This window comes from Noviherbaspirillum sp. Root189 (assembly GCF_001428545.1).
In the GTDB taxonomy this organism is placed as follows: domain Bacteria; phylum Pseudomonadota; class Gammaproteobacteria; order Burkholderiales; family Burkholderiaceae_D; genus Noviherbaspirillum.
In genome coordinates, this window is sequence record NZ_LMHZ01000033.1 from 1 (window position 1) to 57671 (window position 57671).

General features: G+C 53.6%; 48 protein-coding genes, 7 pseudogenes and 2 riboswitches (1 of these 57 running past the window's edge). Of the genes and pseudogenes, 11 read left to right on the forward strand and 44 right to left on the reverse strand.

The genetic code is table 11. The annotated features are described in order from the left end of the window. Positions 1 to 108: 108 nt before the first annotated feature. Positions 109 to 252: pseudogene (locus ASE07_RS28940) on the reverse strand (EamA family transporter); the annotation flags it as partial. A 197-nt stretch (positions 253 to 449) separates the two neighbouring features. Here ASE07_RS28940 and ASE07_RS18390 point away from each other — a divergent pair. The 6 genes from ASE07_RS18390 to ASE07_RS18415 are packed head-to-tail and all read left to right on the forward strand — an operon-like array spanning position 450 to position 5247. Continuing rightward, positions 450 to 1412 carry a chromate resistance protein ChrB domain-containing protein gene (locus ASE07_RS18390; protein ID WP_057292288.1) on the forward strand — a complete coding sequence of 321 codons (963 nt, stop codon included), beginning with the start codon at positions 450 to 452 and terminating at the stop codon, positions 1410 to 1412. Further along, the gene (locus ASE07_RS18395) at positions 1409 to 2581 is read left to right on the forward strand and encodes a chromate transporter (protein WP_057292289.1); all 1173 of its coding nucleotides are present in this window, start codon (positions 1409 to 1411) and stop codon (positions 2579 to 2581) included. The genes ASE07_RS18390 and ASE07_RS18395 overlap by 4 nt, the downstream gene beginning before the upstream one ends. Positions 2582 to 2595: 14 nt before the next feature. Then, the gene (chrE, locus tag ASE07_RS18400; RefSeq protein WP_057292290.1) at positions 2596 to 2919 is read left to right on the forward strand and encodes a rhodanese family chromate resistance protein ChrE; all 324 of its coding nucleotides are present in this window, start codon (positions 2596 to 2598) and stop codon (positions 2917 to 2919) included. An 11-nt stretch (positions 2920 to 2930) separates the two neighbouring features. Further along, positions 2931 to 3365, forward strand: a complete 435-nt coding sequence (locus tag ASE07_RS18405) for a chromate resistance protein ChrB domain-containing protein (RefSeq protein WP_057292291.1) — start codon at positions 2931 to 2933, stop codon at positions 3363 to 3365. A 50-nt stretch (positions 3366 to 3415) separates the two neighbouring features. Further along, positions 3416 to 4042, forward strand: coding sequence for a hypothetical protein (locus tag ASE07_RS18410; RefSeq protein ID WP_156396751.1), 627 nt, complete (start codon positions 3416 to 3418; stop codon positions 4040 to 4042). Next, the gene (locus tag ASE07_RS18415; protein WP_057292292.1) at positions 4039 to 5247 is read left to right on the forward strand and encodes an MFS transporter; all 1209 of its coding nucleotides are present in this window, start codon (positions 4039 to 4041) and stop codon (positions 5245 to 5247) included. Before ASE07_RS18410 ends, ASE07_RS18415 begins: the two co-directional genes overlap by 4 nt. Positions 5248 to 5280: 33 nt before the next feature. On the opposite strand, the gene dmeF (ASE07_RS18420) is transcribed toward ASE07_RS18415, so the two are convergent. Genes dmeF (ASE07_RS18420) through ASE07_RS18425 form a run of 3 tightly spaced genes read right to left on the reverse strand, consistent with a single transcriptional unit; the run spans position 5281 to position 6760 of the window. Then, the gene (gene dmeF / locus ASE07_RS18420) at positions 5281 to 6270 is read right to left on the reverse strand and encodes a CDF family Co(II)/Ni(II) efflux transporter DmeF (protein ID WP_057292293.1); all 990 of its coding nucleotides are present in this window, start codon (positions 6268 to 6270) and stop codon (positions 5281 to 5283) included. A gap of 25 nt (positions 6271 to 6295) precedes the next feature. Next, positions 6296 to 6472, reverse strand: a complete 177-nt coding sequence (locus tag ASE07_RS28235; protein WP_082584268.1) for a DUF1289 domain-containing protein — start codon at positions 6470 to 6472, stop codon at positions 6296 to 6298. A 9-nt stretch (positions 6473 to 6481) separates the two neighbouring features. Beyond that, complete coding sequence (locus ASE07_RS18425) at positions 6482 to 6760, reverse strand: metal/formaldehyde-sensitive transcriptional repressor (protein WP_057292294.1); 279 nt, start codon at positions 6758 to 6760, stop codon at positions 6482 to 6484. Between the two features lie 290 nt (positions 6761 to 7050). Here ASE07_RS18425 and ASE07_RS18430 point away from each other — a divergent pair, with 290 nt between their 5' ends. Next, positions 7051 to 8037, forward strand: a complete 987-nt coding sequence (locus ASE07_RS18430; protein WP_057292295.1) for a toll/interleukin-1 receptor domain-containing protein — start codon at positions 7051 to 7053, stop codon at positions 8035 to 8037. Positions 8038 to 8095: 58 nt separating this feature from the next. Here ASE07_RS18430 and arsH read toward each other — a convergent pair whose 3' ends face one another. The 11 genes from arsH to ASE07_RS18485 all read right to left on the reverse strand — a co-directional run bounded on the left by arsH (position 8096) and on the right by ASE07_RS18485 (position 18949). Next, the gene (gene arsH, locus ASE07_RS18435) at positions 8096 to 8857 is read right to left on the reverse strand and encodes an arsenical resistance protein ArsH (RefSeq protein ID WP_057292296.1); all 762 of its coding nucleotides are present in this window, start codon (positions 8855 to 8857) and stop codon (positions 8096 to 8098) included. Beyond that, the gene (arsC, locus tag ASE07_RS18440; protein ID WP_057292297.1) at positions 8850 to 9281 is read right to left on the reverse strand and encodes an arsenate reductase (glutaredoxin); all 432 of its coding nucleotides are present in this window, start codon (positions 9279 to 9281) and stop codon (positions 8850 to 8852) included. The genes arsH and arsC overlap by 8 nt, the downstream gene beginning before the upstream one ends. Further along, entirely contained in the window at positions 9235 to 9945 is a 711-nt protein-coding gene (locus ASE07_RS18445; RefSeq protein WP_235548527.1) for an MIP/aquaporin family protein, read from the reverse strand. Before ASE07_RS18445 ends, arsC begins: the two co-directional genes overlap by 47 nt. Positions 9946 to 9947: 2 nt before the next feature. Beyond that, positions 9948 to 10448: an arsenate reductase ArsC gene (locus ASE07_RS18450; RefSeq protein WP_057292299.1), complete on the reverse strand. Its 501-nt coding sequence runs from the start codon at positions 10446 to 10448 to the stop codon at positions 9948 to 9950. An 8-nt stretch (positions 10449 to 10456) separates the two neighbouring features. Next, positions 10457 to 10903, reverse strand: coding sequence for an arsenic resistance N-acetyltransferase ArsN2 (gene arsN2 / locus ASE07_RS30800; RefSeq protein ID WP_057292300.1), 447 nt, complete (start codon positions 10901 to 10903; stop codon positions 10457 to 10459). Positions 10904 to 10906: 3 nt separating this feature from the next. Continuing rightward, complete coding sequence (locus tag ASE07_RS18460) at positions 10907 to 11428, reverse strand: ArsI/CadI family heavy metal resistance metalloenzyme (protein ID WP_057292301.1); 522 nt, start codon at positions 11426 to 11428, stop codon at positions 10907 to 10909. Continuing rightward, positions 11425 to 11763, reverse strand: a complete 339-nt coding sequence (locus ASE07_RS18465) for an ArsR/SmtB family transcription factor (RefSeq protein WP_057292302.1) — start codon at positions 11761 to 11763, stop codon at positions 11425 to 11427. Before ASE07_RS18465 ends, ASE07_RS18460 begins: the two co-directional genes overlap by 4 nt. Positions 11764 to 12566: 803 nt before the next feature. Continuing rightward, the gene (locus ASE07_RS18470) at positions 12567 to 12944 is read right to left on the reverse strand and encodes a copper-binding protein (protein WP_057292303.1); all 378 of its coding nucleotides are present in this window, start codon (positions 12942 to 12944) and stop codon (positions 12567 to 12569) included. Continuing rightward, complete coding sequence (locus ASE07_RS18475; RefSeq protein ID WP_057292304.1) at positions 12925 to 16113, reverse strand: efflux RND transporter permease subunit; 3189 nt, start codon at positions 16111 to 16113, stop codon at positions 12925 to 12927. The genes ASE07_RS18470 and ASE07_RS18475 overlap by 20 nt, the downstream gene beginning before the upstream one ends. Further along, positions 16110 to 17639 (reverse strand): efflux RND transporter periplasmic adaptor subunit, encoded by a 1530-nt coding sequence (locus ASE07_RS18480; RefSeq protein ID WP_057292305.1) that lies wholly within the window; start codon positions 17637 to 17639, stop codon positions 16110 to 16112. Before ASE07_RS18480 ends, ASE07_RS18475 begins: the two co-directional genes overlap by 4 nt. Then, positions 17636 to 18949 (reverse strand): TolC family protein, encoded by a 1314-nt coding sequence (locus ASE07_RS18485; RefSeq protein ID WP_057292306.1) that lies wholly within the window; start codon positions 18947 to 18949, stop codon positions 17636 to 17638. Before ASE07_RS18485 ends, ASE07_RS18480 begins: the two co-directional genes overlap by 4 nt. Before the next feature lie 183 nt (positions 18950 to 19132). Between ASE07_RS18485 and ASE07_RS28945 the strand changes: the two genes are divergently transcribed. Continuing rightward, positions 19133 to 19408, forward strand: coding sequence for a hypothetical protein (locus ASE07_RS28945; protein WP_156396753.1), 276 nt, complete (start codon positions 19133 to 19135; stop codon positions 19406 to 19408). Positions 19409 to 19956: 548 nt separating this feature from the next. Here the strand turns inward: ASE07_RS28945 and dmeF (ASE07_RS18495) are convergent. The 4 genes and pseudogenes from dmeF (ASE07_RS18495) to ASE07_RS30805 form a co-directional block, all read right to left on the reverse strand. Continuing rightward, positions 19957 to 20764, reverse strand: a pseudogene (dmeF, locus tag ASE07_RS18495) (CDF family Co(II)/Ni(II) efflux transporter DmeF); the annotation flags it as partial. Positions 20765 to 21022: 258 nt separating this feature from the next. After that, positions 21023 to 21529 carry a hypothetical protein gene (locus tag ASE07_RS18500; protein WP_057292308.1) on the reverse strand — a complete coding sequence of 169 codons (507 nt, stop codon included), beginning with the start codon at positions 21527 to 21529 and terminating at the stop codon, positions 21023 to 21025. 73 nt (positions 21530 to 21602) lie between these two features. Continuing rightward, entirely contained in the window at positions 21603 to 22178 is a 576-nt protein-coding gene (locus tag ASE07_RS18505) for a TMEM165/GDT1 family protein (protein WP_057292309.1), read from the reverse strand. A gap of 9 nt (positions 22179 to 22187) precedes the next feature. Continuing rightward, positions 22188 to 22364, reverse strand: a riboswitch (yybP-ykoY riboswitch). A gap of 147 nt (positions 22365 to 22511) precedes the next feature. Next, positions 22512 to 22835, reverse strand: a complete 324-nt coding sequence (locus ASE07_RS30805) for a response regulator (RefSeq protein ID WP_442946099.1) — start codon at positions 22833 to 22835, stop codon at positions 22512 to 22514. A gap of 326 nt (positions 22836 to 23161) precedes the next feature. Here ASE07_RS30805 and ASE07_RS18510 point away from each other — a divergent pair, with 326 nt between their 5' ends. After that, positions 23162 to 23440 carry a hypothetical protein gene (locus ASE07_RS18510; RefSeq protein WP_235548528.1) on the forward strand — a complete coding sequence of 93 codons (279 nt, stop codon included), beginning with the start codon at positions 23162 to 23164 and terminating at the stop codon, positions 23438 to 23440. 1201 nt (positions 23441 to 24641) lie between these two features. Continuing rightward, positions 24642 to 25169 (forward strand): MerR family transcriptional regulator, encoded by a 528-nt coding sequence (locus tag ASE07_RS18515; protein WP_082584270.1) that lies wholly within the window; start codon positions 24642 to 24644, stop codon positions 25167 to 25169. Between the two features lie 304 nt (positions 25170 to 25473). Here the strand turns inward: ASE07_RS18515 and ASE07_RS28245 are convergent, their stop codons facing one another. The 8 genes and pseudogenes from ASE07_RS28245 to ASE07_RS18560 all read right to left on the reverse strand — a co-directional run. Continuing rightward, positions 25474 to 25995 carry a glycine zipper 2TM domain-containing protein gene (locus ASE07_RS28245; protein WP_082584271.1) on the reverse strand — a complete coding sequence of 174 codons (522 nt, stop codon included), beginning with the start codon at positions 25993 to 25995 and terminating at the stop codon, positions 25474 to 25476. An 80-nt stretch (positions 25996 to 26075) separates the two neighbouring features. Further along, entirely contained in the window at positions 26076 to 26585 is a 510-nt protein-coding gene (locus ASE07_RS30410; protein ID WP_082584272.1) for a glycine zipper 2TM domain-containing protein, read from the reverse strand. Between the two features lie 1271 nt (positions 26586 to 27856). Next, complete coding sequence (locus ASE07_RS18530) at positions 27857 to 28561, reverse strand: PepSY-associated TM helix domain-containing protein (RefSeq protein WP_057292311.1); 705 nt, start codon at positions 28559 to 28561, stop codon at positions 27857 to 27859. Positions 28562 to 28565: 4 nt separating this feature from the next. Then, on the reverse strand, positions 28566 to 29291 hold the full coding sequence (locus ASE07_RS18535; RefSeq protein WP_057292312.1) for a DUF4198 domain-containing protein: 726 nt from the start codon (positions 29289 to 29291) through the stop codon (positions 28566 to 28568). Between the two features lie 10 nt (positions 29292 to 29301). Beyond that, positions 29302 to 31383, reverse strand: a complete 2082-nt coding sequence (locus tag ASE07_RS18540; RefSeq protein ID WP_442946101.1) for a TonB-dependent receptor — start codon at positions 31381 to 31383, stop codon at positions 29302 to 29304. 449 nt (positions 31384 to 31832) lie between these two features. Further along, positions 31833 to 32582: pseudogene (locus tag ASE07_RS18545) on the reverse strand (IS701 family transposase); the annotation flags it as partial. A 44-nt stretch (positions 32583 to 32626) separates the two neighbouring features. Beyond that, positions 32627 to 33369, reverse strand: a protein-coding gene (locus ASE07_RS28255; RefSeq protein ID WP_156396763.1) for an IS5 family transposase whose coding sequence is annotated in 2 segments (ribosomal slippage) — positions 32627 to 33054 and positions 33054 to 33369 — 744 coding nt in all. Because the reading frame shifts where the segments join, the coding sequence is not laid out codon by codon here. A 70-nt stretch (positions 33370 to 33439) separates the two neighbouring features. After that, a pseudogene (locus ASE07_RS18560) lies at positions 33440 to 33733 on the reverse strand (transposase); the annotation flags it as partial. A 59-nt stretch (positions 33734 to 33792) separates the two neighbouring features. On the opposite strand from ASE07_RS18560, the pseudogene ASE07_RS18565 reads away from it, so the two are divergent. Next, positions 33793 to 34893, forward strand: a pseudogene (locus ASE07_RS18565) (IS30 family transposase); the annotation flags it as partial. Here the strand turns inward: ASE07_RS18565 and ASE07_RS30810 are convergent. The 17 genes and pseudogenes from ASE07_RS30810 to ASE07_RS18645 all read right to left on the reverse strand — a co-directional run. After that, complete coding sequence (locus ASE07_RS30810; protein WP_082584282.1) at positions 34861 to 35034, reverse strand: helix-turn-helix domain-containing protein; 174 nt, start codon at positions 35032 to 35034, stop codon at positions 34861 to 34863. The pseudogene ASE07_RS18565 and the gene ASE07_RS30810 sit on opposite strands and share 33 nt — an antisense overlap. Positions 35035 to 35110: 76 nt before the next feature. Next, positions 35111 to 35287: a helix-turn-helix domain-containing protein gene (locus ASE07_RS28955; RefSeq protein ID WP_156396756.1), complete on the reverse strand. Its 177-nt coding sequence runs from the start codon at positions 35285 to 35287 to the stop codon at positions 35111 to 35113. Between the two features lie 123 nt (positions 35288 to 35410). Further along, positions 35411 to 36261, reverse strand: a pseudogene (locus tag ASE07_RS28265) (IS3 family transposase); the annotation flags it as partial. A 167-nt stretch (positions 36262 to 36428) separates the two neighbouring features. Then, positions 36429 to 36680: pseudogene (locus ASE07_RS18580) on the reverse strand (ISKra4 family transposase); the annotation flags it as partial. Positions 36681 to 36777: 97 nt separating this feature from the next. Continuing rightward, positions 36778 to 37425 carry a hypothetical protein gene (locus ASE07_RS18585; RefSeq protein ID WP_156396758.1) on the reverse strand — a complete coding sequence of 216 codons (648 nt, stop codon included), beginning with the start codon at positions 37423 to 37425 and terminating at the stop codon, positions 36778 to 36780. 90 nt (positions 37426 to 37515) lie between these two features. Then, a complete protein-coding gene (locus tag ASE07_RS18590) occupies positions 37516 to 38007 on the reverse strand; it encodes a hypothetical protein (RefSeq protein WP_156396759.1) in 492 nt (163 codons plus the stop codon). Continuing rightward, a complete protein-coding gene (locus tag ASE07_RS18595; protein WP_057292320.1) occupies positions 38007 to 42785 on the reverse strand; it encodes an EAL domain-containing protein in 4779 nt (1592 codons plus the stop codon). Before ASE07_RS18595 ends, ASE07_RS18590 begins: the two co-directional genes overlap by 1 nt. A gap of 156 nt (positions 42786 to 42941) precedes the next feature. Next, positions 42942 to 43028: riboswitch (cyclic di-GMP riboswitch) on the reverse strand. 483 nt (positions 43029 to 43511) lie between these two features. After that, positions 43512 to 44042: a response regulator gene (locus ASE07_RS18600; protein ID WP_057292321.1), complete on the reverse strand. Its 531-nt coding sequence runs from the start codon at positions 44040 to 44042 to the stop codon at positions 43512 to 43514. Next, positions 44039 to 45367: an HD domain-containing phosphohydrolase gene (locus ASE07_RS18605; protein ID WP_057292322.1), complete on the reverse strand. Its 1329-nt coding sequence runs from the start codon at positions 45365 to 45367 to the stop codon at positions 44039 to 44041. Before ASE07_RS18605 ends, ASE07_RS18600 begins: the two co-directional genes overlap by 4 nt. Beyond that, on the reverse strand, positions 45364 to 46398 hold the full coding sequence (locus ASE07_RS18610) for an ATP-binding protein (RefSeq protein ID WP_082584277.1): 1035 nt from the start codon (positions 46396 to 46398) through the stop codon (positions 45364 to 45366). Before ASE07_RS18610 ends, ASE07_RS18605 begins: the two co-directional genes overlap by 4 nt. A gap of 21 nt (positions 46399 to 46419) precedes the next feature. After that, a complete protein-coding gene (locus ASE07_RS18615; RefSeq protein ID WP_057292323.1) occupies positions 46420 to 47262 on the reverse strand; it encodes an HDOD domain-containing protein in 843 nt (280 codons plus the stop codon). Continuing rightward, on the reverse strand, positions 47259 to 47576 hold the full coding sequence (locus tag ASE07_RS18620; RefSeq protein ID WP_057292324.1) for a hypothetical protein: 318 nt from the start codon (positions 47574 to 47576) through the stop codon (positions 47259 to 47261). The genes ASE07_RS18615 and ASE07_RS18620 overlap by 4 nt, the downstream gene beginning before the upstream one ends. Positions 47577 to 47621: 45 nt before the next feature. Beyond that, positions 47622 to 49853 (reverse strand): ATPase, T2SS/T4P/T4SS family, encoded by a 2232-nt coding sequence (locus tag ASE07_RS18625; RefSeq protein WP_057292325.1) that lies wholly within the window; start codon positions 49851 to 49853, stop codon positions 47622 to 47624. After that, positions 49850 to 51094: a sensor histidine kinase gene (locus ASE07_RS18630; RefSeq protein ID WP_057292326.1), complete on the reverse strand. Its 1245-nt coding sequence runs from the start codon at positions 51092 to 51094 to the stop codon at positions 49850 to 49852. Before ASE07_RS18630 ends, ASE07_RS18625 begins: the two co-directional genes overlap by 4 nt. Next, entirely contained in the window at positions 51091 to 51741 is a 651-nt protein-coding gene (locus ASE07_RS18635; RefSeq protein ID WP_057292327.1) for a GTP-binding protein, read from the reverse strand. Before ASE07_RS18635 ends, ASE07_RS18630 begins: the two co-directional genes overlap by 4 nt. A 28-nt stretch (positions 51742 to 51769) precedes the next feature. Further along, on the reverse strand, positions 51770 to 55390 hold the full coding sequence (locus ASE07_RS18640) for an EAL domain-containing protein (protein ID WP_082584278.1): 3621 nt from the start codon (positions 55388 to 55390) through the stop codon (positions 51770 to 51772). A 45-nt stretch (positions 55391 to 55435) separates the two neighbouring features. Beyond that, on the reverse strand, positions 55436 to 57671 hold the 3' portion of the coding sequence (locus ASE07_RS18645; protein WP_057292328.1) for an EAL domain-containing protein. It continues 953 nt past the right edge of the window; only the last 2236 of its 3189 coding nucleotides appear in the window; its start codon lies off the right edge, out of view; it ends in the stop codon at positions 55436 to 55438.

Sequence of the window (57671 nt, forward strand, 5' to 3'; positions counted from 1 at the left end):
TCCACCTTGAATTCTTCTGTGTACCGTTTGCCGCTCATAACACCTCCCTTTAGCCAAATTGTAAGGCTCGGAAGTGTCTATGAAACCAGGGGCGATTCAGACAAACCAGACAAGAAGTCCGATGCCGCTGCCTAAATAGAGCAATCCAGCCAAGGTAACTGGCGCAACTTGACCAACCAATATCTTGGCAAACGGCGTGCTGGCACCAAACAGGACTGCCGCCATGAGTGCGTAAAAAACGCCGCTATGCATACAACTCTCCAAGAGTAGCTTTGCAGGGATTCCAATCAGGGGCGGCAAACATGCCGCCATCTCTATGAAGCCCGCACATGATAGTCAGTTCTTCCTTTTTACATGCTTTCAAAGAAAAACCCCATGGGCCGAGGTGTTTCTTCATCTTGTTGCAATTTATTCTTGTAATCTACTCTACATTTTGTAGACTACATTACATGGATGAAAATAAAACCACATGGCTTTTGCTGATTGCATCGCTGCCAACCTCTGGGGCCACGGCGCGCATGCGCCTATGGCGCGGTATCAAGTCGCTAGGCTGTGCTTCTTTACGGGACGGCGCCTACCTGCTTGTCGACGATGAAGGCCATGCCCAAGCCCTACATGATTTGGCTAGTCAAACCAATACAGATGGAGGACAAGCTTGGGTAGTCGATGTCACAGCACGCTCAGAAGTTGATAACCAGGCCTTCCAGGCATTGTTTGACAGGTCGTCCGAATACGCCGAAATAGTTGCCGGATTGACTCAGGCTCGAAAAGCACTTCCATCTCAAACCCCGGCAGAAATCACAAAGACGCTCAAGCGTCTCCGAAAAGAGCGGGATGCCATCTTGCGCATCGACTTCTTTCCAAATCAGACTTCGCTCGATGCTGAAGCAGCATGGGCCGACTTTGAGGAAGCTGCCAATGCATTGCTGTCGCCAGGAGAGCCTCACCCCCAAGAACGTCCAATTCCGAGTTTGTCTCGCACGGACTATCAAGGCCGCACCTGGGCCACGCGTCGCAACCTTTGGGTCGACCGGGTCGCCAGTGCGTGGTTGATTCGACGATTCATTGACTCTGATGCCAAGTTCCTATGGCTCGACAGCCCGGCTCAGTGCCCGTCGACTGCACTCGGCTTCGACTTTGACGACGCAGCATTCACGCACGTCGACGATAAGGTCACATTTGAGGTGCTGCTAGCCAGCTTCAATATCGAAATGACGCCTGGCATGGAAAAGCTCGCTGCTCTCGTTCATGCCCTTGACGTTGGGGGTGTTATCCCGCCGGAGGCCGCAGGTTTTGAAGCCATTCTGACCGGTGCGCGTACGCGGCTCAACAATGACGACGCTCTTCTTACCGAAATTGGCACCGTGCTCGATTCCCTCTATACGCATTTCAACAAAGAACGTACGTCATGAATACCTCGCTCGAAAAACCTACCTATACCCTTTGGCAAATGGTCTTGTACATGCTTCGGCTCGGCACGCTGGGCTTCGGTGGCCCGGTTGCACTGGTCGGTTACATGCATCGTGACCTGGTAGAAGACCGGAAGTGGATTACCGAGGCTGATTACAAGGAAGGACTGGCGTTGTCCCAGCTAGCTCCTGGACCGATGGCCGCGCAGCTGGGCATCTACATGGGCTATGTCCATTACCGTCTTCTTGGCGCTACGCTGGCAGGCTTCGCTTTCGTGATTCCCTCGTTCCTGATGGTGGTCGCGCTGGGCTGGGCCTATGTGCGCTTTGGCGGCATCTCTTGGATGCAGGCCGTGTTCTATGGGGTCGGTGCCGCAGTCATTGGCATCATCGCGATGAGCACCAAGAAACTAACCGAAAAGAGCGTCGGCAAGGATAAGCTGCTATGGGCCATCTATTTAGTCTTGGCGGTCGTCACGGTGATAACCGAGTCTGAAATTGCGTGGCTCTTCATCGCTGCGGGCGCCCTTGTCTGGTTACTGCGCGCACCGCCAAAGTGGTTAAACAAAGGCAGCTTGAACGCCGCTGCGCTGACGCAGGCGCCGATTGCTGGCAGTCTTTTCGGTTCGGCAGATGTTTCTCAGCTCACGCAGATCGGCCTGTTTTTTGCAAAAGCTGGGGCATTCGTCTTCGGCTCGGGGCTCGCTATCGTGCCATTCCTGTATGGCGGCACGGTCACTGAGCATCAATGGCTGACTGAGAAACAGTTCGTCGATGCGGTCGCAGTCGCCATGATTACGCCTGGCCCGGTGGTCATCACGGTAGGCTTCATTGGATACCTGATTGCCGGCTTGCCCGGCGCCACCGTAGCGGCATTGGCAACCTTCATCCCCTGCTATCTGTTCACCGTTATCCCGGCGCCTTACTTCAAAAAGTATGGAAAGTTGCCCGGGGTCGTAGCCTTTGTTGACGGAATAACGGCTGCCGCCATTGGCGCCATCGCTGGCTCTGTCATTGTCATTGCCAAGCGCTCCATCGTCGATATCCCGACAGCAGTCATTGCACTCGTTACAGCAGCTTTGCTCTGGAAGTTCAAGAAGCTTCAGGAGCCGGTCATCATCGCAGCAGCGGCAGCCATTGGATTGGTTCTCTATCCCCTTCTTCGTGCGTAAAGGAACTGACGAACATGGCCACTTCAATCAATACAGACGACTTGCTCGACCTGACAAAGAAAACCCCGGTGCATATTGTCGATGTCAGACGAAAACCGGTATTTGACGCCAGCAGCAGCGTTATTGCAGGGGCAGTTTGGTGCAATCCGGAGGAAATCAACACATGGCAATCCACGTTGGATAAACAGCGTGAGGTAATCGTGTATTGCGTGCACGGACATCAAGTCAGCCAAGGATGCGCCGATGCACTTGTGCAAGCTGGCTTCAAAGCACGGTACCTGGAAGGTGGATTCGAACATTGGGTTGAAGAAGGTAAGCCAGTACGAGCCAAACCGTAAAGGAGGCGACGATGAAATGGGTAACCCGGGAACGTCCAAAGATTGACCGCATTGCTTGCCCTTGGCTTATCAGCCGATTCATCGACAAGGAACCTGAATTTCTTTATGTTCCTGCGAATGACGTATTGACAGTGGCACGGGATACCGGTGCAGTCCCTTACGATGTGCCGGGCGTCGAAATGTCGCATGTCGGCGACCACTGCAGCTTCGACGCTTTTCTGAAAAAGTATGACCTGACTGACCCGGTACTCGGGCAGCTTGCAGGCATCGTGCGCGGCGCCGACACCTCGAAGCTCGAACTCACCCCGGAATCGGCCGGGCTATACGCAATATCGATGGGTCTATCAGCGACTTTCAAAGACGACCATGAAATGCTTTCGCATGGAATGGTCATGTATGACGCGCTCTATGCGTGGTGTCGGCAATGTCAGGGCGAAACGCTCTAGGGGCGCCAAAATAAGGCGAAGACAAGTACTTGTCTTCGAAGGAGCAGTAAGTGAAAACGTATCTTATAGCTGCAGGCTTGTCGGCGTGCGCCTTCAACACAGCAGCTGAAACCTTCAATTTCGACGTAGACACGGCAGGCCAGCCACCAGCAGGCTGGACTTGTGGAGTCACAGGCAAGGGAAGCCAACGGTGGTCAGTAGAGCCCAATACAAGCGCTCCTAGCCTTCCAAACGTGCTCAAGCATGAAGACCCAGCCACCTTCGCATGGTGCGTACGGTCAGGAATATCGGCCGCCGATGGCACTGTGAGAGTGAAGTTCAAGCCAGTGGCGGGCAGGGAAGACCAGGCCGGCGGACTCGTCTGGCGATGGAAAAACAGTGGAACGTACTATATTGCGCGGGCCAATGCGCTCGAAGGCAATGTCTCTCTGTACCACATGCAGAACGGCGCAAGAAAAACAATAAAGTACGTCAATGCGCCGGTTGCCCCGAATTCTTGGCACGTACTGGAAGTGACCTACAAAGGCAATGCTATCCAAGTCTCGCTTGACGGGAAGGCATACATCGAAGCCAGTGACAGCCATATTCCGGATGCTGGGCGAGTCGGGGTCTGGACCAAAGCTGACAGCGTCACCTTGTTCGACGACTTCGCGTATGACGGCCTAACCAAGCAATGACCAGTCCGCTCCTGACACGAATCCTCTGGGTGCGGGGCCTACGAGCTTTTGCTGACGGATACATCAGCCTTCTGCTGCCGATTTATCTGATTTCGCTTGGGATGGGGCCGTTCGAAGTTGGCATCATTGCGACGGCGACACTGCTTGGGTCCGGGGTGCTCACGCTGATTGTTGGACTGCATGCTTGGCGGTTCCAGTCGCACACTCTGTTGTTAGCCGCGGCCGTTCTCATGGCAGCAACTGGGCTTGGCTTTGCAACAATCAGCGATTTCTGGCCCTTACTCATCGTGGCGGCAGTTGGGACGCTCAACCCGTCAAGTGGGGATGTTAGCGTTTTCCTACCGCTCGAACATGCATTGCTGTCGCGTACCGTGCCGGACAAGCAGCGGACAGCCGTATTTGCCCGCTATAGCCTAATTGGGTCGCTGCTTGCAGCGGCGGGAGCACTCTTTGCGGCCGTCCCAGATTACGCAGTGACCAAATTTGAAGTCGAAAGACAACTGGTCATGCAAGCGCTGTTTGTCTTGTACGGACTGATAGGTGTGGTGTGCGCCCTTATCTACCGTCATATCCCCAAGCATGCAGACACCAGTGAACAGGTAACTGCAGCGCCTTTGCATAAATCGAAAAAAATTGTTTTTACCTTGGCCGCATTATTCAGCCTTGACTCGTTCGGGTGCGGCTTTGTGGTTCAGTCGCTCGTTGCCTTATGGCTGTACCAGAAGTTTGAGCTGTCCACCATTGTGACGGGTACGATTTTCTTCTGGACCGGCGTGCTGTCGGCTTTCTCTTACTTGGTAGCGGTCCGGATTGCCAACCGTATCGGATTGGTCAACACCATGGTGTTCACGCACCTGCCATCCAGCATTTTCCTAATACTTGCTCCCTTCATGCCAACGCTTGGATGGGCGATAGCCTTGCTTCTGGCAAGAAGTGCGCTGTCCCAGATGGACGTCCCGACACGAAGCTCCTATGTTATGGCTGTCGTGCCACCAGAAGAGCGTGCCGCCGCCGCCAGCGTTACCGCAGTCCCTCGAAGTCTGGCTTCAGCCCTCAGTCCCATGCTCGCAGGTTATATGTTGAGCGCCTCTGCCTTCGGCTGGCCGCTGGTAGTCGCTGGCGGCGTGAAGATTACCTACGATTTGCTGCTTTTGGCGTTGTGCCGGAAAGTGCCACCTCCAGAGGAAGAAAGAGCTGCAAGTTAGGCTGGCAGCTCTTCCTTCCATATTCTTGCGTTGTCAGGTTTTACTGGCCCGGTAATGGATTTCAATTGTGGAGTGCACAATTTCCTCATGTATCGACAGCTCATCTCGAATCTTGCTGACAGTTAGACTCGTATCGTCGGTAACTACGCTTAGCGCACAGGAATAGAAACGTTGCCCAACTCGCCAGACATGCAGGTCGACCAGCTTGGTTTGCTTGATGTTGTCGTTAGCCTCAATGACCTCCCGGATTTCAGCAACGACCGGAGCGTCCATTTCGCGGTCTAGCAGCACTTTGCCTGTGTCTACAATCAAATTCTTTGCCCAGACTGCAACCAGTACAGCACCGACAATACCCATTACCGGGTCCAGCCAATTCCATCCGTAAAGCCATCCTCCCACTAGTGCAGCAATCGCCAGGAACGATGTGGCCGCATCTGCGATAACGTGCACGTAAGCAGACTTGAGGTTGAGGTCATGATGCCCGTGATGGTTGTCATGGTCATGATGGTGCCCGTGCTCATGACCATGGTGATGTCCATGCTCACCGTGGTGGTGCGCACCGCCAAGAATCAAGGCGCAAGCAATGTTTACCACAAGTCCGATTACTGCAATGACAATCGCATCTCGGTAATGGATAGGCTCAGGCGCAAAGATTCGTTCGATGGAGCTAAACGCCATCACTGCTGCAATACCAAGCAGGAAAACTGCACTTGTGTAGCCAGCTAGTATCTCAATTTTCCAGGTCCCAAACGCGAACCTCGGGTCTTTTGCGTACTTACGGGCAGCTGAGTAAGCAAAGGCGCTGAGTCCAATTGCCAATGTATGGGAGCTCATATGCCACCCGTCAGCCAGCAGTGCCATTGAGTTGAACCACCATCCGGCGGCAATTTCAACGACCATCATTACTGCGGTAATCCACATTACGAGGCGGGTACTGCGCTCCGCCGCAGGGCTCCCCTCATCGAAAATGTGGTCGTGAACCCAAGCGGAGAGCGGGTTGTCGTGGTGCTTTGTCGTACTCATAAAAATTCTTTCAGGTGCCGCCGGTTTATTTGCCTGCCAGCTTCTTTTCTCGGCGTGTGCGTTCATTGATGATTTGGTGGCGTCGATGGTCCGTCATCTTCTTCCACTCCCGTGCTTCAGCCGCGGTTCGAAGGCAACCTGTGCAGAAACCCGTTCTGCCGTCGAACTTGCATAGCTCGATACAAGGTGATTTAACAGCCATCTATTTGCTCTACTTCAGGTAGGTCCGAACGACCTCAACTAGCTCGTCAGCCCCCTTAGCACGTTCAGCGTCGCTCTGAATCGCGGGACTAGCGACATGTTCACGGATATGGTCTTCAATGACCTCAGCCATCAGGCCGTTCATTGCGCCGCGAGTTGCTGTCAGTAGCTGCAGAACCTCGCTGCAGCCCGCTTCGTTTTCCAGCGCACGCTCAACCGCTTCAATTTGGCCGCGGATGCGGCGCACGCGGTTCAGTAACTTTGTCTTTTCACGAGCTGTATGTGCCAACGTTTGCCTCTATCATAAATACCATAGGGGGGTATACTATCACACCTAAATTATCACCCGATTTCAGTGCAGCATGAGACTTTCTGGAAGTATTTGTGGATGGGCACGCCGTATCAAGCGCGGCGCTGTTTCGCTCTGGTACTAGGTTAGTGGCTTTTTGGCAGCGGCACCCCGGTCTTGAACCTGTCGAGGCATGTAGAATTTTGCAAAAATTATACGTAGCTGTTGTGGCACATAACTGTGGATGTGATGAAGGCACAGTGCAAATCGATAAAGGGAATAGGAATTAGATGGCCATTGTATTTTTCTCGTACAGTCATATTGACGAAGCGCTCAGGGACAAACTTGAAGAGCATCTAGCATTGATGAAGCATCAAGGCTTGATTGAGGCATGGCACGACCGCCGCATTCTCGCCGGGTCAAATATTGATGATTCAATCAACGAAAACTTGGAGCGAGCGGACGTAATTCTGCTTCTCGTCAGCTCAAGCTTTATCGCATCAACGTATTGCTACTCGCGCGAGATGAAACGTGCCCTTGAGCGGCATAAGGAAGGCACCGCACGTGTGGTACCGGTTATCTTGAGGCCATGCGACTGGCATAGCGCTCCATTTGGCAGCCTCTTGGCTGCGCCCAAAGATGGAAAAGCCGTGACCTCATGGCCCGACCAAGATGAAGTATTTACTGACGTCGCCCGACAGGTTCGTCAAGCCATAACGGCCGTGCCGAAAACTTCTTCGCCGAATCCATCGACAAGTTCACGAGGAGCTAGCCCGACTGGAATAGTTTCTCCGTTTAGTGTCGAAAATTCTGTGAGCGGCCCTATCGGACCTCGGTCAAGTAATTTGCGTTTAAAAAAGGAGTTCACGGATTATGACCGTGACGAGTTCCTTCGGGATTCGTTTGATTTTATGGCTCGGTACTTCGAAACCTCGTTGGAGGAGCTTTCAGCGCGCAATCCCGGCATAAAGGGAAAATACCATCGCATTGATGCAAACCAGTTCACCGCTGTTGTGTATCAAGACGGGAAAAGTATTGCAGATTGCACGATACGCATTGATGGGTTCGGAAGCCGAAGCAATAGCATCGCCTTTGCGTACGGTACATCCGTCCCTCGTGGAACGTCCAATGAGATGGTGCACGTTGAGAGCGATAGCCAATTGATGTACTTGAAACCGTTGGGCATGCAATCGTTCGGAGGGCAACAAGGACAAAAGCTGTCCCAGGAGGGGGCGTCGGAGCACTTCTGGGACTTGTTGATAAAACGTCTGCAATAAAATCATCACAGACAATGGTTGATGTCAGGCGTTTTATACCTTTGCGAGACATCAACCATTATTCCAGCTCGTCCTTCGTTTCGTCAGGTAACGTCTCATGGCTCATTGCTGCCGCGGCTAAGGTTGTAGCAAGCTCCGGAAACGTTACCTTGCGCTCACTGTATCGACTTGTCAGGTAGTCCGAGCGGTCCCGTACAAGCAAGGTGAACTTGTAGAGCTCTTCCATGACGTCCACCAGACGCTCATAGTAGGACGACGGTTTCATGCGACCGTTGTCATCAAACTCCTGGTAAGCCTTCGCTACGGATGACTGGTTCGGGATGGTCACCATCCGCATCCAACGACCGAGAACCCGAAGTTGGTTCACCGCATTGAAGGATTGGGACCCTCCTGATACCTGCATCACCGCTAGGGTCCGTCCTTGGGTAGGCCGAATGCTTCCGATTTCCAATGGCAGCCAATCGATTTGAGACTTGAACACCCCGGTCATAGCCCCATGCCTTTCAGGACTGCACCATACCTGACCTTCAGACCACTCGGACAGCTTCCGCAATTCCTGGACCTTTGGATGGCCAGGAGCACAGCTATCCACCATTGGAAGACCTTGCGGGTCAAAGACTCGTGTTTCAGCACCGAAGTGCTGCAAAATCCGCTCCGCCTCCAAGGTAAGCAGCCGGCTATAGGACTTCTCACGCAACGAACCATACAACAGCAGAATGCGCGGCGGATGCGTTGACACCTTCGTTGCGTCGAGCTTCTCCTGCGTCGGGACATCAAGATGTGGGGCGCTGATGTTCGGTAGATTTGACAGGTCAACCATTGTCTTTGACCCTTTTGCCTTCGGCGTCGATGACAACTTCCCCGTCTTCCTTGCTGAACGGGCCGTTCTGCGGCAACGGGAGGATGTCGAGCACTATTTCGGACGGACGGCACAGGCGAACACCAACGGGCGTCACGACAAAGGGACGATTGATGAGAATCGGATTGGCCACCATGGCATCAAGCAGTTCGTCGTCTGTCAAATTCGGGTTGTCCAAGCCAAGCTCGGCATAAGGCGTGCCCTTTTCCCGGATAGCTTCCCGTACGGTCAGGCCTGACTTTGCAATCATTTCATTTAGCTCTTCCCGGCTTGGTGGAGCCTTCAGGTATTCGATGACCTGCGGTTCGATGCCGGCATTGCGGATGAGCGCGAGGGTGTTACGGGACGTCCCGCAGCTGGGGTTGTGGTAAATCTTGATTTCCATATGGAGAGACCTCTTTGCTTGTGGCGAATAGCCATTTGAATACGACAACGGCGGCGGCGGCACCTAATAGCTGAGCAACGATAAACCCAAGAACATCCTGCGGCCGGATACCGGCGAATGTGTCCGACGCGGCGCGCGCCAGAGTAACGGCCGGGTTGGCAAAGGACGTGGACGACGTGAACCAGTAGGCAGCTGTGATATAGGCGGCGACTGCAAACGGCGTGCTGGTCGGCCGAGTTCTGGAGCAGCTGATGATGACGGCCAGCAGCCCGAACGTCGCCACGAACTCGCTCCACCACTGCGAGGGCCCGGTACGGGCATGCTGTGAAGCGAAGAACACTGCCTCTTGAAACATCCCATGGGCTGCAGCAACGCCTACAAATGCCCCCGCGATTTGCGCCAAGATATACATCGTGGCATGCCGCCAATGAATCTGACCAAACCAGGCATCGCTCAGCGTGACAGCTGGATTGAAATGGGCACCTGAGATGGGACCGAAGGTCAGGATTAATGCGACGAGGCCGGCACCGGTTGCCAGCGTGTTGCCAAGCAGCGCAATGGCGACGTTACCCCCGGCCAGTCGCTCGCCCATAATGCCGGAGCCAATAACAACCGCAAGCAGGAATGCGGTCCCGAGAAATTCCCCGGCTAATCTACGAGACATTGTCATACCGGTGTCTCGCCAATCTTTTTGATTTCGTGCTGGATAGCATGCTTCTCCAGCATATGCAGTGGAAGGCTGACGAAGGCGTTCATCCTCGCCATGATTTGCTTGAATATTTTTTCAAAAGCATCCCGCTTTTCTTCATCCGAACCTTCGACGGCCACTGGGTCTTCAAAGCCCCAGTGAGCAGTTGCGGGATGGCCAGGCCAAATCGGGCAAACTTCCCCTGCGGCGTTATCGCAAACGGTGATGATGAAATCCATGTGCGGCGCATCCGGAGCGGCGAACTCATCCCAACTCTTGCTGCGAAGGTTGTCCACCGGGTAGCCGGTCTTCTTCACCTGCTCGACGGCAAAAGGATTGACCTTGCCGCCCGGTTTGCTGCCTGCACTAAAACCCTGAAAGCGGCCGTGTCCCATCGTGGTTACGAGTGCTTCGGCCATGATGGAGCGAGCGGAGTTACCCGTGCAAAGAAACAGCACGTTGAATTTCTTGTCAGTCATGATTTTCCCTAAAGTTCTTGGATGAGGCGCCGCCGCATGCATGTAGCCTGCGACGGACATAGGCTTGAAAATTCGGTTGTTTTCTGAAGCGAGGAAGGCGCCGTGCTGCGCTCAATGACTTCGTACCCGCGACGCGCGAAGAAATCAGCGGCGGTTGTGGTGAGCAAATACAGAGTTCCAATACCGGTTCGCCGGGCGTGCTCTTGTACAGCATCGACCAGTTGCGTCCCTAGCCCTGTGAACTTGCTCTCGGGTCGCACTACTATGGAGCGCAAGAGCGCGTCTTCGCCGTATCGCTCCAGCCCGACTATCCCAAGGACAGACTGTCCACCTTCCGCAACTAGGAAATCCGCGAGGTGCCTAGCTGTCAGGTCCTGGTACGGCAGGCCGGCGTCCTCAAGCAGAGCGAGGACTGCCGGCAGGTCTTCGGACGTAGCTAGTCGAAGCAGCGTCATGTCTTAGCAGCAGGCGCCGGTCGTGCCCTTCTGCGTATTCGGCACGCAGCACGGACTGTCCGCGGAGAGCTTGATACGCGGCTTAGCGAGCGGAACGCAGCATGCTTCTGTACCCATAGCAGCTTCCCCTGGTGCGGCAGTCTTGTTGGGCTCGCCGAAAACCGGAATGGTGTCGAGCGTATGGAAGGTCTCCCACGCGATTCCGGAGGGGTCGTTTGCCCAATATTTGTCGGACTTGGCGTAGCAGCAGGCCACACCTTCTTCCTTCTTCACGTCGGGCTGTAAAGCACCGAAGCGGCACTGCATTTCGCTCAGCTCTGTGGCCGACTCGACTTGGATGCCGAGATGGTTCAGGCCCACTTCGGCTCCGCGCTGAGAGATGGCGAAATTTAAGCGTGGGTCATCGAGCATCCACTTCGCATAGTCCGTCTTCACGACGGTCGGTTCGGACGCAAAAATGCCGGAATAGAACTTGATGCTGTCGGCGAGATTGTCGACGGAGACGTGTACGTGCAAGCGTTTCATGAGCAAGCTCCTTCTTTGGAACAGTTGGAAACGCGGACAGGAGAACAGACGTTCCCGCCGCAGCAGTTATCGGTCAAGAATCCAAGCAAACCGTTCATAGCCTCAAAATTGGCCGCGTAGATAAGCGAGCGTCCTTCCCGCGTCTGCGTTACCAGGTCGGCATGTAGCAGCTCCTTCAGGTGGAATGACAGAAGGGAGGGAGCGATTCCAACGCCTTCGGCAATCTGTGTAGCCGCAAGTCCCCCAGGTCCGGCTTGTACAAGGAGGCGGAAGACTGCAAGCCGAGTCTCCTGAGCAAGTGCAGCAAGGGCAGCAATAACGCCTTTTATTTCCATTTCGATTATCCTTGAAATATTCAATTCAATAGTAGTTGAAGTATTTGGAAAAATCAAGGACCCCGAGCACTAATCGGCTTAAATACTAGTCAGACAGCGAAAAGCCGGACTAAAGCGAGCCATCAGTGCGGAACGTGGCGGCAGCGCATCGAACAAGCCACCTCTCGGGCTTGTTCCCGAAGGGCAAGTACTTCAAGCGCGTTTAAAAGATGGTCGGCAACTTCCATGTCACCTTCTCGCCAAGCCCTCTGGAATGCCGCAAGAATCTCATCAGCGAGAGAATGCATTTCTTCCATTTTCAACTCCGGTATTCGTTTGCCGAGCTCAAGGTAGCCCTTCCTATGGAGGGAAGGTCAAGGCCATTCTTGACGAGAATGTAGAGTTGCAATTTGATTGCCGACCTTTATAGCGGATGCGCTTGGGTCAAAAGCCACCCTTGCGCGGAATTCTCCCTCAACTAGACGTTTTAGGCTTGGCCTCTGGGACCATCATTTGATGATGTCGGTGCATTATGTCCATATGCTGCTTCATCTCGGGGACATCTGACTCATATGCGTCATGCACATGTCCATCATCTGCTTATCTGACATCATGGTCATGGGCATAGAACCCATCGAGGCATCCGGCTGAGATGCCTGGCCCGTTACGCAGCCAGCCAAGATCGCAGATGATAGTAAGGGAATGGCCAGTAATGAGAGCTTCATAGCTACCTCCTCATGTGAAGTGGAAAAGTACCGCGTCCTCCCCGGAAATAGGTGCAGCACAGCCCTCAGCCGCGCCGCGCCGTTTATCTGATAACCTCGTTACTTTTGAACCTGAAGTGCTGTAACGACTGCCGTGCCTTTGACGGTTTCGACGTTGAACTTCACCTTGTCGCCAACTTTGACCTTCGACAGCAGGGTGTCCTTTTCAACGGAGAACGTCATAGTCATCGGAGGCATTTCGACGGTCTTTGACTTGACTGGGCCGTGCTTGAGGGTGACGGTCTTGCCAGCCTGGTCGACTGCTTTGACCTCGCCTTCGTTCACGCGCGCAGCTTCAGAAGATTTTTCGGCCATGCCGTCCATCTTCATGCCCCCCATGTCCATCCTTTTGCCACCGTTCATTTGGTCAGCGTGGGCAGTCAGTGCGGCGGCCATCAGGCCAAGCGCTAAAATTGATTTAAACAGCGACGTTTTCATGGTGCGGCTCCTTGATAGTCGTGGTTGAAATTTTTGTTGCTTCCCGTAGCCGACGTTCCTGGAGGAGGCGCCATGCCGCGGGTATGACGAAAAGTGACAATAGGGGTGCGGTGACCATGCCACCAACCATAGGGGCGGCAATACGCTGCATAACTTCGGAGCCGGCTCCGCTGCTGAACATGATGGGTAGCAGGCCGGCAAGAATCACGGCAACGGTCATCGCCTTGGGGCGAACGCGCAGAACGGCTCCCTCTCGAATTGCCTCGAGAATCAATTCCTTGGTCAACGGCTCGCCACTTTGAAGGCGGGCGTTCAGCGAGTTCCTGAGGTAGACCAGCATCACAACCCCGAACTCCGCGGCCAAGCCTGCCAGCGCAATAAAGCCAACGGCCGTCGCTACGGAAACGGCATGGCCTAACCCCCATACGAACCAGAAGCCCCCAATGAGCGCAAACGGTACGGTCAGCATGAGCAGCAAGGCCTCGGACGTCAACCGGAATGCCAGGTACAGGAGCAGGAAGATGACGGCAAGAGTGAGCGGAATCACGGTTTGCAGCTTTGCCGCCGCACGCTCCATGTATTCGAACTGGCCGGACCAACCAATCGAATATCCAGGCGGAAGCTTGACCTCTTTTTGCACGGCGGTCTGCATCGCGTGCACGGCAGTTCGCAAATCGGTCCCGCGTACATCGACGTATACCCAGCCCGAAAGCCGGGCGTTCTCGCTTCGAATCATCGGCGGGCCGTCGGTCACTTGGATCTGCGCGACATCTCCCAGTCGGAGTTGCGCGCCCCGTTCAGTGACAAGGGGTAGCTCGCGCAGATTCTGCAAGGAATCGCGGTAGTCCCTCGGGTAGCGCACATTGATTGGGAACCGCTGGCGGCCGTCCACCAACTCGCCAACGTTTTCCCCACCGATAGCAGAGGAAACGACGGACTGGATGTCAGCAACTGCCAAGCCGTAACGGGCAGCCTGCCTCCTGTCAATCGTGACATCTATATACCGCCCGCCACTCAACCGCTCGGCTAGTGCGGACGTCACGCCCGGCACAGCCTTTACGACCGCTTCAACCTGTGCCGCAATCCGGTCAATCTGCCCCAAGTCGGCGCCGGACACCTTCACCCCCACCGGTGTCTTAATGCCAGTGGAGAGCATGTCGATGCGGTTTCGGATGGGTGGAACCCAGACGTTGGACAGGCCCGGCGCTTTTACGACTTTGTCCAGCTCCTCGACCAGCTTCTCTGGCGTCATGCCCGGGCGCCACTGCTCTCGTGGCTTGAACTGGATGGTGGTCTCAAACATCTCGAGCGGCGCTGGGTCAGTCGCCGACTCTGCGCGGCCGGCCTTGCCAAACACGGTTGCTACTTCCGGGACAGTCTTGATGAGACGGTCGGTCTGCTGCAGCAACTCGCTGGCTTTCGACGCCGACAAGCCTGGCAATGCGGAAGGCATATACAGCAAGTCACCCTCGTCAAGCGGCGGCATGAACTCCCCGCCTAGCCGCAAGACCGGTATGGCCGTCAGAACGAGTGCGACAACGGCGACCATGATGACCGCGACTGGATGTCGAAGGCTGGCTTCCAGCAGCGGCCGGTAAGCCGCAATCAATACTCGGTTGAGCGGATTAGACGCCTCGCTTGGAATACGCCCGCGAATCAGATAGCCCATCAGCACCGGCACCAGCGTAATCGCCAGTCCTGCCGCCGCAGCCAGCGTGTACGTCTTCGTGTAGGCCAAAGGGGCGAAAAGTTTGCCTTCCTGCGCCTCCAGAGCAAATACAGGTAAGAACGAGAGGGTCACAATCAACAATGAGAAGAACAGCGCCGGACCAACCTCAATAGAAGCACGGGTGATAATGGCCCACCGCTCTTGGGCGCCAAGTTCTTTGTCTGGATAGTCGTGCGCGTACTTTTCCAGATGTTTGTGGGCATTCTCAATCATCACAATGGCCGCGTCCACCATCGCACCGATGGCGATGGCAATTCCGCCAAGAGACATGATGTTGGCGTTCACGCCTTGGTAGCGCATGACAATCAAGGCCGCAAGAATGCCCAAAGGCAGGGAAATGATGGCGACGAACGCGCTGCGAAGATGGAACAGGAATATCGCGCAGACAACCGTGACAACAATGAATTCCTCGATGAGCTTGTTCCGGAGGTTATCGACCGAAGCCTTAATGAGATTTGACCGGTCATAGGTCGTCACCACTTCAACGCCTTTGGGAAGAGACTGCTTCAGCGTGTCGAGCTTCGCCTTGACTGCCTCAATGGTCTGAAGCGCATTCTTACCGGACCGCATGACGACCACCCCGCCCGCGACTTCGCCTTCTCCGTTGAGTTCGGCAATACCGCGGCGCATTTCCGGGCCCAGCCGCACTGTCGCCACGTCCCGCAGCAAGACAGGCGTTCCAGCCTCGTTGACATTCAGTAGGACATTACGGAAATCTTCCAGTGAGTGCAGGTAGCCTCGAGAGCGGACCATGTACTCAGTCTCAGCCATCTCGACTACGGAACCGCCGGATTCCTGGTTAGACTTGCCAAGTGCTTCCAGCACCTTGGTATGCGAGATACCGAAGACACGCAATTTGTCTGGGTCGACCACCACCTGGTATTGCCTGACCATGCCACCGATACTGGCCACTTCCGCGACATCCGGCACAGTCTTCAACTCGAAGCGCATGAACCAGTCGTTCAGTGCCCGGAGTTGGCTCAAGTCATTTTGGCCCGTGCGGTCTACCAGCGCGTACTCGAATACCCAACCGACACCGGTACCGTCAGGGCCCAGTTCGGCACGCACGCCTTGCGGCAAGCGGCTTTGTACCTGGTTGATGTATTCCAAGACGCGGGAGCGAGCCCAGTACAGGTCCGTTGCGTCATCGAACAAGACATAGACGAACGAATCACCGAAGAAGGAATATCCCCGGACTGTTTTTGCACCTGGGACCGACAAAAGTGCGGTCGTCAGCGGATAGGTGACCTGGTCTTCAACGATTTGAGGGGCCTTACCCGGGTACTGAGCACGGATGATGACTTGCGTATCGGACAAATCTGGCAATGCGTCCAGCGGTGTCTTCCCTAGCGACCAGAGACCCCATGCGGCCAGAATTACGGTTGCAAGCAGTACAAAAATGCGGTTCGCAATGGATTGCTGGATAATTCGCGCAATCATTTTTTGCCTCCGCCAGCCGGCGTAACACTCTCCAGCACGTAGCTGCCGTCGCTACCTTCCTTGAACGAAAACTCGGCATCTTGGCCAACCTTGATGTCGCCAAACGCATCCGGACGCGGCTTGCTAAAGTCCATGGTCATGGCTGGCCATTTCAGTTCCGGTATTGGCTTGTGTGAGAAGGTAATGCTTTCCTGAGATACTTTCTCGACCTTGCCGACACCCTTGTACGCCTTACCGGCTGACCCCTGCGATGGACGTGCAGAGGCCTGACTCTGTTCTTGGCCTGCATACTTGGGAAGAACAGATTTCAGCCTTGCCTCGGAATCAATCAGGAACTGTCCGGAAGCCACGACTTTTTGCCCTTCGGTGAGGCCGCTCAGAACCTCCGTGTTATCGCCCATGTCCCGACCGGTGGTGACCACAACAGGCTGGATGCTATTGTTTTCGGCTGCCACCAAGACGACTGAACGCTTACCGCTGGTGATGACAGCTTCAGTCGGAACAACAAGGCGTGGCACTGCTTTTTCGGCCCTCACTTGGACACGCATCAGCATCCCGGGCGTGAGGCTGTCATCACGGTTATCCAGTTCGAGTCGAGCCTGAACCGTTCTAGTCGTAACACTTACGCCGGGCAGAATCTCGCGGACTTGGCCAGAGTACTTGCGGTCCGGGTTCCCGGCGAATGATGCGTCCACCTTCATTCCAGGCCGAACGGCATTGGCCTGCTGTTCGGGGATTTCAGCCACTAACCAGACCTTGCTCAGCGCGGCCACTTTTGCGACCGTCATCCCGGGCGATACCATGGCACCGTCGCGTATAGGCAGTTCAGTTACGACGCCGGCCACAGGAGATGTCAGAGTTAGATTTCGTTGAACCTTTCCGGTCCGCTCCAGCTGTGCAACCAAGCTGTCGGGAATCGAGAGCGTCCGCATCCTGTCCCGGGCGGCGGAAGCCAGTGCATCATTGCCACTACGCTTGAGCGCTAGGTACTCCTCTTGTGGAGCAATCCATTCAGGCACAAATAATGTCGCGACAGATTCGCCTCGCTTAATACGCTGCATAGGCGCACGGGCATGCAACCGTTCGATATAGCCGGTCACACGGCTCTGTACGACTTCTACAACGCTCTCATCGAACTGAGTGGTGCCGACAAATTCGAAGGCATCCTTCGTTTCCTCACGACGGACGGTTGCGTACCGGATACCGAGGTTCTGCTGAAGCATAGGACTGACTTTGACACCACCGTCCCCACCAGCCTCATCCGCGTAGACCGGGACCAGTTCCATGTCCATGAATGGACTCTTTCCTGGCTTGTCAAATTTCTGCCCGGGCATCATGGGGTCATGCCAGTACAGCACCTTGCGGCCTGACTTGGGGTCGATTGTTTCTCTCCCAGCTGCCTGCTTCAATGCAGGTCCAGACCCTTTGTCCTGCTGATAATGTGAGCCAATCCAGTAGCCACCAAATGCCAGGCCAGCGCCCGTAAGAGTCAGGCCCAGTGCCTTGAGTGCAAAATTGTTTTTCATTGCTGTGCCTTCGCGACTGATGCCAACTCATGCGGCACGACTTGATGTTCAAGCTTTGCCCAAATCAAAGCCGCATCTTTCTCAAGCTCTGCTATCTGCAATTGCTGCTCAAGTTGCGTTTTTCGTGCGCTGAAAACTGCACTCAGACTGCCGGTGCCTGCGCGATACGCAGCAGTGGCCAACTCGGTTTGCTGGCTGGCGGCGGGCAATAGTTCTGACTTGAGCCGGGCAAGCCTCTCTCTTTGGCTTGAAAGTGTGGAGGCCAAGGTCCGTATTTCAGTCTGCATCCCCCGTACAGCATCTTCGTACTGCAGCCGAGCTCTCGTTCCCATTGCGGAGCGTTCGGCAATGTCACGGTCCTGCCTCTGCGACGGGTTGACCGTGATGGGGATACTGACGCCTACGGAAATCATGTTCGAGAAATGCGGCCGCTGGCTGAACCCGGCTTCAATAGACCAGTCCGGACGTCGCTCCTTTGTAGCTACCGTCGTTTCTGCATCCGCAAGGGTGATGGCTCGCCGGGCAGCGAGAACCGCGGGATGGTACTTCTCTAGGTCTTCAATAGAGAGATGCGGAACCCGGGATTCCAATATGGGCGTCTGGTCGGACACCGTCTCCACAGGGGTGGTTGTCCAGCGGCTCAGAGCTAGCTTCGCGTTCTGGAGCTCCAGTTCGCGCTTTCGGACAGCGTCCCGCGTCTGGGTAACGGCTAACTGGGCCTGTACGACGTCACCTGCTGTAGCTTTGGCACCCCGGTGCGACGCTTGAACGGCCGTCAAATCTGCAACAGATTGCTGCTCGAGTGCCTTGACGAGAGCTAGTGACCTCTGCGCATATAGAACTGTGACCCATGCCTTGGCTGTCTCCTCGCGTACCTTCGCGACATCCGCAAGATAGTTGCCTTCTTCGGATTCGACAGCTCGCTGCGCACGGTCTGAACGGGCGGCCCGCTTATCTGACGACACCCATTGTTGCTCGATACCGACCCTACGCATGGTCATGAAATCCTGCGTCGTACTCCAGCGGTCTGCACCGTTGACTGGCAGATTCTCGATTCCGACTTTGAGCATCGGGTCCGGGAGCTGGCCAGCTTTCACTGCTGCCTCCCGGCTCGCTTGTACGGCAGCTTCCGCTGCTTTGGGCAAGGAAGAACGCTGTAGCGATAGCTGCAGTGCCTCGTTCAAGGTCAGTGTACTTGCCTGAGCATGGGCAAAGGCTGTGCCAAACGCCAGAGCTATGAGTGCGCTGACATGACGTAGTGAATGCGACCGGTTACTTGGAACCAATCGCGTATTGATACGCAAAAACATGAAACCCCCTGTGACAAAGACGAACACCGGCTCCGGCGATATGCCGGGCGGCGTGACAACAGGAGGTCAAGTCAAATACGCAGTCGCTGCGTTCGGAGGTATGGCGGGTCGTTTCCTGAGTCCAAGACTAGCTCAGACCAGAAAGAGGTGCGAAAAGGCGGGATAACTGCCGCAATGGCTGGAATGACAAACGAAATGGTCGGCGGGCTAAGCGTCGGCGGCGTTGCAAAGTGCTCTAACGCCAACTTGTCGCCGACCTGTGCCTCAACACAATGGACAGGCTTTTCCTTATCCATCTCTGCGCAGGGCATTCCTTCCATCATCTCCGGCATGGTCGGCTTTGCAAGTTCCGGACATACGTACGCAGCCATGGCGATTCCTGAGGTCAGGAACGTCATGAGAAGAACGGTAGCTATAAGCCTGCCGAATGATGATAACAATCTACGCATTCATTGTTAAAGGGTTATTTCAGCTAGTGTAGCGCAACTTGTTCATTGCCACTAGCGAATCAAATCGCGTACAACATTGGAAAATGTTGCCGAGATTGAATATAAAGGTTCTTGGATTTGCTAGGTCAAGCATGCATACTTGCAACGTCCGGACCTAAGCACACGTTTTCCAAATTTTCCTTTATAGCCTTCCAATTTTCTCTATGGGGCGCTCCAGAAAGTCGCTGGATCATATCTCGATGTGGGTTCGCGACGTATAACTGCTCGCCTCGGTCTTTCGAAGGAAAACGTAATATTGTCGCCAGCGGTAGGTTGCATCTCCAAACTCGTCGGTAGGGCAATAGGGGCGATTACAGGACACCAAGTCCCCGCGTAATGTACTCTTGGAACATCGAGTGTCTCGGGTTTGGGACGGCCTTTGATAGACACTGGAGGCTTGAAGATAACTTACGATTTACCGCTCCTGGTAATGTGCCGCAATGTTCCAGCCCCAAGGAAGAAAGGACTGCCGGTTAAGGTGGGCAGCGCGTCTTCCTTTCAAAGTATTTATTCAGCCCTTCAGGTTTTGCCGAGCAGGTGATGCACTTCAATCGTCGAGTGGACAATTTCCTCATGTATCGAAAGCTCATCGCGAATCTTGCTGGTGGTAAGGCTTGTGTCTTTGGTAACCACACTTAGTGCACAAGAATAGAATCGCTTTCCCACGCGCCAGACATGCAGATCGACCAGCTTTGTTTGCCTGATGTTGTCGTTCGCCTCGATGATTGCTTGAATTTCGGCGACGACCGGTGCGTCCATCTCACGATCTAACAACACTTTGCCGGTATCTATAATCAGGTTCTTCGCCCAGACTGCTACCAATACGGCACCGACAATGCCCCTAACCGGGTCCAGCCAATCCCATCCATAAAGCCATCCCCCACAAGCGCAGCAATTGCCAAGAACGAGGTGGTAGCGTCCGCAATGACGTGCACGTAGGCGGACCTAAGGTTGAGGTCATGATGTCCGTGATGATGCCCATGCTCACTGTGGTGGTGAGCACCGCTCAGTATCAGTGCACACGCAATGTTCACGACAAGACCAATTACTGCGATGATGATTGCATCCGGTAGTGGAGGGGCTGCGGAGTGAAAATTCGTTCGACGGAGCTGAACGCCATCATGCCTGCGATACCAAGCAGGAACACCGCACTGGTGTAGCCGGCCAATATCTCGATTTTCCAGGTGCCAAACGCAAACCTGGGGTCTTATATGTACTTGCGAGCCGCCGAAGAAGCGAAGGCGCTTAAGCCGATAGCAAGTGCATGCGAGCTCATGTGCCAGCCATCTGCCAGCAGTGCCATCGAGTTGAAACACCAACCTGCTGCAGAGAAAAGGGAAATGAATGGATGGAACGTGAAGACCGTAAGCCTCGCAGCAATTGGGGCATCCTATTCGTTGTGGGTGCATGGACAGCAGCCATCTGGGTCCTGTGGCCTATGTCATTGCGCCGCGCGTTGGCGTTTGAGAGAAACCTCCCTATGAATTGACGAAGCTGGAAACGACCTTACCAAAGTCAGTCTCAATGTACTGCCCTTCAAGTAACCTTCATGAAGAGTTATTTCATTTTTGGCTGGACTGCATCATCAGCGAGCAATGGAAAAGAACACTTTGTTCCATAAAACGTGCGTATCCGTCTTATATAAAATTAAAACCGCTGTATCACCGGCCATTGTGTTTACTTGGTCAGAGCGATAGCGTTCGTCTGGAGCCATTGTGACTAGCCCGTCGGAGTTCACCTTTATCTTCCAAGGCGATAGGGACTCGTATGCCAAGCTGGTGCTTCGCGTGACGTCGGCGGCCTGTGCAGGAGCGTCCACAATTTCGACCTGAAGCTGAACTCTATCCCCTTGTCGAAGTCGGATAACGTTCTTGCGAAAAACAGCCATCGCTGCCTTATCGCTTTTGAACGTCATACGATGCAGGTCTGCCTCACCAAGCACGATTTGATCATTGACACGTACTCGTAAAGAGGAAACTTCTCGGTGCGATTCCCCTGCAACGCTTGGTACGCTGAACACGAACGAGAGCCCAGGCAGAACGCGCCACAAGGTCTGCTCAAGACGTTTTAAAATGGTGGTTCTATATTGCATTTCTTTTTCACTTGAAGGAAAAACAGTGCGATTGCTCTCGTTGGTTCAGCAGATTTGGCGACACTACTCTGGATTAAAATCCTAAGCTTTTTCCAGCACCAAGCAACGTGGCAAAGCCAAGAACGGCGAAGATACCCGCCGCAATGGTGTGTACCAGTCGCACAGGAAGTCGATTGGCCAACCGGTCGCCGAGCAGAACCGCCGGCACATTCGCGATCATCATTCCAAGGGTGGTACCAGCAACGACCGCCACAAACGTGTTGTACTGCGCCGCCAACGCAATGGTCGCCACTTGAGTCTTGTCGCCCATCTCCGCGAGGAAGAATGCTACAAACGTAGCACCAAGAACCCCGAAACGCGATAGCTTGGCATCGTCTTCATCAAACTTATCTGGAATGAGAGTCCAAACAGCCATTGCGATAAACGATACGCCTAGAATCCAACGCAGCGTCCCAGGATCCAGTAACGACGTGATCCAGGCACCGAGTGCACCCGCAAAACCATGATTGAACAGCGTTGCGCCCAAGATGCCTAATGCTATCGGTATGGGCTTGCGAAATTTTGCTGCGAGGATGAATGCGAGGAGTTGTGTCTTGTCGCCGATTTCGGCCAACGCAACGATGCCAGTCGAGATAAGGAATGCTTCCATTTGTAATACGCTCCCAGGCCGGACAAAAATTCCAATGACCATACTTCTCCCCGGCCAGTCCGAAGGCAGTATGGTCAAAGGTCTTGCCAAGCTTAGGAACCGCTTACGCCATGGCCGAACGGCCAAGTGTGTTGACGCAAGCACCTCCAGAAGTGTGAAGGTAGGCTACTCCCCAATGACGGGACAGATTATAGCAACCTCTGCCGGTGCGCGTCTATTACGCTAATAGGGTCAATTTATCAATTGTCTGCACCACATTTAACGTTTCACTTCTAGCGCGCTAGGACAATAGTGTCTAACGGGCTAAGCTGTGCAGGCTGGTAAAACAAGTAGTCAATTTGGGAAGGCCGGGTGTGCTTCATCTAATCTTCGCAACTTGCTTGTGGAAGAACCGTGTATATCAGACATAAAATTGCCAGCGTTTAAGGGTTTTACGATGTACTTTGATATCCAAAGAAGATTACTTCGATGAATGTACTCGTAGCTCGCAGCAGCGCTGAGGATGAATATCGGTATACCAGACAATGCGGGATTAGATCGCACTTGTTTCAGCACCTCGATGCCGTCCAAGTGTGGCAGCTTCAAGTCGAACAGAATGAGTGATGGATGACCTATCTTCCGTTTAGCGTATAGTCCGTGGCATGTCAGGTATTGCAACCGTCTCGCACGACATCCGCTTTTGCAACGAAGCCGCAGCTCTTCAATAGTTTAAGCGTAAGGTAAACGGCGGCTTCGTCGTCTTCGATGAGTTACAGTTCATATGCCATTTCGGATTTATACCCCTTGCATAGTTTCCTTCCTTGAGTCGAGGAGAGAAGGTCCTATCTCGCTTGAGTTTTGTCAAACCTCCCATCTTGCATCTATAAGTGTAGCCATCGCTAACCGACTTCGTGCCTGTCACGTTTGATAACAATTTTGCCACAACTGATTCTCCTGTCGAGGGTCTATCTTCGTAGATGGACCTTATTGATAAGGAGGATTTTATGATTTCAAAAAAAATTACCGTTGTCGCTTCTGTGTTGTTGGCAGTTGGACTAACCGCTTGCGACATTGATAAAACAAAAGAAGGAAAGGTCAGCCTGCCGAAATATGAAGTAGAAAAGACCAAGGAAGGCAGCGTAAAGCTCCCTGAGTATGACGTAAAGACGCCCGATGTTACGGTTAAAAAAGAAGAAAAGACAGTTGAAGTCCCGACCATCAAGAAAGAAGAGCGAACCGTTCAAGTGCCGAACGTTGACGTCACTTCTGCTAAAGAAAAATAATCAAAGATAGCCGTTTGTCGGGGGCCTCCCCGACAAATAATGTAACTCCCAAAGCAGCAAGCAGGCGATGGTCTACTGGCTACAAAACGGCGAAGAAGATTCGTTTTGGTCTACGGCGAGGTGCTGAATCTCGAAAGGGATTTGGGTTCATCGTGCGAATGCTTTCTGCAACTCACACCACCTCTTCGTATAGCGAGGTCTCTTGTTTTCAGCTTTTACCATTTACCGCCTTTTTGTTCCAGATGGGACTACGCAAAAAGTGCCACAGCCAAATCGCTTGTTTAAGACGTCAGGCGTGCTATCAAAGCGCTACAGTGCCTTGCTTGTTCCTCTAAAACGTCAAAAGCGATGCCTGTATTTGGCCGGCGAAAGCTAACTCTAATAGAATCACGCCGTTCCAATGCATTGAAGGTTGGGATACGTACACCAAGCAGAGTGCTGCGGACATTGTCATAGAAGGTCTTGAAGACAAAAGTGGGACAGTGTTTAACTTGGAATCGGAGGCGCAAACAGTGTCCGAGCGTCGTCTCCGGAGGCTACCGGCGCAGTAATCGTCGGTATTACGTTGTCTGGACCACGCTCGACTTCAAAGCAGAGAAAGCCACAGCAGTGTTGCTCCTGGCGAGCCAGCGATTCAACGTCCGCGGCGGCGTCCCTTTTATAGGTCAGACGAGCGCTCAAGCCTTCAACCTGATCCGCAATCAATGCCTCGGAAGTGAGGTCATTTAGCCACTGGGCCCGGCTTCTGAAGTTAACCGGTGACAAAGTGCAAGCAATTGGAGCCACTGTATCGTATTTATGGGGTGTCCTTTCATCAAATTTTACAGCTGGAGCCACACCCGCAGCCGCTGGTACTTTGCGTTAAGATCGATTTCGCCTTGCGCCGACGACGAGCGATAAGAAATGCACCAATGCCCAGAGTGGAAACACCTGTCACGGGCAGATACCAGCCAGTTGCTGCGGCCCCTAGTCCGGACAACCCAAGCCAGGCAAACAATGGAGTGACCAGAGGGATGCTGACGCAACACGCAGCACAGGCTGCGGCAACAGCACCGGTGGCACCTACTGCCCCAGCTACCGAGCCTAATTTCGTTTTTGTTACCTTCATCACTACTCCTTTCGTTCGTCAAAAAGATCTGCTTGCATGAAAGGTACGACCTCAAGTAACTTGAGGTGCAAGGACTTTTTGATAGGAGACGTTATGCTGCAGGGTAATCTCACGATTGGCACGCTCGCCTCGCAGACAAATATGAACGTGCCGACGATTCGTTACTACGAAGAAATAGGATTACTGCCGCCGGCCCAGCGTGCCGCCAATGGGCATCGCTTCTATGGAGACGGCGACCTGAAGCGTCTCTCCTTCATCAAGCGCTGCCGAGATTTCGGATTCCCGATCGAACAAGTCCGGACGCTGGTCGCCCTATTCGAGGACGGTGACCGCTCCTGTATCGAAGTGCGCGACATGGCTCAAATCCATCTGAATGAAGTGCGTGCAAAACAGGAGGAGATGCGCCTTTTGGAAGCAAGTCTGGCAGCATTCGTCGCAAGTTGCGATGAGGCTTGCTGCAAAGGGCCGACTAGGGACTGCGCTATTATTGAGGACTTATCAGCTGCTGACCCTAAGCTTCCTCCGTCGTCAAGCAACGAATGCTGCGATGCTTCGCCCATCGCCGAAAAGCCGAAGGAGTTAGCAAAATCGACCACCTTTTTTGAGATTAGGCGGACTTGAGTATGGAGTGGACTGATTTTGCGCGAACCTTCAGACTGTTTTTTGCCATAGCAATAGCAGAGCTTGCCGGGTGCTACCTGCCACTCCTTTGGCTAACTGGGAAAGACGGCATTTGGCGAAGGGCCCTCGATGGAAGCTTTGATTTCCATTTTGTTAAGCCAGTGGACATTCGGGCGCTGCTTGAATCTCTTGCAAGATATCAGCCTACGATTCCGAGGCAAAATGGGTAACTACGTCTATTAATTGAGTACAGAGCGTCCCTTTGTCATTGGATGACCTGAGTTTTAGTTGAGCTCACTAGCGTTCAATCGTCATCGTCATGATGGCGATGATGCTTCCAATGACCTCGGCCGCCATGACGCCGATAAGGCCCCTCATCGACGTAGTAGACAGGTGAGTCAACGACCATAGGCTCTGGCATGATGTAGACTGGTGCACTCTGCACCTGAACAGGCTGTCGGTAGACTTGAGGCGGTTGCTCATAAGCTGGCACTCGCACTTGTTCAACAACCGTTTGACACCGCTCAACGTTCTGGTACTGCACTGACCTTGATGACATACGGTCACCCACTACTGCGCCTGTCATCGCGCCAACCGCAGTCGCTATGGTTTTTCCACTGCCACCACCGACTTGGTTTCCAAGAATACCACCGGCAATTCCGCCAACAATTGCGCCACCGTAGTCATTACCTGCAGCCTGTACTGGTACCTGCTCCTGCCAGCATTCCTGGCGTGGGCGTTCGACTATTCGATATTCCGTAGCACTGGCAGCAAACGGCAGCGTAAGCAATGCAACGGCTCCAAGTATTGCCTTATACATATTCATATTTTCAATTCAGTTCAGTTGCAGCCCAGCGGTTTGCCCTACAGATAAGGCAGACAACGACGGGCCTACGGTGAGAACGTTCAATAGCGTTTGGCAATCTCATTGCCAACATATCCGCCGCCAACAGCACCGGCAATCGTAGCTAACGTCTTGCCGGTGCCGCCACCGACCTTGCTACCAAGGACACCCCCTACGACCGCACCGACGCCAATACCGATAGGACTAACTTGTGCAACTGGCTGCTGAGGCTGCGCAGGAGCGTATACAGGGGCATGAGCATTTTGTGTCACTTCCACCGGCTTAGCGTGTGTCAGATAACGGTGATGAACGATAGTCTTTTCTACAATTTTAGTGGCAGGCTGCGCTACCGCTGTGGGCGGAGCAAGTTGAGACACTGTTGCGACGGGCGCAGGAGCAACCGCAACCTGTGCAGCAGCGACCGGAGTCGCGACAGCTGGAGCATCAGAACTATGCGAAGACGGCAGAATGCCGGCTATGGCGGCTGCGCCGATAAGGCTCACAAGCATAACGGAGCCAGCAGCGCCGGCGACGAGTGGGTGGATACGCTGAGTCGTCAAATTGTTTGCCATGTTTGATTGCATCTGCAGATGTGGTTGTTGGTACACCCACAATAACGATGCAGCATGCCTTCTGACGGTAAATCGACTGTTTCGAGCGTAAGCGGATGTAACTATACCCAGCAACATACCGACCGGTGTTAGTTTTACCGACCCGCGTAGGCAACTTAAAGAACCGTAGAAAAGAAACCCGCAGGGCTTACGCGCTACGGGCAAATTCGTCTTGCGCCCTTGGGGTGCAAATTCAGCGTACTCCCGTAGACTGTGGGATCGTTGAGGCAAAACAAAGAACGCGCTGACTATTCGAGGTGAGTTACAGCGCAACCTGTGCGTTCTGCTCGCTCCGTTCTGCTAATGGAACGGCAATTGCTCTACGCCATGCATTGCGAATACCTGCTTTGCCAAGTCCACACCAATCGTTGTGGGTGCATGTCGGAGTACTCGCCTCAAGTGCTTGGTCAACACTTTTACTTTGGCACATCGATGCCGTCGGCGCAGGAGTGCCTTTAATTTCCATGTTCTCAACCCGCGTTAGCTCAAGAAGGCGGCGCCCATACTCTTTCTAACAGGAGAATTTTGGAGTCATAAGAACTTTCATGAAGATGGTGGAGAAGGGAGATAGCGCGCGAACTGGTAGATAATGAAATATGGGGATAATTCAGCGATTGTTACCGGCCACCTTCCGACGTAAGGTCCATCCGGGCTGAAAGCGGCTAGGCGAACGGTGCGTGTCCCCGTTGACGGGTACCTTGGTTGTTTTGCTGTCCGACACCCCATGGGAGATGCTACCGCAGGAGGTGGGATGTGACTCAAGTATGACATGCTGGCGTTACTTACAGGCATGGCGGCAAGCGGCTGTATGGCCCGATTGTCCCAAGTATTGCTGACGCATCTGCGTGGTGCTAACAAGCGCGATTTTTCTCGTGTCGTGGCCGACAGTTCTTTAGTACGCGCTGTGCACGAATGAAAAACTGGAAAGAACCCAACCGATGGCCGTAAAGCAGGCAGCAATGCACATCGTATGGTATAAACGGCTGCCTTCGATGCATGATCCACTTCTACGCATTGGACGCGGCATCACCTACTGACGCAGTGTTAACAACTTATTTTGTTAATCGCTTTTAAGAATGTGGGGAGAATAATTATTATGTCACGCGTGGGAGTCAAGTGAATGTTCCACAGGCCTGGCACAGGGCGTAATCTGCACCGGAATCCAAGGAATGCCAGCTGCCTATACATCGGGCATTATCGCTACGTTCCGCCAGACCTGGCTGATCGGCCACCTATATCGCCCAAAAGAAACCGAGGCTGGCAAGCAGTGCCCCAATGCTGACAAAAACTGCGATCGTCCGAACGGTATGCAATTGGGTCCACAACAGCAACCCGGTCAAGGAAAGAAGGATCATACTTCCTGCAATCGTGTCAGTTAATAGCACCCAGAAAGCATTGACGCCGACCGACATGTGTAGCCGGGTTAAGGTGCCAATCAACGTGGCATCGACATGCTCGATTTTAATGGACTGGGTACCGACAAAGTATTCGGCATTAATAGCACCCTCCGGACGCGTCAGACTGACGTTCCAACGCTCTGGTTGGGTTAGCTCCCTGCCGGACAGCAGCAATATTTGTGCTGGCTGTGATTTTACGATTGGAGGAGCTAGCGGGATGAACTGTAACTCTTTTTGTACCCAATCCGACAAGCTGGCTGGCGACGCAAAGCCCCGTGCGGGGGCTTGTACCTGAAGTGTTCGAACGCTTGTTTTTGTAACAGGGATTTTAAGAATTGTTCGGTGATTGAGTACCAATCCGGTGGCGCCGAAAAGCAGCCCAAGGGCCGCACCCCATAGCCCGACGTAGAGGTGTATCTGTCGAAGCCATCGAAGAAAAACTGCTCGTTTACTCCGAACGCGAGGGAAGACGGCTTTGTTTCTCTGCATGGTGTTGACAGACGTCGGCGTTAACACTTCTGATTCAGCATAGTCACGCATGTTGTTATTCTGCGGGAAGTTGAGGAGGAATCGCCGGCCCGGCGGGCAAGCCATTTTCTACAAACAGGGAATAAGTAAAATGATTGCGCAATGATTGATATTGCATGCCTTCATGCTCGCCAGGAGTCTTGTCCACGTGAAGAACATGAATGACGTAGCGACCTTGCCAAGGCGTATTGATCTTTACCTGCCCTCGTTGATCGGACGTGTGTTCCTGCACCCAAGTGTTCGGCGCGATCACCTGCACTTTTGCTCGTGGTACGGGCTTACCTTGGTAAAGGATGGAAAAGGCATTTTCTCCCTGTGGCGCAATGTCGACCGCGAGCCAGGCACCGTCTGCGGTAACCGGGGCGGCAATCTGCCCTACGCGAGCATAGTAATTGGTTTTGGCGATTTCTAAACCATACTTGCTCAGGTCACGTACTTCGGTCGCCTCGACCTTTACCAATACAGTTGGTTGTCGGCCGTTCGTCGAGACGGCGAAATGATCCGGCAGTTTAACCGCGGCGGCGTTTAAAGCCTCGTTACCGGTTAATACCGTGACTTGGGGATGCCGAATTGTGTCCAGCTTGCCGGGAGTCTTTTCCCGAACGCCTTCCTCAACTTCTCCGTAGAACAGCTTAACGTCGCCCTCGCCTGGTTCCAGCCATAGGTAATGGGCCTGTGCCAAGGTAGACGAAAATGCCACGGCACAGAAAAGCGCCAGTGTCATGCTGCGTTGCCGGATCATCTCTTTGTCCTTAGAAGTTATAACGTGCGGTTACTTGCACATTGCGCGGCGCACCAGGCAGATTGAGCAATGGTGACGTACCGTGTCCGGATATAATGTACTTACGGTCAAACAGGTTATTCACATTGAGTTGCAAGTCAAGCTTTGCAAGGCGGTATCCGATCATGGCGTCGACTGTCGTGTAAACAGGCAGCGTGACAGTGTTGCCAGGATTGGCGAAGCGATCCGCAACGTAGTTAATACCTGCACCGGCACGATAACCATCGTCAAAGGCCTTTGTTACCCAGAGATTGGCACTATGGCGCGGGGTCAGCGTTGCGCGTTTTCCTTGTACCGGCTGACCGGCATCCCGAGCGATGGATGAAGTCACTTTCGCATCCAAATATGCATAGCCGGAATACACTTGCCATCCATGCGACAGATCGCCGGTGAATGTCAATTCCAGCCCGTCGGTACGTTGTACGCCAATTGGGATCAGGCGATTCGTAGCTGGATCGGTTGCTTTGATGTTGGTCCGTTCGAGACGAAACACGGAGGCGCTGGCTGATGCCATTCCATCCAGGAAGTCGAATTTGCCGCCAATTTCCTTATTGGTGGTCTCTTCAGGAGCAATTTCGGCGTTATTGGACGCTAATGGAAATGCTTCACCCGACGGCTGGAATGACTTGCTGAATGCAGCGTAATACGACTGATTGGACCTAGGCTGATAAACCAAGCCAACACGTGGACTCCACGCTGTATCGGTGCGTGCCAGATTGCGTTGACCAACGCGACGCTCCTGCGTTTCCTGCTCAAAGCGATCGTAACGGAGACCCGCCAGCGCCTTCCATTCTTTGGATAACGTCACCAGATCTTGCACGTAGGCACTGGAGGTTGTCATAATGCCGAGGTTATCGGTCGATGGTGCTGCGGTCACTGTTAATGGCAATACGGGGAGAACCGGGTTGAATAGTGAGACCGTCGCAATATTATTTTGCGTGCGGAAAAACTGATCTTTATCCTGCTTTCCAACCTCAATCCCATACAGGAATTGATGTGCCATACCACCCAATGTGGTTTTTTGCGTCAGTTCCGTTTGATTGAAATAGCCTTCTTCGTCCCGTCGAACGTTGCTGCGGTTTAGCGACGCCGTCAGTGCCGCCTCATTCACCGCCCCAACCAGCGTGTTGTTTCGGTCAAGTTTGTAGGCGTAATGGCGGAACGCGTTACGCACGGAAAGCGTATCGCTAAAGCGATGTGTCAGGGTGAACCCTAATGCGGTGACGTCAGATTGAGAGGTATCGACATCGCGCGCATTGCGGGCGCCATAGTATGTGCTTGCAGATACATCAACCGGGCGACCACGGTAGGCCGGAATTCCAAAATCGGTCACACGACGGTCGGAAAGGTACTCCGCCTGGAGCAACAGATCGGTGTTCGTCCCGAGTTTGAAGGACAAGGACGGTGCGAAGGCTTCACGATCGAGAAACTGGTTGTTGCGATAGCTATCTGCGCGCTCAATGGCTCCTGTCACCCTAAACGCGATGCCGCTATCCTTAAGATTCCGGGCAACATCAAATTCACCGCGACGCTGATCATGGCTTCCGACTTGCGCCGTGATTTCACTCTTGTCAATGCCGGGCTTTTTTGTGATCCGGTTGATGAGCCCTCCAGAAGAGCCACGGCCGTATAAGACGGACGCCGGTCCCTTTAGCACTTCGACTTGCTCGATATTGGAGAGGTCGCGGAAATACAGCGCATCGTCCCGCAGGCCATCAATGAACTGGTCCGCAATTGCTGTAAAGCCCCGAATGGTCACCTGGTCGCGCTGGCCATCACCATGAGACAAGCCGACGCCGGGTACCAGTCGCAAAGCCTTCTCCATGGATGTGACGTTCTGGTCTCGCAGCAACTGGTTCGGCACCACATTCACGGTCTGGGGAATGTCACGCAGTGGCGCTTCGATCTTTGTCGCACTGGTCGCAGTCGGTGGGTTATAAGTGGGTGGAAGCTCTCGCGAGCCCTGAACTTGCACGGTAGGCAGCGTCGTATCGCCGGCCGCCGAAGAGGTATCCTGCGCGTGCGTAGAAGTGAAGATTTGTTGTACGGCCAGCGCGACCAGCAGCGCAAGCTTCTTTTTCTTTATAACCACGAAACTCTCCAGTTAAGCTTTAGATAATAACTAGGCTGGCTAGAGGAAAAGTCTCGTTGCTGGCAGTAAATTGGGTGGGCCGTCGCCTCAATGCCGATGGGCATAGCACGACACTCCAAGTGTTGGAAGCTCAAATTACAGCGATTGAAGAGTAGGCTTGATTATCCACTGCTCACAACACGCTGGGATTTGAACGCAATCGCTCAATTGATGAGAACGATTCGCATTCAATTATCGTTCATGTGTCGATTTTTGGCAATTTGTATCTGAATGTACGTGCGTAAAAAGAATAGAATGTCGCCCAGCGTCTAATACTACTGCGTCATAAATTGGCGCGACCACAGCAGGGACAGATTCTGAGATGTTTGACCAAGCCCACGATCAAGGCCAACCGCAACGACCGGATGGAATCAGGGACATGCCGTTGCGCGCGCACTGGCCCCGCGCGGGCGGTAACTTTCGGGTAAGGAAGGTAGCGGGCGTTGCCGGGCTTTTTTTTGGCGCAGTCGTTGCGCCAATAGAAAGCCATAAGCCGCAATGCACAGCGTTGCATGGTGATGGAAGCCACGCCAGCCACGTCCTTCATAATGCCCCAATCCAAACTCCTGTTTCAGTTCTTCATAGTCCCGTTCGATCCGCCAACGCATCTTCGTCGTTGCCACCAGTTCTTCCATCTTTATCGTAGCCGGCAAATTCGATAACCAATATTTGGTCGACTCCGGCTCTCCTTTACGCCACTCCACCAGCAACCACACTTCGTCACGCAATTGGCTAAGCCAGTAGTCCCGGTGCGCCGGGCGTACACGCATACGCGCAAAGCGCGAGCGCAGCATGGTGTTGCTTGCTTCACGCCAAGTCACTGTGCGCCATGCCTGTGGCGGCAAACTCATTGCCAGTGTCTTCACCGACACCGGTTGATGATTCGCATCGCGCTTAAGCAGGGTCGCCGGCTTACCAATGCCACGATACGGTTTGGCAGGAATGGGCCCGGTACCCGCTGCCCATACGGTGGTCGGGTGGCTGACACCCACTGCATACTCAAGTCCTAATGCTTCCAGTCCTTCACGAAACAGGCATTCATTGCCATAACCAGCGTCGGCCACCACGATACCCACTGGAACGCCTGCTGCTTTGGTGCGCCACATTTGTTCAAGCGCCATTGAGAGCAGTTAAAACTGGAGGCATCGCTAGGGCGTGTTAACAATTAAGCGATCCAGATGTAAGCGCAGACGAGGTTGAGAAATGAGAGGTAGTTGCGCGCCAGTTTTTCATATCGTGTAGCGATGCGTCGGAATTGCTTGATGCGGTTAAAGAAACGTTCGACCAAATTACGGTCTTTATACAGATGACGATCATAGTTACGTTGCACAACACGATTGCGTTTGGGCGGGATGACCGCGACCGCTCCGCTGGCCTGAGTGCTGTCGATCAATGCATCGGCATCGTGGCCTTTGTCAGCCAAGACCGCGTCCGCATTCAAACCGTCGAGCAGCGGTCTGGCCTGCGTGATGTCGGCCACCTCACCGCCGCTCAGCAGCCAGCGTACCGGATTGCCCAACGCATCAACGACCGCATGAATCTTGCTCGTCAATCCACCGCGCGAGCGGCCGATCGCTTGAGGACCTTCTTTTTTTGGGCACCGGCCGCATGCGGGTGGGCGCGCACCGCCGTGCTGTCGATCATCAGCGCCTCCAGATCACGGTCACCACTGACCGCTTCGACGACTCGCTGCCAGACGCCGGATTGGCCCCAGCGTTTGAATCGCTTGTAGGTCGTGTGCCAGTTCCCCAATGCAGCAGGCAAGTCGCGCCAAGGTGAACCCGTTCGCACGATCCAAAACACCGCCTCCAAAAACAGGCGGTTATCTTGCGCCGTCGCGCTGCGATCGCCCACCTTGCCGGGTAATAGCGGCTCCAGCTTGTTCCATTGGTCGTCTCGCAGCAGCAGAGGTGGCCCCGTCTGATTGGACAGCAAATTGCTGCTGCTAAGTGGAGCTTCGCGGAAGTAGGGTTGCCATCTATGCCGCTTGTGGCATTGGCTGATTGTCGAAGTAGAACGCATCCGGAGTCTCGCCGTCAAGCGCACTATGTGGGCGCCGGATATTGTAAAACTCCAGGTAGCGGCCAATCCCGCTTCTTGCCGCGCTCACTGTATCGTAAGCATGCAAGTAGACTTCTTCGTACTTGATCGATTTCCACAGCCGTTCGACGAATACATTATCTCTCCAACATCCTTTGCCATCCATGCTGATGGCAATGCCATTGCCTTTGAGCAGATCAGTAAAATCGGTACTGGTAAACTGGGCGGATTCAACCAGTCGTCGCAACACCTTAAATCAAGGAGGTGTTTATGGGAAGACCAGCGGGATGGATGCAGAAGTTGACAGGGCGAGGACCGATGCGCTCACCAGGTGCGCCGTCGCATCGGCGTGAGACCGAGCGGCGATTCTGGGAGCAGATCGCAACAGGCATTACAAGTGAGAAGGCTGCTGAAGCGGTTTGCGTGTCGCAAGCAGTAGGAACTCGCTGGTTTCGTCATAATGGTGGCATGCCACTTTCCATGTTGAGCCCGAGATCGGGGAGATACTTATCATTCGCCGAACGAGAAGAGATTGGACTACTTTCATGCCAGGACATCGGAGTACGAGAGATTGCTCGCCGTATCGGGCGCAGTGCATCAACGGTCTCCCGAGAACTGAGACGTAACGCTACAACTCGTAGTGGTCGGCTAGAGTATCGCGCTTCGGTTGCGCATTGGAAGGCGGAATTGGTTGCCAAAAGACCCAAGCCATGCAAATTGACGACTAATCCACGGTTACACCACTATGTGCAAGACCGTCTGGAGGGCAAGGTTCGCGACGCTAAGGGGCGTAATATTTCTGGGCCTGTGCCAGCGCCGTTTATAGGAAGAAACAAGCCGCATCGCGGTGACCGCAAATGGGGCAATGGCTGGTCACCCGAACAGATTTCCAACCGACTGCAGATCGACTTCCCGGACGACGAATCCATGCGCATTTCTCACGAAGCCATCTACCAGGCTCTCTACATCCAGGGCCGAGGGGCACTCAAACGCGAGCTGGTTAGCTGTCTGCGCACCGGGCGAGCGTTGCGCGTGCCCAGAGCTAGGGCACAGGCCAAGGCCTGGGCGCACGTTAGCGAGGAGGTGATGATCTCTAAACGGCCTGCAGAAGTGCAGGATCGCGCTGTGCCGGGGCATTGGGAGGGTGATCTGATCATCGGCCTGAACAGGTCCGCGATTGGAACGCTGATTGAGCGCTCGAGCCGATTCACCATGCTGGTTTATTTGCCTCGCGGGGAAGGCTACGGGCTGATTCCCAGGACGAAGAATGGCCCTGCGCTGGCTGGCTACGGCGCTGTCACGATGGCTAATGCGCTCAAGAAGACGATAACTGACATGCCTGCCCAGTTGTGGCAGTCTTTAACTTGGGACCGCGGTAAAGAACTGTCTGATAAAACCCATTGCCCGCAGTACCAGCCACACACTGGTCTTGCAATACGAAATGCCAAACTCGCTCTCGATGAGCTGCGCAATCCGGCGCAATGTCCAGACGTCGGTGTCGAATCCATTGGCCTGCGCACCGCGCAGCAGCATCCGGCGTAGCCGCTTGCGTTGTGCGTCGTCGAGAGCTGGACGGTACCCGAGCGGTTTGCGATGCCACGCCTGTCTGTCAGCCTCCAGCGCTTTGGCCCATACCGACACGCTTTGTCGGCTCACCCCCAGTGTGGCTCACCCCCAGTGTGCGGGCAATCTCCGCCTGCCTCATTCCTTTGGCCAACAACTGAGCCGCTTGCTTGCGCCGTTGTTCCAGCGCAGTAAAATCCCAACGATATCGCTTCGTTGCCATGACATAACCTCCATCCGTCGCAGGTCATGTCTGAGTTATAGCCCAAATTCTTGTCAGGTATAGACTAAACGCTCAGTAAAATCTGGTCAACATCTAGTGTTGCGACGACCGATTGAATCCGCTCTGGCTTCCCTGGTCGGTATTGAAGATCTCCGGTGCTCCATGACGGTCAATGGCTTGCTGTACCGCTTGGAGGCAGAAGTCAGTGGTCAGCGTATTGGACAGCTGCCATGAGAGTACCCGCCGGCTGGCCCAGTCCATGACTGCAAACAGGTACACGAAGCCACGCTTCATTGGAATGTAGGTAATGTCGGCGCACCAGACATGGCCTGGCCGCTCAATCGTCATATCACGTAGCAGATAGGGGTACACCTGATGGGCAGCATGGCGAGTGCTGGTCCTGGGCTTTCTGTACAGTGCCTCAATGCCCATCTTCTTCATCAGCGTCGTCACATGCTTGCGGCCAATGGCGGTGCCTTCCCGCCGCAACATGTCACGCAGCATGCGACTGCCGGCAAACGGGTGTTCGAGGTGCAGTTCGTCAATGCGGCGCATGATCGCCAGGTCGACTTCACTGGTTGGTTGCGCTCGGTAGTACGCTGTCGAGCGTGCCAGTGATAGCACTTGGCACTGCCGGGACACTGGCAACTCATGAGTGCGGTCGATCATTTTTTTGCGCTCAGCAGTCCCGCCTTGGTGAGCGCGCTTTCTAAAAAATCATTCTCCAGTGTCAATCGGCCGATCTTGGCGTGGAGCGTCGTGAGGTCCGGTTCATTGGCCGACTTGGCCGTTACGCCACCATCGAATACGTCTGCGGCTCGCTCGAGCAACTGCCGTTTCCATTCTGTCACTTGATTCGGATGCACATCGAATTGCTGAGCGATCTCAGCTAGCGTCTTGTCACCTTTGATGGCTGCCAGCGCCACCTTGGCTTTGAATCCGCTTGCGTGGTTGCGTCTTGTTCTCTTGCTCATGCTTTGCTCCTTGGTACGGTCTTTCGACCGGTTTCATCAAGCAAAGCTCCACTTATCTAACTGCCCAGATTTCCGGGTCCACCTCTAGCTTCCTGATTTCCTGCATCTTCGGTACCCATTTGTTCAAATACCGAATGTAAACATATTTTGTTTTTTGTTAACAGCCCCTAGGTAACACATTGCCAGTGATCGTCACGCTTTTGCTTTGCGACGGTTCGCCACCGATCAGGCATGTCGCGCATTTTAAGCTCGCCGTTCAGTACCGCCACCCGAACCTGAACGAGAAGGTGTGCCCCCTTATTAGTCCAACGCATCTGCCGCTTTTTCGCGCAACGCAAGCTCACGACTTCATTGACCGCCGATTCGGCGATGCTGCTGCTGATCGGCATGCCGCGCCGATAACGCCATCCATAGTTGACCAGATATTGGGCATTGGACTCCAGGTACCAGTACGTCCCGCGCAGATTCCACCATAACGCCCTGTACGCAGCGTCTTCCGGCACGAGGCCAAACATGTCATGAATGCTTTTCAGTCTTTCGACTGCTTCGGAACTCTTGCCATTTCGCCGCTGCGATTTCGTCTTCTACCGAGCGACCGTTGGGTGCCCGCAGACCAGGAAACTTCAGTGCCGATTGTTCGATTGCGCGAAATTTCATCGCGATGTGAAACCAGTCCAGAATGCGGGTCAACGGCCTTTGGGATCCATCGACCGCTTTTTCAAATTCACCTGCGCCGTCTGAGACGATCGTTATCTTTTGGTCCTGCTCAGCGCCTTGCTTCGAAAGAAAATGATCAAGCCGCGTTGCTGCCGACGTAACCTCCCGGTTGACGTAGCCATATACCTTGCAACGGCCATCGTCACGAACCGCGCGGCCGGCGATTATGTTCACGTGTCGCCCGGTGGATGGGAGCCGCTTCGATGGGTAATACTGCGCAAGGTTGGCTTCGTCTTGTTCCTGACGTGACGGGCGGTGGCGCGACCATGCAGAATCCACCGCCAGGGCGACAATCTTGACCTTGCCATCTGCAGGCGGATAGGCACGCTCACCGCGAATCGCCTTTTCGGCCGCGTCGTCCAGTTCTTGACCGACAGCCCATACGCGGTTCCTGACTCCGGAGGTGGAGATCGCTTGGTCGACCGGCAAAGTCTCTTTTAAGAGCACGGTGGCGACTGCATACGGCAGGTGGGCCGCCCACTTGAACTTGGAGGTATTCCAATTCAGGACTGACGCGCTGCAGTAACGCCAACGCGATCAGGCTGAAGACTTGCTGGTCGTGTCTTGACTGCACTTACAGACCCGCAACTGGGGGCTGTCAATCGTCACCTTGCCGAAAACCGTTCGATATCGGATTGTATGCTTGGCTTTGATCGACAACGTTGCGCCGCACTGCAGGCAAGTCCTGGAAGCGGCCACAAAACCGTGCGCTTGTGCGTTGACCAAAGCGCGCTGCGCTTCGTACATTAGACTTTTGCCTTCAGCCAGGCTCAACCCCAGCTGCTTCAGATCGCCATCGGCTCGTTCGAATTCAACCAATTGGATCGGTTCGCTACCGCCGACATTGTCTTCAATGCGCGCCTCGATGATTATCCGCATCCCAACCTCCCTGATTGCTAGCAAGACAATAAATGTAGCGCCAATTACGATGGAATGGCTGCCTCCAGTTTTAACTGCTCTCAACTGAGACGACGTAACGTGCGGTACGTGCTTTATTCGAGATCGACGCAGGGCGGCGTTAATTCTCATTAGTCCGTGCTGTGTCCCTCACTAGGGTCCGCATTTTGCAGTAGCCAGTGGTATCGGAACGCCTCTGCGATACTAATTCTTAGAATATCGTCATCCCAAGGCTTGGTATGGAACCTGAACACCGCGCCGCTATTGGTTGCCTCAATAATGGAATCGACAGCGGTATAACCCGACAACATAATCCTGATGACATTGGGATATAACTCCTTCACCTTCGATAGAAACACGGTCCCCGGCATTCCCGGCATACGCTGGTCAGATATTACTACCTGTACTTCGTACAACGCCAAAAAAGAAAGCCCCTCCTCTGCCGAACATGCACGTAGAATTCGATAGCCATCTCGGCGCAATAGACGATTTAGCGCCGCCGACACATTTTCCTCATCGTCAACTATCAATAGTGTTTGTTGGAGTGTGGCTATGACTTCGTCGGCCTGAGGAAGGCGTCTGTCCTCGACAAGCAGTTGCTCGAATTCTAGCGGTGGCAGTGGGCGGCTGAAGTAGTATCCTTGAATCTGATCACAGCGATGGCGACGCAGATATCCAAGCTGCTGTTCGGTTTCTACGCCCTCCGCTATTACTTCCAGCTGAAGGCTTTTTGCAAGTGTAATGATCGAGCGCGCAATTACCGCTTCCTCGGGATCGGTCGTGATGTTCCGCACAAAGGACTGGTCAATTTTCAAAACATCGATCGGAAAGCGCTTGAGATAGGAAAGGCTTGAATAACCAGTGCCAAAGTCGTCTAGCGAAAGTTTTACGCCGAGCGTTTTCAACCGATGCATAATATCCAGAGCATGCTCGATGTCCGTCATGACCAGGCCCTCGGTAAGTTCAATGTCCAAACAACGCGCGTCCAAGCCAGTATCTTCCAAAATCATTGCGAGCGTTTGAACAAGGTCTTTCTGATAAAACTGGTTGCCGGACAAATTAACACCGATTCGCAAGGAGCCGTGGCCGGCGTCCTGCCATTTCTTGGATTGCAGACAGGCGGTCCGCATTGCCCACGTGCCGATTGGTATGATCAGACCGGTTTCTTCGGCAATGCGAATGAAGCGATCAGGCGGTATCAGCCCCAGTTGGGGGTGTTGCCAACGCAGCAGCGCTTCCATGCCGACAATGCGGCAGGTCCGTACATCGACTTGAGGCTGATAATGCAGCAACAGTTCATTGCGCTGCAAGGCAAGTCGCAGATCGCCCTCAAGGCGCAAGCGGTCCATCGCCCGAAAATTCATTGCCGCCGTATAAAATTGAAAACTGTTACGCCCTATTTCCTTCGCGCGGTGCATTGCGATATCCGCATGCTTGAGGAGCGCCTCCGCATTATCGCCGTCAGACGGATAAACCGAAATTCCGATCGTGCAACTTAGAAAATAGTCATGCTCTTCAATTGTCAAAGGATACGCAACGGCGTCCATGAGGCGTTGTACTCTGGTCGTCACCGTAAGTTCATCGATCGCATCCGCGAGTACCAGCACAAATTCGTCGCCAGCCAGCCGGGCTGCTGTGTCAGTGGTGCCAAGAGCGGTCTGCAGTCGGCAGGCTACTAACTGAAGCAAGACATTACCAGCTTCATGGCCGAGCGTATCATTGAAAAACTTGAACCGATCGAGATTAATGCATACTATCCAGACCTGTTCAGCATTGGTTTCCGCTCGCATGAGCGTCTGTTTTACGCGGTCACGTAGCAGGTTTCGGTTTGCCAGGCCGGTCAATGAATCGTAATTTGACTGATACTCGAGCTCTGCTTGATACTGTCTGGCGGCAGTGATGTCAGACATAGCGTACACGAAGTGGGTCACGATGCCGTTTTCGTCCCTCACCGGAGACACATGGCTGTCGATCCAGATCGGGCTGCCGTCATTACGGAACGCACGTATTACGGCGTGAGCTTCGCATTGTTGAATAAGCGCTTTCCGTATTTCGACAACCGATGGCTGTTCAAAATCATCGCGACATAGAAATAACAGCGACTTCCCGATCACATCAGCCGCCGCATAGCCAGTAATCTGATCGAAAGCTGGATTTACATATTCGATCTGGAAATGGGGGGCTTTAGCGCTTCCAATAGCAATCGCATTGGCACTCGCCTCGATTGCTCTTTGCCGCAACCTTAGGTGTTGTTCATTTTCACGGGCTTTTTGCCCTACACGCTGACGCTCGATCGCAATACTGACGGTGTGTGCGCAAGATCCGAGAATTTCGTTTTCGACCTGCTCTGGTGAACGTGCTGAAGATGAATAGACAGCGAAGGTGCCGAAAACCTCACTGCTACTTGATAGGATCGGGTAGGACCAGCATGCGCGTATATCGCATCTAGCGATTTCATCTTGAAAGCTTGCCCACATCGGATAGTCGGAGATATCGCTTGCGAACACCGGCCGTTTCTCAAAGGCCGCTCTTCCGCAAGGTCCCGCGGCGGCTGGGTCAACTTTCATCCCATCGAGCGTTCGGCAAAAAGCAGCTGGAAGTCGTGGCGCAGCTGCCAGGTTCAGCCGACTTCCATTCTCACTGAGCAACATGACTGAACAGATCATTGTCGGATCTAATGACTCAATGATGCTAGTGGCGGTTATTAACACTTCAGAAATTGGCACCCCGGTGGCAATGCGTTCGAGAATTTCCATTTGGGCGAGCTTAAACAATTCCAAGTGGCGGCGCTCGCTAATATCGCGAAAATATACCGTCAAGCCGTCCGAGGAGGGATAGACGCGCACACCGAACCAGCGGTTCAGAGGCGTATAGAAAATTTCGAAAGTCACGCTGCAATGATTAGCCATTGCTCTACGATATTGACTCTCGGCGCCGGTGCCGATTAGTGCGGGATACTCCTCCCAAAGGACTTTCCCGAGTAACTCCGTGCGGTCCCGTTGCAACAGGCTCTCAGTCTCTTTGTTTATATAAGTAAACTGCCACTCAAGATTCAGTGTAAAGAATGCCTCCGTAATGCTTTCTAGTATGGTAGTGAGGCGGGCTGCCAAGCGTCTGATTTCATCGCTGGCAAGCTTTCTGTCATGAATATCCGTAGTGCTACCGTACCACTTTACGAGTGTCCCGCTTTCGTCTCTTATTGGCACGCCCTTCGCCAAATGCCAACGATAAGTATTCTCAACCGCATACATTAATCGGTATTCAATCTCGAACGAATTACCAGTACGGACAGAGTCGGCCCAGGAAGTAAGTGTTCGATTCACGTCGTCCGGATGGAGAATCGTTATCCAGTTTTGACTAGCAATATCGATTTGTTTGAGGCCGGTATATTCTGCGACCGTTTCGTTGCCATAGTCAATCGTACCATCCGGTTCCGCCGTCCATACGATCTGTGGCATCGCGTCAGCAAGTTGACGGAAGCGCTGTTCGCTCAGAATTAGGGCGCGCTCCGCCTGATTTCTTGCGATCTGTTGAGTTGTCTCCTCAGCGCGTTTGCGCTCCGTGATGTCTGAATGGGCACCGATGGTGCGTAGCGGATGACCAGTAGCGTCACGGCTGACAATCATGCCGCGACTAAATACCCAGATCCATCTGCCGTTTTTAGTCCGCAGTCGGTATTCATTGGCATATGTTTGGTTTTTTCCGGACAGGTAGTCCGCTGTAGCTGCCAGCACCCTATCCTTATCGTCTGGATGGACAAGCCTTTTCCACTCCGATAAACGGTTTTTAATGTCATGCTCGGCATAACCCAGCATTTCCTTCCACCTTGTGGAATAAAACACTTCGTCAGTTTGGTTATTCCAGTCCCATACACCTTCTCCGGCACCTTCCAGCGCATATTTCCAACGGAACTCACTTTGTTCTAGGGCCACCCTTGCTTTGACGCGATCCTGCAATCCTTTGAACAAAATAAACCCTATCAAGCCGAGAAGCGCCGACACACCTACAGCGCCACTAAGCCACATATTTCTTTGATGGCGATAGGGGTCGAGAAGATCTTCTATTGACCGCCCGATACCGACGGTTAGTCCGTACTTGGATAACGAGCGCAAGGTGTATTGACGGTATATGCCGTCACTCTGCGAAATGCGTTGAAAAGACTCGGTTTTCGGCTCCGGCGTGTTTAAGCTCGGCACATCGCGCAATGTCTTTCCCAACCCGTATTCAGGGATGGGTGCGCGTGCTAATATTTTTCCGTCCGCTCGTATCAAAGCAACCATATCGCGAGATCCCAAACCGATGGTCCGGGAAAAACGAGTGAAGTAATCGGGTGAGACCGATAAGACAATAACACCGGCAAATTTCCCATGCACGTCAAGCAAGGATCGAGTGAATTGAATCGACCAGCGCTGCGATACGCGACCTAACACCGGCTCGCTTATGAACAGTACATCTCCACCTTGGGTATTATTGCGATGCGCAAGAAAATGCTCACGATCGCTCAAGTTGAATGTCTTTGAATTTGGGTCGGCGCTCGAAAAAACCAGCATGCCGCTGGGGTTGATAATCGATACCTGGAAAGCAACATTCTTTTCAAGATGCGACTGATGTAACCTTACTTTATTCGCGAAGTCTTGTGAATCCTCCTTCCACCACTCGCGCAGATCAATGAGCGTAAGGTCTATTGCACCTACCGACGAGTGCACTTCTTCGGCAAATACGCGTACAAGGTTCGCAGTATCTTTCTGGACGTCTTGTAGCGATCGGTCGTGAAGATTCTGTAGAAAAACAAAGATCAACAACCATAACAAGGAAAGCACACAACTAAAGAATATAGCCAGCTGACCCAGCAAGGGAAGACGTACGAGATTGGAAAGCCTTAAATTTCGTGGCAGGAAATAGGAAAGCATCTTATGAATTCGCCTAAACGCATAAACAAAGCCGTTGACCCTTGCCTCGTCGGCTTGGCAATGGCAAATCGACACTAGAGGGAGAGCGCGCTACTTACAGGCGAGAGAGGCACAAGCATGAACGACCAGCAAAATTTTCTCTGCTCGGCGTTTTGTTTCGGTGACCCCGCTGTCCTATGCGCATGCGCACTTAGACCGGAAGCTTTGCGTCTCCGTTTTTCAACGGGTTTGCCATTGTCGTGTAACGTATTCTAACCGCTTTTATGTTACAAAAAATGTTGCGGCACTGATTTGGTGAAAACTGTAAGTTCGTCACACAAGTTTATCGCTTTCGTCAGACCTGTACACTCAAATTATGTGTGTTCTCCTCAATCGATTATTAATCGAACATTTCGGGTCGACTGCCCTGTGGCCATTTTTTTAAAAATACCGAGAGTATCGGAGGAGGTGCGGCTGGCTTGTCGTACGAGGCAGTCGTACGGATAGCGACGGTGCCCCGTTAAAACAAGGGCTTGGTCAGCGGTGTCACCAACGAATACAGGGTCAGTATTGCCGCGGAGGTTTCAATACCGCCAATTTGCATGACCGCAGATCAGCCCTCGCAATGAGGACTCGGAATCTGGTGCCTTACTCGAACGTCGGCTGCTCATGTTACTTTGCCCAATGATCAGTAGTAGCATTCTCACCGTTTGGTGGTCTCTATAAGTCAACATATGATTGAAAAAATTAATCCAGGTGCACCGCCCCATCCTCGCCCCATTTCACTTTAGTTATGCCCGGTTCCTCAGCTTCCAGGCGCCGTTTTTCGATCTCCTGCGGCGTTAGTTCACTGCGGCTGGCCAGGGATTCATTAGCGAGCCGTCGCATTTCTTTTGCCTCATCATGGCGTGTAAAAGCAAGATCAAAGATCTTTTTAAGGTCATCTACCATCCAAGGCTTGGCAATATAGCGGAACACTTCGGCTTGGTTGATCGCGTTCATCACCGTATCAAATTCGGTTGACGCGCTTAATACCAAGCGCACAGCATCCGGTTGTATTCCCTTGAACGCCTGAAGAAAATCGGCCCCAGTCATCCCGGGCATTCTATAGTCGGACACGACGACATCAAAAGGGACCTCGGCGCTACGCAGTAACGCCTGCTCGGGATCTGTAAAACTTTCTATACGCAATTCGCGATCGGTAAAATGCTGGCGCAATGCACGCTGCAGCGCATTTATCACATTAATTTCGTCATCGAGCAGTAACAATCGTCTCATGGTCTTTCCTCTACAATATATACGGTAAACACCTCTCCGGAGCTCTGTTCGAAGTCTGCGATCTGCCGGATCAGGCGCTCGCTCAACACATGGTCTGCTGAAAGCAATAGTGAGCCGTCTTTGGTGACAATGTCGCGCGCCGTAACCATTCCAGGCTGCAACTCCGGAACGGATAGCGGCTTGCCCTGCATTGAATCTACACCAGTTACACCATTAATAACATCCAGAAACGCAGCGACCACAGCAGCATCGTATCGCTTGCCACGACTCTCGATGACCAGAGCGGCGGCCTGATCAGGTCGCAGAAAGCGTTGCGAAAGCGTGCCGATCTGTAGATTGTCATAATCGCTGGCAAGCGCAAGTACGCGCGCGCCGATGGGAATATCAAATCCGGATAAACGGTCCGGAAAACCTTCGCCGTCGAAGCGTTCCTGATGCGAGCGCACGATTTTTGCCGCGTCCCGCAAATCCTCAAGTGGCATTAGCAACTGTTCGCCGCGTACAGGATATTTACGATATTGTCCGAGATTATCACCATTCATCATGGATACGGGCATCGTCAGCAACGCATCTGAAAAGCCTATTTTGCCAATGTTATGCAACAACCCTGCAATGAAGACCTCTTGCGTTTCGCGAGCATCCAGTCCAACACGGACGGCGATTCTGCGTGCCAGATCTGCCACGCGGCGCGAATGGCCAGCGAGGTTGGCGCCGCGCATTTCAATTAGGTTTGAAAACACCTTGATTGACGTCAGAAAGCTGGTTTTAAGCTTTTCATTGGATGCCAGCAACTCATCGTGCAGTCGGTTGAGCGCTGCCGTACGCAACGCCACCTTATTTTCAAGACCGGCATTTAGGTTGCGCAACTCTTCGTTTTGCAACTGTGTCAACGTCTCAAGCCGCTGCTTTTCTTGCTCTAACGCTTTGCGCTCCAAAGCGTGACGCACTACGAGGAGAATGTCGTTGTCATCCCAAGGCTTAGTGATATACCGATAAATTTCTCCGCGATTGATTGCCCCGATAATCAATTGAATGTCTGCATACCCGGTCAGCAGAAGGCGTAGCGTATCCGGCCAGCGTGCACGAACGCGTTCAAGGAATTGCGCACCATCCATTTCAGGCATGCGCATATCGGAAATGATCACGTCGACAGGTTGTGATTCCAGCACTTTCAATCCGGCGTGGCCACTTACCTCAGTGAGCACCTCGTATCCCTGCGGCCGGAACAAGCGCCGCAGTGACGACAGAATGTTGGGCTCGTCATCCACGCACAGAATTGTTACCGGACGTGCCCCTCCTCGCGGCACATTGTCGGAGCCGATCATATCCGCTGGTCCTTCTCTTCTTGATCCATTAGTTGATGCCGGATCGGGAGCGTGATACGAAAGGTAGTACCGCTATCCAACTCACTCTCGACCTCGATACGCCCAAAGTGCTTTTGAATGATGCCATAGGAAAGCGACAAGCCTAATCCGGTGCCGCTTCCGATTGGCTTCGTAGTGAAGAACGGATCGAAAATACGCGAAAGGATTTCTTTCGGGATCCCAGCACCCGTATCGGCGATTTCTATCCAGACATACTCACCGGCGGTGCCGGTACGAATTGTGATTTTGCCGCGCACGCTACCGATAGCATGGGCACCGTTGACAACGATATTCATGATGACCTGATTGATCTGTGAAGGCAAACATTCAATTTCCGGAACGACGCCGTATTCCTTGACCACGTCGGCCTTGTACTTCACCTCGTTGCTGACGATATTCAAAGTGGAATCGATTCCGTCATGGAGATTTGCCCACTGCCATTCCTGATTGGCGTCAACACGGGAAAAATCCTTCAAATCCTGGACAATCTTGCGTACACGGACAATCCCCTCCCTGGACTCGGCCATCAGTACCGGTATGTCTTCCATCAGAAAATCCAGATCAATACGCTCGCGCGTCGCCTTTGCTTTGGCGACAGCCTCCGGCGACCCGATGCTCAGTTCGACATCCTCGTATACTTTCAACATTTCGAGCATGCTTGCGATGTAGTTTTCGAGAGTTCCGAAATTGGAAAACACGTAACCGATCGGATTGTTGATCTCATGCGCGACACCAGCTGCAAGCTGGCCAATCGATGCGAGCTTTTCGGACTGTACCAGTTGTTCCTGCGCCATCGACAATTTGGCATTCAGTTCTGTCAGCTCCGTATTGCGTCGCAACAGCTCCGCTTCTGCCTCTTCCCGTTTTCGGATGTCGTCTTCGAGACGTTCCTTGGCCTGCGCCAGTTGTGATGTACGTTTTGCCACTAGATCTTCCAGCTCGTCAAGGCGGGCTGCGTCCATCGACTCATGTGAGTGCGGTGTTGTATTCATTTCTCTATCTCGCTCATTGATTCATGCAGCCAAAATCTGGCAGACCTCTTCGAATTCGGATTCCGTTTCACGGAACACACGCTGCAGCGCGGTGCGTTCAATGTTCAGGCTGTTCCATGCATTTTCCGCAATGTGCGGGACCAAGTCATCTTCCTGTTCCCCAAGGTCGAGTGCATGCACGACTGCATTGGCGACATGCACGACACTCGGGATGTCCCCCAGATCCTGCGCTAACGGAGCATGATGGTTGGCGATTGCCCGCTGGATCAAAGGTGGGAACTTCCAATGCTCTGCCAGCGCGCGTCCGACAGCGGTATGGTCTACCGCCAGCACGGCGCGCTCAGCGTCAAGCATGTAGCAGTCATTGGCTATTCGATGCAGCCTTGCTTGTTCGTACTGCTGCGGAAATCGCGTTACCAGAACCAGTTTTCCGATGTCATGCAACAGACCCGAAATAAATGCATAGTCCTGGTTCAAGTTCGACATGCGCGCCAGGCTTTTTGCACAAAGGGCGGTCCCAATCGCCTGCCGCCAGAACCCCTTGAAATTAAATGAAGTACCTTCTTTGGCACCAAAGTTGTCAATGACTGCTGCAGCGGTAATCAGTGCACGCACGCTATCGAACCCCAAGACCGTGATTGCTTGCTGAATTGTCTTGACTTTCGACTGCAGACCATAAAAGGAAGAATTGGCGAGACGCAGCGTCTTGGCTGCCAGGGCCTGGTCGTGCGACACTTTGTCCGCCAGAACACTGATGCTGATGTCTTTCTGTTCAAAACTCTCGATCAGTTCCATCACGATCAACGGCAGGGATGGCAGGTCACGGACTTGTTTGACCACATCGGTGAGCGCAATAGCATTCATGCCACCTCTCCAAGCCGGTATTCCGTCACCCATTGCAACAAAAAGCCACAGGCCCGATTGGTCGGACACTTCCTGAAAAGGGATACCAGTCGCTGTTGTACTCGCTCGCGCTCAGCCAATAGATCTGCTTCCGAGATCGCGTCGTTGACGACCTGTACTGAGTCGATCCCGCGTCGTCGCAAGGACGTTAAAAGCGCATCGGTAAGGACCGTATTTCTCGGCAACAGCACGTCTCCATTACCGTGTAGGATATCTTCAAACAGGACCATGCCGGGAACGGTATTATCCAGGTCAAGTCTTAGGTATCTGTTCATTATTGCCTCATTTTCTGTCTCGTTGAATTGAAGGGCGGCATTTGCTCATTCCGGTCCCAACACCCGGAACACTTCTTCCAACGTAGTCCGGCCGCTTTGTACTTTTGCGAATGCGTCTTCACGCAGGGTAAGAAATCCACATTCGCGCGCATACTGCGTAATTTCTGTAATTGCCGCTTCCGTAGCAATCAGGTGACGCAGGTGACTGTCCGGCACAAGCACCTCGTAAAGGCCTATCCGGCCCTTGTACCCGGAGTGGTGACACGCTGGGCAGCCACGACCCTTGAAGGCTGATACGCTAGCCTTGGCGAATTGGCTGCCGAGGCGTGGAAGCAGTTCCTTGTCCGGCTCGACGGGTTCCCGGCAATTGCCACATATCTGTCGCACCAGGCGTTGTGCAATGATGGCTTCCAGTCCGGTCGCTACAACGAATGGTTTAAGTCCCAAGTCAAACAGCCTTGAAATGGTAGCGATTGCCGAATTGGTGTGCAGCGTCGAAAAAACCTGATGGCCGGTGAGCGCGGCGTGAAACGCCACCTCGGCAGTTTCAAAATCGCGGATTTCGCCCACTAATAGCACGTCGGGATCCTGCCGCAGGATTGCACGCAGAATCAATGGAAAGGTAAGCCCGATTTTCTCGCGGACCAAAACCTGTCCGGCGGCATCAAGGTAGTATTCGACCGGATCCTCGATCGTGATGTAGTTCTTGTCTGACGTTGCATTGCTTTGCAACAGGCTGTAGAGCATTGTCGTTTTGCCGCTGCCCGTGGGCCCCGTCGCCAATATGATGCCTTGCGGCTTGTCGCTCGCATGGCGAATCTTCAAAAGGTCTGTTGCGCCGAAACCAAGTTCCTCGAGCCGCAGAACGGCAGCGTTACGGTCGAGGATACGCATCACAATCTTTTCGCCATTGATGGTCGGGAGCGTTGAAATCCTGAGATCGACCACGCGCTTCGGAGTCTTCACCGCAAGTCGTCCATCTTGCGGGCGCCGCCGCTCGGAGATATCGAGCTCGGCCATCACCTTGATGCGCGAAACGATTGACTGATGCATATTATGCGGAATCTGGATCTTGTCAATTAGTACACCGTCGATTCGCAAGCGCACCATGACGTTTTTTGCGCGTGGCTGAATATGGATGTCGGATGCCCCTAGTCGGATCGCTTCGGCCAGAATTGAATTGACGAGGCGGATAGCGGGCGGATCATCCGTTCCTTTCAACAAGTCTTCCAGTGACATTGAATCGATATCGTCTTCGATTACGATTTCGATGCCTTCATAGGGATCCTGCGACCCGAAGCTCGATTCAAGGTCCGCAATATCGGTGGCGCCGCTTTTATAGACATCGCGTATCTTGGCTTGAATCGCCGCGATTGATGCTAACACCGGCTCTACTTCCAGCCCGGTCACAAAGCGCAGATCTTGCAGCAGTCCCGCATCCAGAGGATCCGCCATTGCCAGTGTTAGGCGTTTGGCTTCGACCTTGAGAGGCGTAACCAATTGCCGTTGGCAAAGCGAGGCGGGCACGAGCGCTGCCACAGCGGGATCGACTGCAAACTCATTCAACGTCACCGTCTGGAGCATCAGTTCTTTGGCGAGCAAATTATGGATTGCCTTTTCGGCGGCCCAGCCGCGGTCGACAATCAACTTGATCATCGGATCCTTGCGCTGCGGGTTTTGCTGTAGCCGTGTCAATTCGTGCACTTGCTGGACACTCAGCAAGCCTTGCTTATTGAGCATCATGGCCAACTGGCTGCGGTTGGTAACACTAAATTTCGCGAGCCGTTCGATTTCGTCGGACTTGCTCCGGTTTTCGCGCGTCAATGTATTGTTTTTCTGTTTCAGCTCATACTGTTCCAGTGCGAGCGCTACCGTAACGCGCAAATCGTCGTCGTTCCATGGCTTGAGGATAAATTTGTAGACAGCGCCTGTTTTCACCGCGCCGATCACCGCATTGACGTCCGCATGGCCGGTAAGCATGATGCGGATCGTATTGGGTTGAACAGCACGTGCCTGCCGCAGAATTTCACCACCGTTCGTGCCGGGCATCATATAGTCGGTAATGACGACTTGAAAAGACTCATCGGCAAGCCGTCTTAGCGCATCGGCAGGATCCTGGCAACAAAGGATTTCATAGTTTTCCTGCCGAAATACTCGCCTTAATGCGGAAAGCACATTCGGCTCATCATCCACCAGCAATATCCGGTACCGTGATGTCCGCAAGGTATTGTTGCCCAACGGCGGCTGTTCGCCGGTAAAGAGATGGGCATAACTCATGTTGCTCTTTCGTTATTGTTTATGGGGAAGTAAAGGAAAACCGTGCTGCCTTCTCCGACAGCCGTTTCGACGCTAATGCGCCCGCCATGGACATTCACGATATCGCGAGCAACCGTCAGGCCTAGTCCCATGCCCTGCCCGACATCGCGCGTCGTAAAAAAGGGATCGAAAATGCGCGGCAGGACTTCCTGCTTGATGCCGCAGCCGTTATCGCTGACCGCGACTCTCACTTCATTGCCGGCCATGTCGCTCATAATGCGGATGCACCCTCCTCCTGCACCAAGCGCCTGGCGCGCATTCAGCAACAGCGAAAACATGACTTGATTCATGCGGCTGAGGTCGCAGACGATAGGGTGGAGCGGCTGCAGGTCAGTCTCAATCTGTATATTTCCCGGTAACTGGTCGCCCACTACTGCCGCGGCGGCCCGCACGGCATCATTGAGGTCAACCGCCGCGGACGACCCACAGTCGATGCTTGCATAGGCCTTCAGGTTTTCCACTATCCGTGCAATGCGATCCGCACCAGTAATCGATTCGTCTACCAGACCCGGGAAATCATCCAGAACGAAGTCGATGTCCTGCTGCTGCCAGAGCGAGTCAGCCTGCTCCTTATCCCCACGGCGGAAGGTGCGCAGCGTATTTTGCATCTTGTCCAGATACGACGACGCTGTATTGAGATTACTGCGAATGAAACCCACCGGATTATTAATCTCATGTGCCATGCCTGCAGCTAGACTCCCCACTGATGCCATTTTTTCCGATTGGTAAAGCTGACGCTGCGCTCGTTCGATCACCTCCACTTGCGCCTTGACGCGTTGTTCGAGCTGTGCGGCGAGTTCCCGGTATCGCGCCTCCGATTCCTGCAGGGCAGCATGCTTTTGCTGGAGCGTTTCGTGGTCGGCGTTGACGGCTTCGAGGTGCAGGTCCGCCGCCATTCGGTAACGATACGCATTAGTCAACACCATTTCCAACCACCTTGTCGCGGCCTCTCCGTGCTGACGATGGATTTCCGGCACCACTAGACGGCCAATCACTTCGATCTCAATAGTGAGCGGCACTTCTGCCTGGTTCCCATTCACTTCCAGGCCAGAATCCAATATAGGGACGTCGTCGGCATCCACAATACGCCAGACGTCGCCGATAGTCCTTCTCAATGCAGCTTCAATTTTGATGCGAGGTATCGTATGCAAAAGCTCGGCAAGGCAGACCTCTCTGTCAAACCATGAAGAACGATTGTTCATGGTCCTTCTCCTGCGACCGCAACGAAAGCCGCCCGCGAAAGGCCATGCACCGACTCCAGTGAAAACCTGTGGTCGAGTCGATCATGCACGCGCGCGAGCAGCGCAGTGAATGAATCAAGCACGCCGCCCCCCTCCAGTGCAGACGCAAAAAATAGTGGCCATGGCGCCTTGGCCCAACGCTCATGGATCTCCTGCTCGCTCAGGATATCGGGAAGATCGCGTTTATTGAACTGGACGATGAGTGGCAATGTGGCGAGATCTATCCCCAATGTATTGGCGTTGGCGATGAGGTTTTCAAACGATGCGCCGTTATTGACTGCCTGGCTACGCTGGGAGTCCGCAACAAAGATGACACCGTCAGCGCGAGAAAGCACGGCTTTGCGTGTTCCATCATGAGCGACCTGTCCTGGCACGGTAAACAGTTTGAATTTGACAAGAAGACCGGATGGCGCTTTAAAACCGACCGGTAGCAGGTCGAAAAATAGCGTTCGGTCACCTTCGGTTTCCAAGGTCATCATTTCGCCGATCAGGTCGGCCGACAACAGATCGTGCAAGCGCGTCAGATTAGTCGTCTTGCCGGACATGGCCGGGCCGTAGTAGACCAATTTCACGGTCAGCCGCTTACGGTGTTCGTCAAATTCAGCCATGTGGTTTAGCTCCAAGTGAAGACGGACATTACGCAGATTCAGCGGGCGTCAAGGTAATGAGCGTGCCACGCGACTGTGTGCCTCTGCCCATGCTGCGCGAGACAACATCGAAACGTTTGCCATGCACTTCTGCGACGCATTTTTCACCTTCGGCGACGCCGCGGATCGCATGCAACACTTCTGGTACTATCTGCTCGGCTTCGCTGCCGAGTATCAAACCAACTCCCTTAAACAGGTTCTGCCCGGCGACATTGGTGAAGGCAATGATCTCGTCGTCGTCCAGTCCGATAATCGGCAGCGGTACATGTTGTAATGCTTCGCGCACGATATCGAGTGTGATTTCATCGTGCTGGATTTGCTGCTGCTGTTGCTTTAGCACCTCTTCCAGCTGTCGATTGGCTTGCGCCAACCCATAATTAGCCGTCCGCACTTCCAGGTCAAGGCGCCTGTTGTCGTCCGCCATCTCCTTGTGCTGGAATGCCTCGTCGATATGCGCCCGCAGCTGCGCGTCGTCCCAGGGTTTGGTGAGGAACTTGTAAATCGCTCCCTCATTTACCGCATCTGTGACTGATTGCAGCTCGGTAAAGCCAGATAGTACAATGCGCACCGTTTCTGGATACAGGGTTTTCACCGCCCGAAGGAACTCGACCCCAGTCATGCCTGGCATGCGCTGGTCGGATACGATAACGTCCACCTCCGTCGTCGAGAGCAACTCCAACCCCTCCTTGCCACCGGGCGCTGTAAGTATCTGGTAACCGGCCCCGCGTAGCTGCCGCTTCAGTGCGCCAAGAATATTCGGCTCGTCGTCCACCAGCAGCAAGGTACGGGGACGTTTGTGCATGCGCAACAGGCGGTCTGGCAAGCGCGGCGCTTCGCGCAGCAGTGCCTCCATGTCACTTGGCGCCAGCGGCTTCGAAAATACGAAACCCTGTATTTCGTCGCACATGTTCCGTGACAAGAACTCGCATTGCGCTTCAGTTTCTACTCCTTCAGCGATGACCCGGATCCCAAGACTGTGCGCCATCGAAATGATGGCATCAGATATGGCGGCATCGTTCGACTGCGGCGAAATCTTCTGAACGAACGACTGGTCAATCTTCAACACATTGATGGGAAACCGATTCAGATAGGCAAGGCTCGAGTAACCGGTACCGAAATCATCGATTGATAAACTGACACCCAAGGCCCGAAGTTTGTTAAGGACGTCAACTGCGCGCTCCACATCGGTCATCACGATGCTTTCGGTAAACTCGAGGTCGAGATAATGTGCGGCGAGTCCGGTTTCCTTGAGTGTATTTGCGACCAGCCCAACAAGATCCGGTTGCGCGAATTGACGGACGGAGAGGTTAATGGCGACGCGCAAATCGCCCAGACCGGCGGATTGCCATTCTTTGATTTGCGCGCATGCCGTACGCAGCACCCATATACCAATCGGCAAGATCAATCCGGCCTCTTCTGCGAGGGCAATAAAACGGCCCGGTGGGACTAGGCCCAGTTCCGGGTGTTGCCACCGTAGCAGCACTTCCACGCCAACCATCCGACCTGAGCATAGGTCCACTTGCGGCTGGTAGTGCAGCAGGAACTCGGAGCGTTCCAACGCACCACGCAACGCAGTCTCGAGCTGCAGGCGCTCCTGGGCGCGCTCGTTCAACACTGGTGTATAGAACTGAAAATTATTGCGTCCAAGTTCCTTAGCCCGGTACATCGCAAGATCCGCATTCTCAATCAATGCTTCAGGATTACGTCCATCAGTCGGATACACGGAAATGCCGGCACTGCAGCTTAGGAATAGTTCGTGGCCTTCGACGGCGATTGGTTCGGTAATCACTTCCATGATGCGATGCACGACTGCTGTTGTCAGATGTTCGCCGGCATGTTCCGGCAGAATCAACACAAATTCATCGCCACCCAGGCGTGCCACCGTATCGGACGTCCGTACAACGGATCGTAACCGTTCCGATATCGTTTTGAGAAAAACGTCGCCCGCATGGTGACCGAAGCTGTCGTTGACGAACTTGAAACGGTCGAGATCAAGGAAGACGACCCACACCGCTTCCTCATAGCGCACGGCATGTCCGATGGACTGATGCAGACTTTCACGCAACAGGTTGCGATTGGCCAGGCCCGTCAACGAATCATGGTTGGCTTGATATTCGAGTTCTTTTTCATAGCGCTTTTTTTCTGTAATATCGTAATGCGCCACAACAAAATGTCCCGCTTCGCCCGAGTTATCTCTAACGGGTGCGATATAAACCTCGGACCAGAACGATTCGCCGTCTTTTCGGTAGGTCCGCAGAACGGTTTTTACCTCACGCATTTCTCTGACACCAGAAATAATTTCCTTTACACCAGCTTGATTGCGCTCTTTCCCCCAAAGTATGCTGCAACTGCGTCCAATGACTTCGGTAGCGGAAAACCCAGTCATCTTTTCGAAGGCCGGATTCGCATATTCGATTGGGTAGTCCGGGCCTATTGAGCTGGTGATGATGATTCCGTTGACGCAGGCTTCAATTGCGCGTTCTTGCAGTTGCAATGTTTGATTGGCTTGTGTCAACGCAGCAGTACGTTCCTGTACTATCTGCTGTACACGGGCGGATCGTGAAGTGAGCGCACGCATGTAGGCTGCCGCCAAAAGGCTACTTATGAGGCCACCGATAAGCATTAGCAAAGTACGGAAATAACTTTTTAGCGATGGCGAAGCTGAATCGGACACGACCATGTGCCATGGTTCTCCCGCAACCTCGAAGGTTTCTTCAATACGTCCCGGCACGGGGCGGAAGATTCGCATGGCAGACGCGAACAACGCATGTTGACTTGCCATTGCGTCTTTTGCATGAAACGCGAGGTTTTCTTGATTGACAATCGTGCCGGTATAAACGCGGATGTCGAATCCGGACACACCGAGCAGTTTTCGTTTAGCCAAGATCTTTTCCACTAATTCCGAACCGACAAGCGTGATCGCCGTGTAGCCCAGAACAGCGCGACAGCGCGACACTACATCGTTTGGCAGCATTCCGCGGTGATAGGTCGGCATTAGTATCACAAAGCCGCGCTGCGTGCCGATTTCTTGCACAAGCCGATACAGTGGCGTTGCTGACGCATTCCCGGTGGCACAAGCCCTTTGCCAGACGACATCTTGTTCCCTGCGCGAAGAGGCATCCAGGCCGAATGCTGCCGTGTTCCCAGCCATCGGTTCCAAGTATTCAATGACACGGTATTGTGCCCTCCGGCTTGCGGGACCAAGCTTTCCGTTGGAAAATTCGGTAACAGCGAACCCCGGATGGCGCTTTCGCATTGCTGCTTCGAAGGCAGGTCTTTCCTCCTCAGAAACCAGACGTTGGAAAGCAATGGAGCGGATCTGCGGATTGCGCTCTAACAAGGGCCGCGTAAACTTCCGGAACTGTTCATGATCAACCGGCCACATTGTTGAAAATAGTCGATTGACATCCGACAGCACCTCAACAGTTTCTCCCATGCCGTTTCGGACCGCATCGATACGCATCATCGCGCGTCGCTCGAAATCGGCTCGGTACTTATTGACTTCAAGGTTACTGACGAGGGCGGTAAGCGACCCAGTAAAAAAGAGTCCGGTCAGCAGTACCAGCCATGCAGGCGATACGACAGATGCAGATGAATGTTTGTTTGACATATCGACTCAATTAAAATGGCCGTCAGCGCATATTCTGATAGCTGATCACAAGGACGCTGCGCTGCGCATAACTACCTTGGATTCGAACTCACTGAACGCGTCGTCAACCGCGGAGAACAGTTCTTCCTCATCCCAAGGCTTGGTTAAAAACTTGAAAATGGCACCATGGTTGACTGCATCGGTCACCGACTGCAAATCAGTGTAACCACTGAGCACCATGCGAACCACCACAGGGTACATATGCTTGACGCGTGAAAGGAATTCGGTACCGCTCATATCCGGCATGCGCTGATCGCAGAGTACGACGCCGACTTCGGTGGTTGCCAGTATTTCAAATGCTTCTGCTGCACATGTCGCGACGTACAATGTGTAGTCCTTGTTACGCATGAGGCGCTTGATTGCGGCGACTACATTTAGCTCATCGTCGATGAACAATAGAGAGCGCTTGTACGGCTGACGAGGCAGCTTGTCGAGCACGAGGGTCTTCTTCTCGCTCAGCAGGTGCGCGTAGGCAGCGGCGTCGACCGGCCTGCTGAACAGGTAGCCTTGCATCTCGTCGCAACCATTTTGAGCGAGCAGCGCGAGTTGGCCTTCCGTTTCTACTCCTTCCGCGATGACCTTCAGTCGCAGGCTGTGCGCCATGGCGATCACGGCCCGTGATATCGACAGATCGTCTGGGTCGGAAATGAGGTCGCGCACAAAAGTTTGATCCAGCTTGAGCTTGTCAACCGGGAAGCGCTTCAAATAGTTCAGATTGGAATACCCGGTACCGAAGTCATCGATCGACAGCCTTATACCCATTTGCTTGAGCGTGTTCAGGATTGCAAAGGTATTTTCCGGGTCTTCCATCGATAGGCTTTCGGTCAGCTCAAGTTCGAGAAGCCTCGGGTCGAGGCCGGTCTCGTCCAGGATCCTTTTGACAGTGACCGCGATGTTTTCGGAGAACTGCTTGGCCGACAGGTTGACAGCTACCGGAATTTTCGGCAGTCCCGCACGTTGCCATGCACAACTCTGTTCGCAAGCCTTGCGCAACACCCATTCCCCGATCGGCAAAATGAGCCCGGTTTCCTCCGCGAGTCCGATGAATCGCCCCGGCGGTATTAATCCGAGCTCAGGATGCTGCCAGCGTACGAGGGCTTCCGCTCCGATGATTTTTCCGGACTTCAAATCGACCTGAGGTTGGTAATGAAGCAGGAATTCATTACGTTCGAGTGCGCGGCGCAATGCGCTCTCAAATTTGAACCGGTCGTTCGCTCCACGATTAAGTTCGGGCATGTAGAACTGATAGCCTTCCGTCTTGTTGGCAAGCGCGCGGCGCATTGCCATCTCCGCGCCTTGCGATAACAGCTCGAAATCGTCGCCATCATCGGGGAAAATGGTAATCCCCACGCTTGCCGCGATATGCAAATCATGATGTTCGAAGTGGAATGGCTCGCTCATTATTGAAAGAATCTGGCGTGCAATCACCGATAGCTCTTTTGGTTCCCTCCTTGTCGCGACAATGGCAAAGGTCTTGTCGTCAAAGCGTGCCACGCTGTCTTCACCGTTTGCCCATTCTTTAAGGCGGCTGGTAATCTCTTGCAGCAAGGTGTGCTCAGCGTTGCTGCCGAGGCTTTCCCGTATCAGTGGCAAGCGATCGAAATGCACCAGCAAAAAACCCATCACGTTCTTGTCAGCGAAAATTTTTTCCTGGAGTAGCTTGACCCGGTCACGTAACAGAATGCGATTCGGAAGACCGGTAAGAACATCAAAGTTACTGAGATACTGGACTTTTTCTTCCGCGTTCCGCAGTTCGGTAACGTCAATGCCGGTCCCCAGGAAGTATTCGACTTCCTGACCTGCGTTTCTCAACACAGTCGTCGACCAGATGACATTGCGTATGCTCCCGTCGCGCGCTATCCATTCATCCTGAACCTGATGCGGCAACTTGTCAAAATCGCCATCAAGGAAAAACTTCCTCGCTGCTTCCGCACGATCCTGCGCCAGGAATATCTCCCAGAACACGCGCTGGCGTACTTCTTCAAATTTCCACCCCAACACGTTTTCGCAGGCCGGATTAAACATCACAATACGCCCGCTGGTGTTCACCAGGAACACCAGCGCACCTGTGGTACTAACCACGCCGGAAAGCAGGTTGCGTTCCGCCTGCAGCGCCTCGGCACGTTCTTTGACCAGTGCTTCCATGTTCCGGTAAAGATGTGCTCGCTCAAGCGCAATGGCGATCTGGTTTCCAACCGTATTGAGCACCCGGAAATTATCTTCTGCGAGCGTCGGGGTCTGG

Coding starts and splice junctions, on each gene's coding strand:
- ASE07_RS18390 (WP_057292288.1), top strand. CDS start 450: ATGGATGAAAATAAAACCACATGGCTTTTGCTGATTGCATCGCTGCCA.
- ASE07_RS18395 (WP_057292289.1), top strand. CDS start 1,409: ATGAATACCTCGCTCGAAAAACCTACCTATACCCTTTGGCAAATGGTC.
- chrE (WP_057292290.1), top strand. CDS start 2,596: ATGGCCACTTCAATCAATACAGACGACTTGCTCGACCTGACAAAGAAA.
- ASE07_RS18405 (WP_057292291.1), top strand. CDS start 2,931: ATGAAATGGGTAACCCGGGAACGTCCAAAGATTGACCGCATTGCTTGC.
- ASE07_RS18415 (WP_057292292.1), top strand. CDS start 4,039: ATGACCAGTCCGCTCCTGACACGAATCCTCTGGGTGCGGGGCCTACGA.
- dmeF (WP_057292293.1), bottom strand. CDS start 6,270: ATGAGTACGACAAAGCACCACGACAACCCGCTCTCCGCTTGGGTTCAC.
- ASE07_RS28235 (WP_082584268.1), bottom strand. CDS start 6,472: ATGGCTGTTAAATCACCTTGTATCGAGCTATGCAAGTTCGACGGCAGA.
- ASE07_RS18430 (WP_057292295.1), top strand. CDS start 7,051: ATGGCCATTGTATTTTTCTCGTACAGTCATATTGACGAAGCGCTCAGG.
- arsH (WP_057292296.1), bottom strand. CDS start 8,857: ATGGTTGACCTGTCAAATCTACCGAACATCAGCGCCCCACATCTTGAT.
- arsC (WP_057292297.1), bottom strand. CDS start 9,281: ATGGAAATCAAGATTTACCACAACCCCAGCTGCGGGACGTCCCGTAAC.
- ASE07_RS18445 (WP_235548527.1), bottom strand. CDS start 9,945: ATGTCTCGTAGATTAGCCGGGGAATTTCTCGGGACCGCATTCCTGCTT.
- ASE07_RS18450 (WP_057292299.1), bottom strand. CDS start 10,448: ATGACTGACAAGAAATTCAACGTGCTGTTTCTTTGCACGGGTAACTCC.
- arsN2 (WP_057292300.1), bottom strand. CDS start 10,903: ATGACGCTGCTTCGACTAGCTACGTCCGAAGACCTGCCGGCAGTCCTC.
- ASE07_RS18460 (WP_057292301.1), bottom strand. CDS start 11,428: ATGAAACGCTTGCACGTACACGTCTCCGTCGACAATCTCGCCGACAGC.
- ASE07_RS18465 (WP_057292302.1), bottom strand. CDS start 11,763: ATGGAAATAAAAGGCGTTATTGCTGCCCTTGCTGCACTTGCTCAGGAG.
- ASE07_RS18470 (WP_057292303.1), bottom strand. CDS start 12,944: ATGAAAACGTCGCTGTTTAAATCAATTTTAGCGCTTGGCCTGATGGCC.
- ASE07_RS18475 (WP_057292304.1), bottom strand. CDS start 16,113: ATGATTGCGCGAATTATCCAGCAATCCATTGCGAACCGCATTTTTGTA.
- ASE07_RS18480 (WP_057292305.1), bottom strand. CDS start 17,639: ATGAAAAACAATTTTGCACTCAAGGCACTGGGCCTGACTCTTACGGGC.
- ASE07_RS18485 (WP_057292306.1), bottom strand. CDS start 18,949: ATGTTTTTGCGTATCAATACGCGATTGGTTCCAAGTAACCGGTCGCAT.
- ASE07_RS28945 (WP_156396753.1), top strand. CDS start 19,133: ATGACAAACGAAATGGTCGGCGGGCTAAGCGTCGGCGGCGTTGCAAAG.
- ASE07_RS18500 (WP_057292308.1), bottom strand. CDS start 21,529: ATGCAATATAGAACCACCATTTTAAAACGTCTTGAGCAGACCTTGTGG.
- ASE07_RS18505 (WP_057292309.1), bottom strand. CDS start 22,178: ATGGAAGCATTCCTTATCTCGACTGGCATCGTTGCGTTGGCCGAAATC.
- ASE07_RS18510 (WP_235548528.1), top strand. CDS start 23,162: ATGATTTCAAAAAAAATTACCGTTGTCGCTTCTGTGTTGTTGGCAGTT.
- ASE07_RS18515 (WP_082584270.1), top strand. CDS start 24,642: ATGCTGCAGGGTAATCTCACGATTGGCACGCTCGCCTCGCAGACAAAT.
- ASE07_RS28245 (WP_082584271.1), bottom strand. CDS start 25,995: ATGAATATGTATAAGGCAATACTTGGAGCCGTTGCATTGCTTACGCTG.
- ASE07_RS30410 (WP_082584272.1), bottom strand. CDS start 26,585: ATGGCAAACAATTTGACGACTCAGCGTATCCACCCACTCGTCGCCGGC.
- ASE07_RS18530 (WP_057292311.1), bottom strand. CDS start 28,561: ATGCGTGACTATGCTGAATCAGAAGTGTTAACGCCGACGTCTGTCAAC.
- ASE07_RS18535 (WP_057292312.1), bottom strand. CDS start 29,291: ATGATCCGGCAACGCAGCATGACACTGGCGCTTTTCTGTGCCGTGGCA.
- ASE07_RS30810 (WP_082584282.1), bottom strand. CDS start 35,034: ATGCTGCTGCGCGGTGCGCAGGCCAATGGATTCGACACCGACGTCTGG.
- ASE07_RS28955 (WP_156396756.1), bottom strand. CDS start 35,287: ATGGCAACGAAGCGATATCGTTGGGATTTTACTGCGCTGGAACAACGG.
- ASE07_RS18590 (WP_156396759.1), bottom strand. CDS start 38,007: ATGAGAATTAACGCCGCCCTGCGTCGATCTCGAATAAAGCACGTACCG.
- ASE07_RS18595 (WP_057292320.1), bottom strand. CDS start 42,785: ATGCTTTCCTATTTCCTGCCACGAAATTTAAGGCTTTCCAATCTCGTA.
- ASE07_RS18600 (WP_057292321.1), bottom strand. CDS start 44,042: ATGAGACGATTGTTACTGCTCGATGACGAAATTAATGTGATAAATGCG.
- ASE07_RS18605 (WP_057292322.1), bottom strand. CDS start 45,367: ATGATCGGCTCCGACAATGTGCCGCGAGGAGGGGCACGTCCGGTAACA.
- ASE07_RS18610 (WP_082584277.1), bottom strand. CDS start 46,398: ATGAATACAACACCGCACTCACATGAGTCGATGGACGCAGCCCGCCTT.
- ASE07_RS18615 (WP_057292323.1), bottom strand. CDS start 47,262: ATGAATGCTATTGCGCTCACCGATGTGGTCAAACAAGTCCGTGACCTG.
- ASE07_RS18620 (WP_057292324.1), bottom strand. CDS start 47,576: ATGAACAGATACCTAAGACTTGACCTGGATAATACCGTTCCCGGCATG.
- ASE07_RS18625 (WP_057292325.1), bottom strand. CDS start 49,853: ATGAGTTATGCCCATCTCTTTACCGGCGAACAGCCGCCGTTGGGCAAC.
- ASE07_RS18630 (WP_057292326.1), bottom strand. CDS start 51,094: ATGAACAATCGTTCTTCATGGTTTGACAGAGAGGTCTGCCTTGCCGAG.
- ASE07_RS18635 (WP_057292327.1), bottom strand. CDS start 51,741: ATGGCTGAATTTGACGAACACCGTAAGCGGCTGACCGTGAAATTGGTC.
- ASE07_RS18640 (WP_082584278.1), bottom strand. CDS start 55,390: ATGTCAAACAAACATTCATCTGCATCTGTCGTATCGCCTGCATGGCTG.